The sequence below is a fragment of the Bradyrhizobium sp. HKCCYLS1011 genome (genome assembly GCF_051167795.1).
Classification (GTDB): Bacteria; Pseudomonadota; Alphaproteobacteria; order Rhizobiales; family Xanthobacteraceae; genus Bradyrhizobium.
Genome location: NZ_JBNPTT010000017.1, coordinates 57,288 through 113,820 on the forward strand (window position 1 = coordinate 57,288; position 56,533 = coordinate 113,820).

Genomic DNA, 56,533 nt, shown 5'->3' on the forward strand with positions numbered 1-56,533 from the left:
CGAGTGATTCATCAGGAGCTTCGCATCGATCTCGGACACGCCGGCGATCGTCGCGATCGTTCGGAATGTTTGTCGAAGGTCATTGCCCCACTTTGAGAGCTCATCTCGATCTTCCTTTGGTTCAGCGAGATGCCCCGATGCGCTCTCGGCTGGGAACACCCACTCTGTTGCCTGCGACGGATACATTTCTCTACCAAAGCGAATTGCCCGCACGAGACAGCGAACCATCTCTCGCGAGAGCGGGATGTCAAATGCACGTTTGCTGCCGCCCTTCGGCTTAGGAACGTGCAATGTGCGCCGTCGAAAATCTAGGTGGCTGGGCTTGATCTCCTGCAAAGCGGTTGGTCGCGACCCTGATAACAACATGAACAGATGAAATTCACGACGGACGGGGTTTTCAAGCGCTGCTAGCTGCGAGAACCAACCTTTTAGGTCACCAGCCCCCATCCCGGTGTCACGTCGCTTCTCCTCGTTCCAATCGACCGCGTCTGCAGGATTATCAGAAGGCAGTTTCTTGTTTGTCTTGCGCGCATGTTTGTAGATTGCCCGCAGAGTCCGCATGCTACCGTTGGCGATATATGGCCCATTTTTCTTGGTCACGTCGTCGTGCTTTTGCGCCACGCGAGCTGGATCGGTCGCGAGTTCACGCAAAGGCTCGTCCAGCCATTCCACAAAGATGCGTTCCACGTGATCGCGGTAGCTGTTGATGGTCTTTTCGCTCCGGCCTTTTCGCACCAGATGGGCGGCTACATACCGTTGCCAAGCCTGCCTGAGTGTCACATCTGCTGACGTTGCTGCCGTGCTCTCGGCGTTGTCGCTCGCACCGCCCAGTCCGTCTTGCTGAGCCGCCTTCGGATGCCTCCCCAGACTGATCTGGGATAGATAGTCTTTCGCAGTGGCGCGGGCCATCCGCGTCGACATTTCACGCGTGTCGCCGATCGACACTCGGATGGAGGACGCGCGCTTTCCTCCCTTTCTCAGATCGCCCTGAACGGCAAAGGTGCGCTTCCGCTTTCCGACGACCACGAAGAAGCCCTTCAATTCGGTGTCACGAGCCAAGTACCAACCATCATCCGCGGCGGGCAATTGAGCGATCGTTTTGTCAGTCAGCAGGATCCGGATGTCGGCCATGAGGGAGCGTCCAGGCAAGCTAAAACGGTTTTTAAACGGTTTTGGCAAACTGAGGAGTTCGAAGGTTTGTCTTCGAGGCACCGCGACGCTATGCGATAAGTGTCGACAAACAAAGAGTTTCTTGACCTGCATCGCAGCCTGGCGCGCAATCGGAAAGTGCCGCTAAGAGCTGAGCTAGAACTCTTAATCAGCGGGTCCTAGGTTCGAGCCCTAGTGCGCCCACCATGCCTTCCAAAGACTTAGCCGCTATATCTTCAGAACTGATCTTTCAGTTGGAAGGTCAGCTAGGAGATTTGTTCTCCATTCATTGGTCAACGATCATTTTCTAGTTTAAGTAGATATATCACATCATCTCATCCGGCCCGCCCGTGTATTGTCCCGGAGACCTCGCCCGTCGTCACCATGATGGCGACACTCCCGGAAAGCGACTGCCTCAGTCTTTTGCTCCGTTCGCAGGCTTCGGCCGACTTCGCTGCGGCTGACATCGCCGTGCTCGACATTCCGCTGGAGCCTGTGGCGCGCCGCGTCGGCGTGACCATCAGATCCGGCTGCCTGCCGACGACGGTCCAGAGCGCATTCTGCTCTGATTGCGGACTTGGTTCAGGGCAGTTGCAAGGCAAATACGAACGTCGAGCGATTGAGACCGGTGCGCTCAAAGCATCAACGGCGCCGCTGAGAAAAGATGAGACCTCGGATCGCGATGGTTGAGCCTTCGCCTCCGCGCCCTTACGCGCGGCATCAGCCTGGACCTTCACAAACGGCTTTGCGGCACTGACCTTCGCGCGCGATGTATCCACGAGCGCCGCCGTGTCGCGATCAGGAATTGAGCAGGCCAGGCCAAAAGCGCGGCAGCAGCGGTGAATTCCTAATCAATCAGCGGCGCCACGTGATCGCGTGCGGCGTTGCCGGCTACGATGCGCTGCATCATCGCGATGAATTGAGAGCGCTCCTTTTCGGTCAACTCGTCCAGCGTGGCGTCATGGGCGGCACGCGCGGCATGTTCGATTTTTGCGAGAAGCGCGGCTCCGGACTTGGTCAGCCGGCACAAGCGCGCGCGGCGGTCGGCGGCATTGATCGGGCGTTCGACCAAATTGCGGGCTTCCAGCCGCTTCAGCGCACCGGTCGTGGTGGTCCGGTCGAGCGCAATGTCGGCTGCCAAAGTGGTTTGATCAGCCGTTTTTCGCACTGCGAGTGCCGAAAGCAGGCTGTATTGCAGCGGCGTGATCTCGAACCGGCCGCATGCCTCCTGGAACAGCGCCACATGGATCTGATGCAGCCGCCGGATCAGGAAGCCCGGGCGCTCCGACAGTGGCCACGGGTGGTCGCCCCGCGTTTTTCGTGACTGCGTTTGCCGCAACGCACCTTCTCCGAACTTCGAGCGAAACTCCGCTCATGTCTCAACTATCTCGATTCGGAGCCGCTGGCGACATTCCGATGGCATGGAGCTTGCTTCGTGAATTGCGAAGCATGCTTCGTATTTTCATTTGCAGGTTCCGTGTCGAGGAGGTGCCATGTCCGTCAACGCCAGCTTTGACATCATCCTGCGCGGCGGGCGCGTGATCTGTCCGGCCTCAGGGATCGACGGCATCAGAGACGTGGCCATTCGCAACGGCAAAATTGCCGCGGTTCAACCCGACATCCTGCCGGCCAGCGCGAAGGCGGTGATCGATGTCACCGGCAAGCTGGTGCTGCCCGGACTGATCGATACGCACGCGCACGTCTATCAATATGTGTCCGGCCGCTTCGGCATGAACCCCGATATGGTCGGCGTCCATTCCGGTGTTACGGCCGTGGTCGATCAAGGCGGCCCTTCCTGCATGACCTTGCCGGGCTTTCGGCATTTCATCGCGGAGCCCGCAAAGTCGCGGGTCTATGCGTTCCTGTCCGCCTATCTCGTCGGCGGTCTCGAGGGGCATTATTATCCGCAGCTCTATAGTCCTGACGGCGTCGATATCGATGCGACGGTGAAGGCTGCGCGCGCCAATCCCGACATCGTGCGCGGGATCAAGGCCCATGCCGAGATCGGCGGCTTCGCGCGCTGGGGAATTCGCGTCATCGAGATGGCGGCGGAGATCGGCCGTCGTGCTGAGCTGCCGGTCTATGTTCATTTCGGTCAGCTCTGGGGTCTGCCCGCCAGCGGCGCCAATGGCGAGGATGCCGATACGATCCTGACCCGCGTCATTCCGCTGCTGAAGGAAGGCGACGTGCTCGCGCATCCGTTCACGCGCCATCCCGGCGGCTTTATCAACCGCGAGGGCGAAGTCCATCCCGTGATCCGCGCCGCGCTCGATCGCGGCCTCAAGGTCGATGTCGGGCATGGCAGCCATTTCTCTTATCGGCTCGCAAAGAAGGCGGTCGCCGCCGGAATTGTGCCGACGACGCTCGGCGCCGACATCCACGGCTATAACACCCATGTCCCAGCACCGGCTGGAACGCCTGATCAGCACGAGGATGATGAGAACCATCCGTTCGCTGGGCAAGCCAAGTTCAGTCTTGTGCAGGCGATGAGTTCGATGATGGCGCTTGGGCTCTCGCTCGAGCAGGTGGTGCCGATGGTGACGTCCAATCCGGCGAAGCTGTTGGGACGCGAAAGCGCGATTGGCGCGCTCAAGGTCGGCATGGATGCCGATGTCTCGGTGCTGACGAGGCGGCTCGGGCGTTTTGTCCTGCGCGACAACGAAGACAACCGGGTGATCGCCGACAGTCTGCTGCAGCCAGCGTTCTGCATGCGGGCAGGCGTGCGTTACGATGCAGATGCATCGATCCTGCCCGAAGCAGTCGCCGCATAGCTTTCGTAGGAGGAATTCGGTGCGCGACGGTGATCATTCTGCCGCGGACGAGCCGGGCGCAAGCCAAGGCGTCGGTGCGCGCCTGCTGCGCAAGGAAGACGACCGCTTGATGCGCGGGCGCGGCCAGTTCGTTGCCGATATCCGACTTCCAGGGTTGCAGGATGTCTCCTTCGTGCGCAGCCCACTCGCGCATGCACGGATCCGCGGCATTCAGATTCCGCAAGCCTATCGCAACAGTGTGTTCACGGCGGCGGATCTCGTCGGCGTCCAGCCGATCCGCGCAGTATCGGGCCTTCCCGGCTTCAAGATCTCCGAGCAGCCGGTGCTCGCGACCGGCAAGGTGCGCCAAGTCGGCGAACTCGTCGCGATGTGCGTGGCGCCGACACGGGCCGAGGCGGAGGACATCGCGGCAGCCGTGGTGCTCGATCTGCAGGAGCTGCCGGCGGTCCATGACATGCTGCGCGCACGCGATCCCGGCGCGCCGCTGGTCCATGAGCATTGGGGCGACAACATCTTCCTGGAGACCAACTACGAGGTGGATATCGCCTCGGCACTCGACGCCCCCATCAAGGTCAGTCGCGAGATCACCACGGCGCGCCAATGCATGTCGCCGCTGGAAGGCCGCGGCGTGGTTGCGACCTTCGATCACCGCCTCGATCAGCTCACTCTCTATTCTGCGGCGCAGATGCCGCACATCAACCGCAACGGCCTCGCCGAATGTCTCGGCATGGAACAGGGGCGCATCCGCGTCATCTCGCCGGATGTCGGTGGCGGCTTCGGCCATAAGGGAATTCTGCTCCCGGAAGAAGTCTGCCTGGCCTGGCTGACCATGCAGCGTGGTCACCCGGTGCGCTGGATCGAAGACCGACGCGAGCATCTAACCGCGAGCGCCAACTGCCGCGAACATCATTACAAGATCTCGGTCTACGCCGATCGCGACGGTCGCCTTCGCGGCATCGATTGCGAGGCGACGGTCGATTCCGGTGCCTATTCGTCCTATCCGTTCTCGGCCTGCCTGGAGGCGGCGCAGGTCGCGAGCATCCTGCCGGGCCCCTACGTGATGCCAGCCTATCGCTGCCGAACGTACTCGGTTGCCACCAACAAATGCCCGATCCTCCCCTATCGCGGTGTCGCCCGCACCGGCGTGTGCTTCGCGCTGGAGCTGATGCTGGACCTGGTTGCGGCCGAAGCCGGGCTCGAGCCCGGCGAAGTGCGGCTGCGCAATCTGGTGCAGCCGGCGCAGATGCCGTTCGACAACATCACCAAGAAGCATTTCGACAGCGGCGACTATCCGGAAGCGGTGCGTCGTGCCTTGGCGTCGATCGGCATCGAGGCGGTGCGCGCGCGACAACGCAGAGGTGAGCCTGATGGTCGTCGCATCGGGGGCGGGCTTGCGATCTATTGCGAGCAGGCCGCGCACGGCACCTCGGTCTATTCCGGCTGGGGCATTCCGATGGTGCCCGGTCACGAGCAGGCAACGGCGCGGCTGACGCCGGACGGCGGACTCGAGCTGCGCGTCGGCGTGCACTCGCACGGCCAAAGCATGGAAACGACGCTCGCCCAGGTCGCGCATGAAATACTCGGTGTTGACGCGGCCAAGGTTCGCGTCGTGCTCGGCGACACTGCGACGACACCATATTCGACCGGCACCTGGGGCTCGCGTTCGATGGTGATGGCGGGCGGCGCAGTCGCGACTGCCTGCCGCGCCTTGGCCGAGCGCGCCACGCGAATCGGCGCCAAGCTGCTGCAGCAGGATGCTGCGCAGGTGGTCTTTGACCATGGCGAGGTGCGCGGCGCCAACGGCAGTGTGAGCCTCCGGGAGATTGCCCACACCTGGTATCGCCGGCCGCAGGATCTGCCAGGTGATGTTGATCCCGGCGGACTGGAAGTGACGTCCGGCTACAAGCCGCAGCGCGATAGCGGCACCTTCAGCTACGCCGCCCATGCTGCCGTCGTCGCGGTCGATCCCGATCTCGGCACGGTCGAAATCCTGGACTACGTGATCGTCGAGGACGGCGGCGTGCTGGTCAACCCGATGGTCGTCGACGGCCAGATCTATGGTGGCTTGGCGCAAGGCATTGGCACGGCACTCTATGAGGAGATGCCGTTCGATGCCGCCGGGCAGCCGCTCGCCACGACGCTTGCGGATTATCTGCTGCCGGGGCCGACCGAGGTGCCGGCCCCACGGCTGCACCATATGGAAACGCCGTCGCCCTATACCGAGTTCGGGGTCAAGGGTATCGGCGAAGGTGGCGCGATTGCGCCGCCGGCCGCGATCGCCAACGCGGTGAACGATGCTCTGCGCCCGTTCGGTGCCGAGATCATGCGCTCGCCAATCACGCCGTATCGAATCGTGGAGGCGCTGCTCGCGGCGCCGACTGAGGGGAAGGTGGCCGAATGAAGCCCGCGCCCTTTGCCTATGAGCGTCCGCGCGATCTCTCCTCTGCGTTGACGTCGCTCGCCGGCGGCGGTCCCGCCGCCAAGATCATGGCTGGCGGCCAGTCATTGGGGCCGATGCTCAATCTGCGGCTGGTTGCTCCTGAGCTGATCGTCGACGTTACTGGTGTCGACGAGCTGAAACAGGCCGATCTCGATGGCGGCGAACTCGTGCTCGGCGCCTGCGTGACCCACGCCGATATCGAAGATGGCCGTGTGCCTGATGTCACTGGCGGCGCGATGCGTGCCGTGGCCGCCAACATCGCCTATCGCGCGGTCCGCAACCGCGGCACCATCGGTGGGTCGCTCAGCCATGCCGATCCGTCGGCGGACTGGGTCTCTGCGTTGTCGGCCCTCGGTGCCAGCGTCACACTCCGAAGCCAGGCCGGAACGCGCAAGATGTCGATCTCCGAATTCGTGACCGGAGCGCTGCAGAGCTGCCTCGAGCCCGGTGAGCTGGTTGTCACAGTCCATGTTCCGAAGCGATCCGGCTCGGCGCAGTGGGCCTATGTCAAGACGTGCCGCAAGACCGGCGAATTCGCCCACGGGCTCTGTGCCGTGCTGATCGATCCCGGCGCAGGCACGGCGCGCATCGTCATCGGGGCGATCGACGCCGCGCCGATCCTGGTGCTCCACCCGGAGGAGATGTTCGGTGGTCCCATCAAAGGGGATTACAAGGAACGGTTTGACGCGCAGGTCGCCGATCGTCTGCTGTCCGCAGCAGGGGTGAGCGAGCCGGCTCATCGGCACATTCATCTGACCGTGCTTAAGCGTGCGATCCGGGAGGCCGCATGACCGCGCTTGCACTCACCGTCAACCGGCGCGACGTCGAGCTGCACGCGGAGCCGCGGATGAACCTCGCCGATATCGTGCGCGACAAGCTCGACCTGACCGGGACACATCTGGGCTGCGAGCATGGCGTCTGCGGTGCCTGCACAATCCTGCTCGACGGTGTGCCGGTGCGATCCTGCATTACCTACGCAGCCGCCTGCGTGGGCGCCGATGTCACGACGATCGAGGGACTCGACGGCGACGAGATCGCGATCGAGCTGCGGGCGGCTTTCACCCGCGAGCATGCGCTCCAGTGCGGCTATTGCACGCCGGGAGTGCTGGTGTCCGCGCGCGATCTCGTGTTGCGCCTGCCGGAAGCGGATGAGCGACAGATCCGGATCGGCATGAGCGGCAATCTCTGCCGCTGCACCGGCTATGTCGGCATCATCAGGGCTGTTGGCTTTGTCATTGCGGAACGCCGCGCGCGCGGCATCGCCCCCGAGCCGGATGGTGGGCGCAAGCTTTTGGGTCCGGCGGGCTCCGGCCATGGCTCCTTTGGACTTGACGAACGACAAGCCACGACACGGTCGACGTCGGTTGCGACTGCCGAAGCCAAAATTGCCAGCAATGCTGCTGCGGATTTCAAGCCCGCTTCGGTCATCGCGCAATCGTTCGAGGTCGCTCATGCGCCCGACAAGGTGTTCGCGCTGTTCGTCGATATCGCCGCGGTGGCTTCCTGCCTGCCGGGCGTGACGCTCGAAAGCGCAAGCGACCCGCAGCATATCCGCGGCAAAATTCGTGTCCAACTCGGACCGATCGTGGCCAGCTTTGTCGGCGTCGCGCAGGTCGAGCGAGATCCGTCCACCATGTCCGGTCGCATCGTCGGAGCGGGCAGTGATCGGCGTAGCCGCTCGTCGGCCCAAGGCGAGATCCGCTATGTGCTGGCACCGATCCGTCAGGGCGCTGCAACGCGGGTCGATCTGTCGATTGGCTACACGCTCACCGGCTTGCTGGCCCAGGTCGGCCGCGCCGCCCTGGTGCGTGACGTCGCGCGACGCCTGGTGGCCGCGTTCGCAGACAATCTCGATCGGAAACTTTCGGGCGATGCACCGGGCGAGAGCCGACAGCGGGAGACTATCAACGCCCTGGTGATGTTGGTCGACATCTTGCGGGAGCGCGTGCCCCGCTGGCTTGGAGGAGGCGGCCGCCATTAGCGGCCGAACAGAGAGTTGCGGGATGGGGTGCCTCAGGCCGCATCGCGCGTAACTGGTATGCGACGGAGATGACATGATGCGAAGCCTTCGGACTGTTTCCTTCATTGCGCTGGCGACGGCCTGCCTCGGCGGCAGCGCCCTGGCGGCAGATACCATCAAGATCGGCGTGAACGAGCCCCTGACCGGCGCGTTTGCGGCTTCCGGCACCTATGTCGTGAACGGCGCCAAGATCGCCGCCGACGAGATCAACGCCAAGGGTGGCCTTCTCGGCAAACAGGTCGAGCTCGTAATCGAAGACAATAAGAGCAATCCGACCGAGGCCGCAGCGGTCGCGGAGAAGCTCATCACCAGCGACAAGACGCCAGTGATGATGGGCGCGTGGGGCTCCAGCCTGACGCTGGCCGTGATGCCGAAGCTGATGGAATATGAGGTCCCGATGGTGGTCGAGACGTCATCCTCCTCCAAGATCACGACCACCGGAAATCCCTACATCTTCCGCATCTCGCCGCCTTCATCGGTCGAAGCGGCCGCGTTCAAGACGATCGTCGACAAGCTGGCGCTGAAGAGGGTTGATTTCCTCGTCATCAACAATGACTGGGGGCGCGGCACGGCCGAAGACTTCAGCAAGATGATGAAGGAGAAGGGCATCGAGATCGGCGTCGTCGAGACGATGGACCAGGGCGCGCAGGACATGAGCGCCCAGCTTTCCAAGCTGAAAGGGACCGATTCCGAGACCATCATCGTGACGACGGCGGTGGATCAGCTGACGCTGATCTTCAAACAGGCGGCAGCACTCGGTCTGAAGAAGCGCATCATCACCACCGGTGGTTCGCAGAATCCGGACCAGATCATCGCGCAGGCCGGCGCCGCCGCGAACGGCACCATGCACCTGACCACCTTCCTGCCGTGGTTTCCCGACCAGACCCCGAATCCGGAAGCGACCAAATATTTCATCAGCGAATGGAAGAAGCGCGGCTTTGATTTCGCCGGCTGCACCGAGAGCTTCCGCGGCTATGACGGCATCCGCACCGCGGCCGCCGCGATCGAGAAGGCGGGCAAGGCCGACCCTGCGGCGATCAAGGCCGCGCTGTGGGATATCGACGTCAAGGGCCTGAACGGCGACATTCTGTTCAAGAAGTCCGGCCCCTCTGGCAAGGAGAGCGGTCAGAGCCAGCCGAATGTCTATCTCATCGAGATCGATGACGGCAAAGTCGGTATGAAGAGCCTGTGAGGTGTGGCGACTACGGGCGAAGCGCCAACGCTTCGCCCACACCGGCGTGAGGACGGCATTTGAGCGAGTTTCTCCAGCATCTTCTCAACACGCTCGTGCTCGGCGGCACCTATGCGCTGCTCGGCATCGGGCTCACGCTGATCTTCGGCATCATGAATGTCGTGAATTTCACCCACGGCATTCTCTACACGTTCGGCGCCTACATCATGTTCATCGTGGTGCAGAAGCTGGAGCTGAATTTCTTTCTGGCGCTGCCAGTGGCGGTCATCAGCGGCTGGCTGCTCGGCGCGCTGGTCGAACTGACCCTGTTGCGGCCGCTCCGCGGTTCCGACATCGACACCACCATGCTGGTGATGATCGGTGCCTGGATCGCGATGCAGTCGGCAACGCTCTGGATCTTGGGTGGGGTGGCTAAATCAGTGCCGACGCCATTTCCGGAAGCCCCCCTTGTGCTTGGCCCGGTCTCGGTTTCCTGGCTGCGGCTGTTCGTGCTCGCTGCCGCAGCGCTGCTGATCGTGCTTACCTATGCTCTGATCAATCGCACCCGGCTCGGCTGCGCGATGCGTGCGACGTTCCAGGATCACGACACGGCGGCGCTGATGGGCGTCAACGTCGACCTGATCTATAACTCGACCTTCGCGCTCGGCTCCGGCCTTGCCGCCGCCGCCGGCGCGCTGCTCGGGCCCGTCTACGTCATCTATCCGCAGATGGGGGATCTCGCCGCCGTCAAAGCCTTCGCGATCGTCATTCTCGGTGGGCTCGGCAACATCACCGGCGCGGTCATCGGCGGCTTCATCCTGGCTCTCGCCGAGGAGTTCGGGGCCGGCTATGTCTCGTCGGGCTATCGCGACGCGATGGGCTTCCTGATCATCATCGCGGTGCTGATCTTCCGGCCGACCGGCTTGTTTCCCCGCGCGGAGCGAGTCGGATGAAACTGGCGGTGTCCATCGCGGCCGTCGCAGCGCTCGCCTCAGTGCCGCTCTGGCTGCGAGATCCCTATCTGCTGAACGCGCTGATCACGACCGGCATCTTCGTGGTCGGCGCGATGAGCCTCAACCTTTTGCTTGGCTTCACTGGTCAGCTCAGCCTCGGCCACATCGCCTTCTTCGGCATCGGCGCCTACGTCAGCGCATTGACCTCGCTCGGCTTCGATATCGGGCTTCCCGGCGGCTTTCGCATCGTGCATGAGCCCTGGCCGCCGCTCGCGGGCTTTGCGCTCGCCGTGCTCGCGGCCGCATTATGCGGGTATCTGGTCGGGCGGCTGTCGTTCCGGGTGCGAGGCGCTTATTTTGTGATCGTCACGATCTCCTTTGCGGAAGTGGTGCGGCTGGTCGCGTTGAACTGGGTCGAGCTGACGCAGGGGCCTCTGGCGCTGACCAGCATCCCACCGATGCAGGTCGGCTGGCCGGGCCTCGGCGAGTTCGTGTTCAGGACCAAGCTGCATAATTACTACCTTGTGCTCGGCACCGCTGCCCTCTGTTATCTTCTGATCGCACGACTCGTCGACTCGCAGTTCGGTCGCGCCATGCGCGCCCTGATGGAGAACGAGACGCTGGCGGTCTCGATCGGTATCGATGTGACGAGGACGCTGACCATCGCCGCCATGGTCTCGGCTGGCATCGCTGGAGCGGCCGGCAGCCTTTATGCGCATTACATGAAGATCATTGATCCCGAAGTGTTTGCCTTCATTAATACCGTGACGATGGTGATCATGGTCATCACCGGTGGCAAGGGATCATTGGCCGGTCCGGTCGTCGGTGGCTTGATCTTCGGGTTGATGCCCGTTGCGCTTCGTCCGGTGATGGCGCCGGAGGCGCAATGGATCGCCTATGGCGGGATCCTGATCGCCATCCTGTTCGTGATGCCGCGCGGCATCGTGCCCGCTCTTGCGAGGCACTTTCCGCGATCGAACCCGGCTGCACCGGAGGCCTTCGCGAACCGCGACGCGAAGGAGAGCGCGTGATGGCGGAAGCGGCGCTGCGCGTCGACAAGGTCGCGATGCATTTCGGCGGGCTGGTCGCAATTTCCGACATGACTTTCGCGGTGGGGGAGGGCGAGATCGTCAGCCTGATCGGGCCGAACGGCGCGGGCAAGACCACCGCCTTCAATGTCGTGACCGGCTTTCTCACGCCGACGCAGGGCGAGGTCAGCTACCGTGGCCAGGTGCTGACCGGGCTGAAGCCGCAGCAGATTGCGAGTCTTGGGCTGGTCAGGACGTTTCAGCGCACCAGCGTGTTTCCAAACGACACCGTCTATCAGAATGTGCTGATCGGGCTGCACCGGCGCGGCAAGGCAACGCTGTTGTCCTCCATTCTGGGTTTGCCAGGGGCACGCCAATCGGAGGCGGCATTGAGACGGGAGGCGGTCCAGCTCATCGAATGGATTGGGCTTGGGCGGCGCGCCCATGATCTGGCCGGATCGCTGTCCTACGGCGAGCAGCGGCTGGTCGGAGTGGCCGTGGCGCTTGCGGCCGAACCCTCGATGCTGCTGCTCGACGAGCCGGTGTCAGGCATGAATGCGTCGGAGACGCACACCTTCGTGCAGTTGATCCGCAAGCTTCGGGATCGCGGCATCACGATCCTGCTCGTGGAGCACGACATGCCGATGGTGATGAGCGTCTCCGACCGCATCGTGGTCTTGAACTATGGCCGGATCATCGCCGAGGGTCCTCCGGACGTGATCCGCAACGATCCCGCCGTGATCGAGGCTTATCTCGGCCAAGGCGTGAAGCATGCTTGAAGTGCGTGACATGGTTTGCGGCTATGGCGGTGTCACGGCGCTGCACGGCATCTCGCTCAAGGTCAAAGCGGGACAGCTGGTGGCGCTGATCGGCGCCAATGGGGCCGGTAAGAGCACGACCTTGCGCGCAATCTCCGGCCTCGTGCCATTGCGCGCGGGATCGATCCGCTTTCATGGCCAGGACATTGGCGGCGTCCGGCCGCCGCGCATCCTCGCCGCTGGTCTTGCGCATTGTCCGGAAGGCCGCCGCGTCTTCCCGCATATGAGCGTCGAGGAAAATCTCGATATGGGGGCCTATCTGCGCAGCGACCGCAGCGAGGTCGCGGCGGATCGCGATCGCATCTACAGCGAATTTCCGCGGCTGGCGGAGCGCAGGAAGCAGGCCGCCGGCACGCTGTCGGGCGGCGAGCAGCAGATGCTGGCGATCGGCCGCGCGCTGATGTCGCGACCCCGGCTCGTGATGTTCGACGAGCCGTCGCTTGGGTTGGCGCCGAATATCGTCGAACGGACCTTTGCGATCATCCGCCGCATCAGAGACTCCGGAACGACCGTGCTGCTGGTTGAACAGAATGCGTTCGCCGCGCTCGATATGTGCGACTACGCCTTTCTATTGGAGAGCGGGCGGATCGTGTTGTCGGGATCGGGCGCAGAGTTGATCGCGAACGAACACGTCCGGAAGGCCTATCTTGGTGGATGATCATCTGCCCGGGGACTCCGCAGGGTCGCGTGGCCTTTGGCTTCCTGTTTGTGATTTCAAGCGGCTCGTGGATGCCGGCATCGTGCCGCTCCGCGTCGCCGGACTAGATCTGGTGCTGATGGCGAGTGAAGGCCATGCGTTCGCCTGCGAACGCGCTTGTCCGCACGAACAGGCCGATCTCGCTGGTGGCCGCGTCTCCGTCGGCCGGTTGTTCTGCCCGCGCCATGCCGTATCTTTCTGTCTCAGCGACGGCGCGGTCTCATTTGGCTGGCAGATACGGCCGTTGCGGCTGTATCCGGTGCGGGTCGAGCGGGGCGAGGTCCTCATCGACGCCGCTGTGCTGAAATCGGCAGGCGAGGGGTAACCTGCATCAAGGCAGAAGCTCCCGAGCAGCGTTGACCAATGCACCATCGGGCTGGCGCAGCTCGGCAAGGATCGTGAAGTGGTCGGCCCCATCGATCGGAAGCAAACGTCCCGGCGCGCCGACTGTGCTACGCCGCTCATGGAAGTTGATCGAATCGAGCACCAGCGCCGGAAGCTCGTTGGTGCCATAGGCGATATCGAGGCGCTTGTTGATCACCGGCAGCCGCAGCGGCGACAGCGTCTCGATCTCCTTATCGGTGAGCTTCAGCGCAGTGTTCAATCCGGTATCGCGAATCGGCGCGAGTTCGTACACGCCGGAGATCGCGAGGCCCGCGGCAACGCGCGGATGATCGAGCGTCATCGCGACCAGATGCCCGCCGGCGGACCAGCCTGAGGTGACAACGGGGCCTGCGATCCTGTGCGCCGCGCCGTTCTCGGCGAGCCAGTCCAAGGCGCTACGGATCTCATCGACGATCTGCGTCAGGGAGACGTCGGGAGCCAACGAATAGCCGGGGATTGCCACCGACCAGCCATGCGAGGCGACGCCTTCGACCAGCATGGCGAACAGCTCGCGCGAATTGCGTTGCCAGTAGCCACCATGAATGAAGACCAGGCACGGGGCGTTGGGATCACGGGCCGGATAGAGATCGATCTTGTTTCGCTCACGCGGACCGTAAGGCAGGTCGAGCGCCGAGTTGAGCGTCGCGCGCACACGGGCAGAGGCCGCATTGCGCTCGGCGATCAGCTCCGGGCTGTTCTTGACCGCGCGGTTGTTGTCATAGGCGGCATCCCGCTCGCTCTGCGACAGCCTGTCCCAATGGTCGCGGGGATCGTCAGGACGATGCCGGGTAGCGGCAGCATTGTTCATTCGCTCATCTCCTTGAGCTCGGTCGTTCTGCAACCAACACGGACGTCTGCCCGACTGTCGTGTGATGCTCATTGCATTTGTTTTCAGTGTCGCCCAGGCGTCTAGCACGACGACGAGAGCGAGACCAAGCCGAGGTGCTCATGCGGTCTCTGCCCAGATCGGGCCCGAGTATATATCAATTGCTCATTTTGCGCGCAGTTGTCGCCTAATATACTGGCGCGGCATCCTCTTTTCCTTGATTGTCGATTCGGTCATAAGCAAATTTTGGCGTATCCGCTGCGAGCGATACGCTTTTGGGATTTCAGGGGTGACTTCGGCCGATCATGACAAATGATGCTGGGGAGGCAGGCTGGCGTGTCGGTGTGCTGTTCTCGCAGACTGGTGTGACCTCGGGCATCGAGCGGACGCAGCTCAATGCCACCCTGTTGGCGATCTCGGAGATCAATGCCGCCGGCGGCATTCTCGGCCGGCCCGTGGAGCCGGTGATCTACGATCCTGCGTCGGACCCGAAGAAGTTCCGCGCCTTCGCCGAGCGGCTGTTCCAGGTCGACCGCATCCGCCTGCTGTTCGGCTGCTACATGTCGAGCACGCGCAAAGCCGTGCTGCCGTCGGTCGAGGGCCATCGGGGCCTGCTATTCTATCCGACGCTCTATGAAGGCTTCGAATATTCGCGGAACTGCATCTACACCGGCGCGGCCCCCAACCAGAATTCGCTGCAACTGGCGCGCTTCCTGCTGTCGACTTATGGCAACCGCTTCCTGTTCGTTGGCTCGAACTACGTCTACCCCTATGAATCCAACCGGCTGATGGCCGATTTCGTCGTGCAGGGCAAAGGCAAGGTGCTGGACGAGATCTACGTGCCGCTACACGCACAGGCCAAGGACTTCGACAAGGTCATCGCCCGGATCAAGAAGACGTCGCCGGACGTGATCTTCTCGACCGTGGTCGGCAGCGGCACGGCCGATTTCTACCGTGCCTACCGCGCGGCCGGCTTCGATCCGATACGGATGCCGATTGCGAGCCTGACCACCAGCGAGGCCGAGGTCGCCGAGATGGGAGCGGAAGCGGCCGAGGGCCATATCACGGCGGCGCCGTTCTTCGAAACATTGTCGTCGCAGGCGGCGCGGCGCTTCGTCGCCAGCTTCAAGGCTCGATATGGCGAGGATGCACCGGTGACCGCCTGCGCGGAAGCCGCCTACTTCCAGGTCCATTTGGCCATGCGCGCGGTGGCCAAATGCGGCTCGGACGATCCCGAACAGGTGCTCGGGAACATGCGCGATTTCGAGTTCGATGCGCCGCAGGGGCGGGTACGCGTCGATCCGGAGAACAACCACACCTATCTGTGGCCGCGCATCGCCCGCGTCGACGGTATGGGTCGCTTTCAGATCGTCTGGAATCCGGGCGTGCGGGTGAAGCCTGACCCGTACTGCGTGGTCCAGAGCCTCGACGACTGGTCGGTCGACGAGCAGCAGCTCATTCGCTCCTGATGATCAGGGGCGCGGGACGGAGAACTGGACGTGGCCATCCAAATTCTTCGTGATCTGCGCGGCTTGCGGGTCCACGTGGTGCACCCGCCGGACAGTGAGCGTACCAAGCTCGTCGAGCACCTGCGCCGCATCGGCTGCATGGTCGAGATGCAATGGCCGGTGCCGGAATGCTGGGCAGAAGGTGCCGATGTCATCCTGCTGGCGATCGAGCACGATATGCGCCTGGAGATTCAGCGTTTGCTGAAATCTGATGCCGGCCTTCGGCCGACCCTGATCGCAGTCGTTTCCTATGAAGACCCGTCGACATTGCAACTGGTGCTTGAGGCCGGCGCCGTTGCGGTGATCGAACGACCCATCCGGCCATTTGGATTACTGACGAATCTGACGATCGCCCGCAGCCTGTGGTTGGAGCGGCGTGAATCCGAGAAGCGCCTGCGCAAGCTCGAACGCAAGCTGGCCGGCATCCAGCGGATCCAGAAAGCCAAGGCGATCCTGATGGATGGTCAGGGACTGAGCGAGGCTGATGCCTACGAGAGCATTCGCAGACAGGCGATGTCGAAGCGCCTCTCGATGGACGACATGGCCGCAGCTATCATTCACGCAAACGAGCTCTTGCAATACCGCGCCAAAGGTGATTAGCTTTTATTAGTTGAGGGGAGAGCATCCTTTCGACATCGCCGGACCATCGATGATGCTGGTCTGGCACCGGCTAGGCAGCCCGAAGAACCCGTGAAGGGTTCGTCGGGCTTTTTGTTTTTGGACCGAGTTTCGCCGCCGACGCACACCACGTTGTCGGGGCTCGATCCGATCTGGGCGAATTTCTGGCAGCAAGCAACGCGCTTCGGCGCGAACGAGGCCGTGTGTCTGGACAACGGGGAGTGTGCGGTATGGCAGTTGATAGACGCAAGTTCTTGAAGAGCGGCGCTTTGGCGGGTGGCGCGCTGATCACCTCGCCATGGGTGTTTTCGACCGGTGCGAAGGCTGCGGGCGAGATCAAGGTCGGTGTGCTGTTCTCGCTCACGGGCGGTCTCTCGATCATCGAGAAATCCTTGCACGATGCCACGATGATGGCGATCAGCGAGATCAACGCCGGCGGCGGTGTCAAAGGCATGAAGATCACGGCTGTTGCCGAGGACGGCGCCTCCGATCCGAAGACCTATAACGAGAAGGCGTCCAAGCTCGTCATCCAGGATCGGGTCCCGACAGTATTCGGTTCCTACACCTCCGCCAGCCGCAAGGCTGTGCTGCCGGTGTTTGAGAAGCGCAACAACCTCTACTTCTATCCGACCTACTATGAAGGCTTCGAGTGCTCGAAGAACGTCGTCTATACCGGTGCCGTTCCGAACCAGCAGCTATCGAACTTCATTCCCTGGATCATCAAGACGCTGGGCAAGAAGAAATTCTTCATCGTCGGGTCGAACTACATTTACCCGCGGGAGATGGCCAAGGTTTCCAAGATTCTGATCGAGAAGAACGGTGGCGAATGGATCGCTGACGAATATCTCGAGCTCGGTCATTCCGAATGGGGGTCGATGGTCAACAAGATCAAGTCGTCCGGCTGTGACGTCGTCTTGTCGAACGTGGTCGGTGACTCCGTCGTCGCATTCTACCGCGAATACAAGAACCAGGGTCTCACCCACGACAAGCTGCCGATCTGTGCAACCGTCACCTCGGAGATCGAGATCGCGGCGATGGGCGCGGAATATGCGGTGGGCTCCTTCACCTCGTTCCCGTATTTCCAGGCCATCGACACCGATCGAAACAAGGCGTTCATCGAGCGCTATCGTGCGTTCGTGAAGGATCCGAAGGCGGTGACCCATCACGCGCTCGAGTCGTCCTATTTCCAGGTCTTCCTGTGGAAGCAGGCGGTCGAGAAGGCGGCCGAGATCTCGCCGACCGCGATCCGCGAGGCCGTCAAGGGCCAGGAGTTCGATGCGCCCAACGGCCATGTCAAGATCGAGCCGGAGAACCTGCACACCTATCTCACCCCGCGTATCGCACAGTGGCTCCCGGACGGGCAGGGCAAGATCATCGACGCCTACAAAGAGCCGGTCATGCCGCTTCCTTACGTCGCCTACGGCGAAACCCCGACCAACCTCTTCTGCACCTCGAAGGGGTTGGATGCGGCCAAGTTGAAAACCTGACGTCAAAAACCCGACCTGAAGGAAATCTCGTCCGCCGCGCGTTCTCCCGCGCGCGGTGGACGGCGGAGGCATATGGCATGCTCGAGGTCCTGTTCATCGGTCTCAGCCTGGGATCGATCCTGCTGTTGGTCGCGCTCGGCCTCGCCATTACCTATGGCGCGATGGGCGTCATCAACATGGCCCATGGCGAGATGGTGATGGTGGGGGCCTATGTGACCGTGCTGTCCGGGCTGTGGCTCGGCACCAACATCTTCGTCGCGATCCCGCTCGCCTTCATCGTCACCGCGTTACTCGGACTTTTGATCGAGCGGGTCGTCGTTCGCAAGCTTTATGGCCGGCTGCTCGATACGCTGCTTGCCACCTGGGGCATCGCGATTCTGATTCAGCAGGCCGTCAGACTCGAATTCGGGCTGTCGTTCCTCGGCATTCACATCCAGGGCCTCGGACCGGGCCTGCAGAACGTCAGCGTGCCGGAGATCCTGCAGGGCACGCTCCGTATCGCAGGCGCCGACATCAATCGCTACCGCGCCTTCATTATTGTGGTGACCGCTATTCTCGCTCTCGCTACTTGGTTTGTGATCTACCGCACCGTGGCCGGCACCCAGGTTCGCGCCATCATCCGCAATCCGAAGATGGCGGCGGCCTGCGGCATCGATGTCACGCGCGTCAACGCGCTGACCTTCGCATTCGGCTCCGGTCTTGCCGGCGTTGCCGGCGTGATGATGTCCGGCTTCAAGACCGTGTTTCCGGACATGGGGACGCCGATGGTGGTCGACGGCTTCCTGGTCGTCGTGATGGGTGGCGTCGGCAGCCTGCTCGGCTCGGTATTCTCTGCGGGCATTCTCGGCGAGATCAACGGCTTGGTGGCGGCCGCGACCAACGACATTCTCGCCCGTGCCGTCGTGTTCGGCGTCGTGATTGCGATCATCGTACTCAAGCCGAAGGGCCTGTTCGCCCTGAAGGGGCGCTGACCATGCTGTCCAGGCGCCGCATCGACTGGGCGATCTACGCCGCGTTCATTGTCCTGATCATGGTCTTCCCGTTGATCATGGATTCGTTCTGGCTGAACCGGCTCGCAAAATATCTCGTGTTCGGCATGCTCGGCATCGCCGTCGCGCTGTCGTGGGGCTACGCCGGCATCCTCAATCTCGGGCAGGGGCTGTTCTTCGGGGCCGGCGCCTACATGCTGGCGATGTCGCTGAAGCTGGCCAGCACCACCAGCCTGCAGCAAGGCTCCGACAAGCCGGTGCCGGACTTCATGCTGTGGAATGCCGAGCCCGGCGCCAAGACCGAGCTGTGCTGCATCAACAAGGCCTCGTTCCTCTGGCTACCGTTCCAGAGCCAGTGGTTCGGCGTCGCGATGGGCCTGATCCTGCCCGTGTTGATCGCCTTCGTGCTCGGCTCGATCGTGTTCCGCAAGCGCATTTCCGGGGTATTCGTCTCGATCATCACGCTGGCGCTGGTGCTGCTGGTCCGCCTCATCATGATCGACGCCCAGCCGGTTACCAACGGGTTTAACGGCCTCACCGATCTCGGCTGGTTCAAGCTGGGAGGATTCGAGTTCGACCCCTATGTGGTGCCGAGCTATTACCTGATTGCGATCTCGCTGAGCGTCGTGCTGGTGCTGGCGCGGCTGCTGGTCGAGACCCGGGCCGGTGTGATTCTGCAGGCGATCCGCGACGACCAGAATCGGGCGCGTTATCTCGGCTTCGACGTTCCGGCCTACCAGACCTTCTTCTTCGCCGTGTCGGCGCTGATCGCCGGCTTCGCCGGCATGCTCTATGTGATCGTATCGGAGTTCGCCTCGCCGACCTTCATGGATCTGAGTTTCTCGATCACCATGGTGGTGTGGGCTGCCGTCGGCGGCCGCGCCTCGATCCTAGGGGCGTGCATCGGCGCCATCCTGATCAACATGATCTCGGCGACCGTCAGCGAGACCGAAGGGTTCGCGGAGGCGTGGAAGGCGATCATCGGCCTCGTCTTCGTGCTGGTCGTGCTCTATCTGCCGCGTGGCATCGCCGGTCTCGCGCACGATCTGATCGACCGCTTCGTCGCACGCAGGACGCCTGACCGGACGCCAGCGTTGCGTGTCAACGGCGCGTCCTCACAGCTTGCAGAGTAGGCCGATGGCACAGGCAGCATTGACCATTGATGGGCTCAGTGTCGACTTCGAGGGCTTCAAGGCCGTCAACGGCGTGTCGATGATCGTCGAAGACGGCGAGCTGCGCGTCCTGCTCGGCGCCAACGGCGCCGGCAAGACCACCCTCATGGACCTGATCTCGGGCAAGACCAGGTCGACCGGCGGTCGCGTGTTTCTCCACGATACCGACATCACGAACTGGGAAGAGCACAGAATCGCGCGCGCCGGCATCGGGCGCAAATTCCAGATCCCGAGCGTGTTCAAGGAGCTGACCGTCCGCCGCAATCTGGAGGTCGCCAGCTGCACGAGCCCGAGCGTGTTCGCTAATCTTGGCTTCGGCTTTCCGGCGAAGGCGAAGGTCGACGAGGTGCTGGAGCTGATCGGGCTCGCCGAAGAAGCCAACCGCGTTGCGGCCTATCTCAGCCATGGCCAGACCCAATGGCTCGAGCTGGGTCTCCTGATCACGCAGGACCCGAAGATCATTCTGCTCGACGAGCCGACCGCGGGCATGACCCAGGCCGAGACGCATAAGACATCACTGATCGTCAACAATCTCAAGGGGCGCCACACCATCATCGTGGTCGAGCATGACATGGCGTTCGTGCGCGAGATCGCCGAACGGATCACCGTCCTGCATCTCGGGCAGGTGCTGGCGGAGGGTAGCGTCTCCGAGATTGAGACCGATCCCAAGGTCAAGCAGGCCTATCTTGGCTCGAAGGGGATCACCTGATGCTGGCGCTCTCGCATGTCGACAGCTTCTACGATCGCAGCCACATCCTGCACGACATCTCGCTCGATGTGCCTGAGAGGCGCGTGACGGCCGTCTTGGGGCGCAACGGCACCGGCAAGACGACGCTGCTCAAGACCCTGATGGGATTGACCGACCGCATGGACGGGCAGATCAGGTTGGCCGATCGAGAGATCGGCGGTGAGCCGACATTCAGGCGGGCGCGCGCAGGGATCGCCTATGTGCCTCAGGGCCGGGATATCATTCCCGATTTCACGGTCCGCGAGAACATCCTGATGGGCTCGTTCGCGCGGATCGACGGCAAACGCGAGATTCCGCCGCTGGTCGCCGAGCTGTTTCCTTATCTGATGAACAATCTCGACCGCAACGGCGGCGTGCTGTCCGGCGGCCAGCAGCAGCAGCTTGCGATCGCACGCGCGCTTGCCGCCGACCCCAAGATCATCCTGCTCGACGAGCCGAACGAAGGCATCCAGCCGTCCATCGTCGAGGAGATCGAGCAGGTCATCGTCCGGCTCAACGGGGAGATCGGACTGACCGTGATCCTGGTCGAGCAGAACGTCTCGTTCGTCCGCAATGCGGCGCACCGTTTCGCCATGATGGAGAAGGGGCGCATCGTCGCGGCGGGCGACATTTCGGAACTCACCGACGCGATGGTTCACCGGCACATGGCGGTGTGACGGTGGCGGCGGGTGGAGGCAGAGGGCGGTGCGTCGGCCAGCGCATCGGAACTTGAACGGCAGGGCTTATGACGGGTTGGATGCAAGGAGAGCAAGATGCTGCACGGTGATATCACTTCAAGTCAGGACACAATCGGCGTCGCCGTCGTGAACTACAAGATGCCGCGCCTTCATACCAAGGCGGAGGTGCTCGACAACGCGCGCAAGATCGCCGACATGATCGTCGGCATGAAGACCGGTCTGCCCGGGATGGATCTCGTCATCTTCCCGGAATACTCGACCCACGGCATCATGTACGATTCCAAGGAGATGTACGAGACCGCCTCGACCGTGCCCGGCGACGAGACCGAGATCTTCGCGGAAGCCTGCCGCAAGGCCAAGGTCTGGGGCGTGTTCTCGCTGACCGGCGAGCGCCATGAGGAGCATCCGAAGAAGGCGCCCTACAACACGCTGATCCTGATGAACGACAAGGGCGAGATCGTGCAGAAATACCGCAAGATCATGCCTTGGGTGCCGATCGAGGGATGGTATCCCGGCAATTGCACCTACGTGTCGGAAGGTCCGAAGGGTCTGAAGATCTCGCTGATCATCTGCGATGACGGCAACTATCCCGAGATCTGGCGCGACTGCGCCATGAAGGGTGCCGAGCTGATCGTGCGCTGCCAGGGCTACATGTATCCCGCCAAGGACCAGCAGGTGATCATGGCCAAGGCCATGGCCTGGGCCAACAACGTCTATGTCGCGGTTGCCAACGCGTCCGGCTTTGACGGCGTCTATTCCTATTTCGGCCATTCCGCGATCATCGGCTTCGACGGCAGGACGCTCGGGGAATGCGGCGAGGAGGATTACGGCGTGCAGTATGCGCAGTTGTCGAAATCACTGATCCGCGACGCCCGCAAAAATGGCCAGTCGCAGAACCATCTCTTCAAGCTCGTGCATCGCGGCTACACCGGCCTGATCAATTCGGGCGACGGCGACCGTGGCGTCGCGGCCTGTCCGTACGACTTCTATGCCAAGTGGATCGCGGATCCCGAGGGCACCCGCGAGATGGTGGAATCGTTCACGCGCCAGACGGTCGGCACCGAGGAATGTCCGATCGAGGGCATCCCGAACAAGAAGGTGGCGCATCGGTAAGAGGTTGGCGTGCAGGGCGGCGGATCAGCATCCGTCCGCCCCGGCGTCCTCCGAATCGCAATCTCTGGAGTTATCTGCGATGCTGCGCATCGACCGCGTGCTGGGGAGCAGGCTGGAGCCGGAATTCTCGGAAGAGCTTCACCGCCTCGAACATCAGGGCGCGGTCGATGTCGTCACTGTCCCGGCAGCCGACCTCGCCCGCCGGCGGCTCCTCATCGCGACCCGCAATGGCGAAGAGCTGGCGATTGCGCTACCCCGCAATGAGAAGCTGTTCGACGGCGCGGTGCTGCTGCTGGAGGACGATCGCGCCATCGTTGTGCGCGCTGCGACCGAGCGCTGGCTGCGGCTGGAGCCACGCTCGATCTCGGATGCCGTCGAGCTCGGCTATCAAGTCGGCAACCTGCATTGGCGGGTGCGCTTCGGCGGGGAGGTGCTGCTGGTGGCGTTGGAAGGACGGCCCGAGGACTACACCGCGCGGATCGAGAACCTGATCGCCGCGAGGCGCGTCGCCGTCACGGTGCTGGACGAGGAGACTGTCGATGCGCTCGCGCCGGCCGATTCGGTCTCAACCGCGATAGGGCACGACCACCCTCACGGTGATCACTGAGATGCTGGCGCTGCTGCGCACGATATGGCAGGCCGATGCCGCCTTTCCGAGCGGCGCCTTCGCCTTTTCCTACGGCATCGAGGGGGCGATGGCGCTGCGCCGGGACATGAATCTGCACGAGTTCGAGCGGCTGTGTGGTGCCGTCCTGCGGCAGCGTTGGGCGAGCTTTGACCGGCTCGCGCTGTTGCGTGCTTTTCGGGCCAAGGCTGATATCGCGGCACTTGCGGCGATCGACCAGGAGGTCGAGGCGTCGACCATGATCGAGGCCCTGCGATCCGGCTCGCGGCGTAATGGCGCGTCGTTCCTGGCTGCCCATGCACGGCTCGGCCAGCCGTTCGCTCTCGCGCTACGCGATGCCGTGAAGTCGAGTACATGCTTGGGGCACATCGCAGTCATGCAGGGGGCCGTGTGGGCCGCGCTGCAGCTCGACGAGCGCCACGCCGAGTTGTGCTCGGCCTATACGGCAGCATCCGGGCTCATCACGGCTGCGGTGCGGTTAGGAAGTGTCGGCGCGTTGCAGGGCCAGGCCGTGCTGGAGGCGTTGCTACCGCTCATCGACGAACTGGTTGCGCGCCCGGTCGCCGAGCATGCCGTGCTGGAGAGTTTCATTCCCTTTCTCGACGTTGCAACGGCGCGCCATGCTCATGCCGAACTCCGGCTGTTCGCCAATTGAGAGTGAAACCGCATGCTGCTGACGCCAACCGAACTCGAGCGCCTGACCATCTTCAACGCCGCTGAGCTCTCGCGTCGCCGCCGAGGGCGCGGGCTCAAGCTGAATTATCCGGAAGCTGTCGCCATCATTGCCGACGAGATCTTGGAAGGCGCGCGCGACGGCCGCTCGGTCGCCGACCTGATCAGCTACGGCTCGACCATCCTGACCACGAAGGACGTGCTGCCCGGGATCGCCGCCATGATGGACATCATCCAGGTCGAATGCACCTTTCCCGACGGCACCAAGCTCGTGACCGTCCACGAGCCGATCCGGCCTGCACCCGGCGCTGCCGCTGATCGCGAGCGCCCCGGTGAGGTGAACGCGCAGGCGGGACAGATCGTGCTCAATGCCGGACGTCGCAGCGTAACGCTTACGGCGATCAACACCGGCGACCGGCCGATCCAGATCGGCTCGCACTTCCACTTCTTCGAGGTCAACAAGGCACTCGAATTCGATCGCGCCGCGGCCTTCAACCTGCGGCTCGACATTCCCGCCGGCACGGCCGTGCGCTTCGAGCCGGGCGCGTCGAAGGAGGTCACCCTGGTCGAATTTGGTGGCAGCCAGCAGCTTACCGGGCTCAATAGTCTGACCGACGGCGCGGCCGCGCATCCGGACGTGCGTGCTGCGGCGCTGGCGCGTGCCAAGGCACGTGGCTTCCGCGGCGCCTGAGCCTTTTGAAGGGGGAACGAGGTGACGACGATCGACCGGCGCGACTATGCCGCGCTCTATGGCCCGACCACCGGCGACGCGGTCCGGCTCGGCGACACCTCGCTGTTCGCCGTGGTCGAGAAGGACCATGCCGTGTATGGCGACGAGTGCCTGCATGGCGGGGGCAAGACTCTGCGCGACGGCATCGGCATGGCCGGGATCACGAGCCGCGAAGGTGCGCTGGACTTCCTGCTCTGCAACGTCACCGTGATCGATCCCGTAATCGGGATCGTCAAGGGCGACCTTGGCATTCGCAACGGTCGTATCGTCGGGATCGGCAAGGCCGGCAATCCCGCGATCATGGACGGGGTCGATCCGCGCCTGATCGTTTCGACCGGCACGACGGTGCGCGACTGTGAAGGGTTGATCGCAACCCCAGGCGCGATCGATGTTCACGTGCACTTCGATAGCGCCGGCCTCGTCGAGCACGCGCTGGCGAGCGGCATCACCACCATGATCGGCGGTTCGCTAGGGCCGATCACGGTCGGCATCGATTCCGGCGGACCATTCAACACTGGAAAGATGCTGCAGGCCGCGGAAGCGTGGCCGATGAATTTCGGCTTTCTCGGTCGCGGCAATTCCCATCGCGAGGCGCCGCTGATCGAGCAGCTGCAGACCGGCGTGATGGGACTCAAGCTGCACGAGGACTGGGGATCGATGCCGGCCGCGATCGATACCTGCCTCAAGGTTGCCGACGCCCACGATTTCCAGGTGCAGATCCATACCGATACGCTGAACGAATCCGGCTTCGTCGAGAACACGCTGGAGGCGATCGGTGGGCGCACCATCCATATGTATCACACCGAGGGCGCGGGTGGCGGCCACGCACCCGACATCATTCGCGTCGCCGGCGAGATGCATTGCCTGCCGTCGTCGACCAACCCGACCAATCCCTACACGGTCAACACCTTCGACGAACATCTCGACATGACGATGGTGTGCCACCATCTCAATCCGGCCATCCCGGAGGACGTCGCCTTCGCCGAGAGTCGCATCCGCGCGCAGACGATCGCCGCCGAGGACGTGCTGCACGACATCGGGGCGATTTCGATGCTGGGCTCGGACAGCCAGGGTATGGGCCGTATCCATGAAGTGATCTGCCGGACCTGGCAGCTGGCGTCGAAGATGAAGGATCAACGCGGCGCGCTGCCGGAGGACAAGCCAGGTTTCGGCGACAATGCGCGCATTCGTCGCTACATCGCCAAATACACCATCAACGCCGCGAGGACTTTCGGCATCGCCGATCACATCGGTTCGCTCGAGGATGGCAAGATCGCCGACATCGTGGTGTGGCGTCCCGCCTTCTTCGGCATCAAGCCGGAGCTTGTGATCAAAAGCGGCTTCATCGCCTGGGGCGCGATGGGGGATAGTGCAGCGTCGCTGATGACCTGCGAGCCGATGCTGATGCGGCCGCAATGGGGCGCATTCGGCCGCGCGCCCGCAGCGCTGTCGGCCTGCTTCGTCCACCCGTTCGCGATCGACCGCGGGCTCGGCGGCGAGCTTGGCCTGTCGAAGCAGCTGCTGCCGGTCAGCGGCACGCGCAAGCTCTCTAAACGCGACATGCTGTGGAACGACGCTTGTCCGAACATCAGGGTCGACCCGGAGACGTTCGACGTGTTCGTCGATGGCGAGCTTGCGACCTGCGAGCCCGCCCGCGAGCTGCCGCTGGCGCGGCGCTACATGCTGAGGTGAGCCGATGCTGCACAGCCCGCGACCGATCGATGATGACGGCGGCGCCCAGGTCGGCGCGGCGCGCGTCGGCATTGGCGGCCCAGTCGGCTCGGGCAAAACGGCTCTGATCGAGGCGCTGATCCCGGTGCTGCAGCGGCGCGGCATCGATTTCGCAGTCGTCACCAATGATCTCGTGACCAAGGAGGATGCCGAGCGGCTGCGCCGCTCCGGTCTGATCGATCCGGCGCGAGTGGCCGCGGTGGAGGCGGGCGCCTGTCCGCATACCGTGATCCGCGAGGATCCGACTCTCAACATTGCCGCCGGCGATGAGCTCGAAATGCGCTTTCCCGGGCTGGAGCTGATCCTGTTCGAGTCGGGCGGCGACAATCTGGCCTCGACTTTCTCGCTGGACCTCGTCGACTGGTGGATCTTCGTCATCGATGTCGCGGGCGGCGACGATATCCCTCGCAAGCGAGGGCCTGGCCTGCTGCGCTGTGATCTCCTGGTCGTCAACAAGATCGATCTCGCTCCGCATGTCGGTGTCGATCTCGCCCGCATGCTCGGGGAGGCGCGACAGGTCCGTGATGGACGGCCTGTGATCGCGACCAATCTCAAGACCTGCACCGGCGTGGAGGCAGTGGCCGATGCGATCTCCTCTGCCGTCCTGTTCCGCCTCTGAGACGGGACGTGCGGTCGAAGCCGCGCTATCCGTCGATCATGCCGGCGGCCGCAGCATCCTGCGACGTCAGCATGTCGGTTATCCCCTGCATGTGACTCGCGGGTTTTATCTCGACGCCCTCAGGCCAGATCTGTTGACGCTCTATCTGCAATCGGCCTCTGGTGGGCTCTATGCGGGCGATCGGATCGCGCTCGACCTGGCCGTCGCGCGTGACGCTGCGTTCCACCTGACAACGCAGGCCGCGACTGTGGTTCACGACCGCCGCGGCATCGGCGCCGTGCAGCGCCAGACCGTGAACGTGGACACCAACGCATTCTGCGCCATCACGACCGATCCTTACGTCTTGTTTCCTGGCGCATCGCTGGCGCTGGAAACCACAGCGGTCGTGGCCGCGAACGCCGTGCTCTGTGTGGCCGATGGCTTCGCAATGCATGATCCCCGTGCGAATGGGCGCGCCTTCGCCGAGTTCTCCAGTCGTCTGCGGATCGTGCGGCCCGATGGCCGCCTGCTGCTGCAGGACGCTGGGCGGATCAGCGGTGATGAACTGCATGGCGCGCTGGGAGCGCGCACGGCCTCGGCCAGTCTCGTCCTGATCGCGCCACTGGATCAGCTGCCACCGCTGCAGACCTTGCAACAGGTCGCGGACAAAAGCGGCGCGCTGGCCGGCGCGTCGGCCGCCCCTAACGAGGCAGGCATAGTCCTTCGCATCCTGGCGCCTGATGGCGGCGCGCTGTCGCGCGCAATGGATGCAGCATTCCACGTTGCCGCGCAGGCCGCGCTCGGTGTGAAGCTGGCGCGCCGGCGCAAATAGGATCATCGGCGCGCCAAGCGAAAATAGAGCTCGGACAATCGCGCCGGCAGGTCTTCGACACGATGGACCAGCATGGTGTTGCCGCGGCCGAAGATGCGTGCCGCGGCCTCCGAGCCGGCTCGGCCGAGCACGACGCCATAGGCATCAATGCCGGCGGCATGCAGCCCGACCGCAGCGCGACGGGCATCTTCGATCAGATCCAGCGGATCCGAGACATCGACGTCCGAGGGCTCGCCATCGGTCAGCACGATAAGCAGCTTGCGGCTCGTCGTCGTCTGGCCGACCACCGAACCGGCATGACGCAAGGCCGTGCCCAGGCGGGTGGACAATCCGGAGGTCAGGCCGGCCAGCCGCGCGCGGCAATCGGTGTCATAAGGCTCGTCGAAGCCCTTGATGTTGGTCATCCGGACATCTTCGCGTCCGTCGGAGGCGAAGGCCAGCAGCCCGAACGTATCGCCGAGCTGGTTCATGGCCTCCGCGAGCAGGGCCACGGCCAGCCGTTCGACATCGAGAATGGTTGCTCCCGAGGCAAGCCGGTCGTGGGTGGACTCAGACGTATCGATCAGGAGCAGCGCCGAGAGATCGCGATGCATGGCCTTGGTGGCGCGGAACACGCGCAGGTCCGGCTTTTCGCGGCCGCGCAGCGCGATTGCGGCATCGAGCACGGCATCGAGATCGAGGTCATGACCGTCCTGTTGCCGCTTCAGCCGCACGGTGCGGCCGATGCGGACGCCGCGGACGAGGCGCGCGACACGGCTGCGCAATGCGCCTGCGCGGTCGAGCGCATCCTCGATACTTCTGGCGTCGCCCGCATGCGCCGCGACCTCGCGCACGGTGGTCCAGTTGGTGCGCTCGATCGCATCGACGCGGTCCCATTCGGGATAGCGCGCAATGATCACGCCGCGTTCATTGGGCGCCACGGGGCGAGCTTTTCCCGGCTCGGGTGTCGTCTCGCCCGGATCATGCTCCTGTCGCGGCCCCTCGTCGTCCTCCCGCTGCTGCCGGACGGCGTCGATAAACAGCTCCAACACGTCGGCGGAGGGCGGTGTGTGGTCACCGAAATCCCACAGGCCGAGACCATCGTCGCGATAGAGCGGCTCGACCACATAGGTCTTGGCGTTGAACTGCACCCGCATCTGGCCGAGGTCGTTGCCGAGCAGCATGCCGATCTCGCGGCTGATCGCGGACTCGTTGATCCGCAGCAGTGCCGCTGTAAACAGCGCGCGTCCTTTGCTGACGAAGCCGTCATCGTCGACGTAAGCTGGATCGAACAAGGCGCGCGCTAGCCGTGCGAGCAGCATCGGCGCAGTGGCGATGGCGGTGGGAACTGCGACGTGATAGGGCGCCCACAGCCGCCGCAGGCCAGGCAGGGCGCGCATCGCCAGCGCTTCGACGCGGGCGTCCTCGATCAGACCGACCAGCGTCACCTGCAGCGGCTTGAGCTGGCCGATTGGAAAGCGCGCACGGCCGAGCGCGAGATGCGCCTGCGCATGGGCGGCCGCAGCCTGAAACAGTGCGCGTGCCGCATCTCGCTGCATGCCGCGATAGATCTCGGGCAGCCGGATCAGCGGTCCTGCGATTGCGGCGCGGCGCTGCGGCTGCTGGCCGCCGTCTTCGAGCGCCATGCTCCGTAACAGCGGCACCTCGCCCCAGAGCGCGGTGAGGAAGGCTTTCAGCTCATGTTCGATATCGGTGAATGTCACCGCAACGGGATCCCGCGTGATCAGCCGCCGCGCCAACTCGTCCTGCAGCGAGAAGAACGCGATCCGCTTCCGACGGTCGCCGGCCGCCGCGCGCAATCCTGCGGCGACGAAATTCTCGAACGCCTCGATCGTGCCCGGCCGAAGGATCTCGCCCATCTGGCCCGCCATCGGCACCACGGATTCCGGCGCCTGCTGTGCAAGCCTCTCCATCGCCCGCCACCACCGCGATAACGGCGCGCCGTGGCCGAGGACGCGGCGCGCGGCAGGCAGAGCCTTGAGCGCGCCGGTTGCGGCCTGCGCACCGGCATTGCGGCAGATCTCGACGCTCGCCTGCGCCGCGCCGAGCAGCGGCGCGATCTCGCCGGACATAGCGCCTGCCGTGCTCGCCTCCCAATAGGCCAGCAGGCAGGACGGGCCCGCATTGACATGCGCGAGCTTGAGCACCGCGCCGGCCCATGCCTCCAGTTCGGGCGGCTGGAACTGCCGCGACAGCATCTCCCAGGTCGACAGAAACAGCGGCCACAGGCTGTCGCGCTGGCGCATCAACAGATGCAGCGGACGGGTATCGCCTCCGGGCTCCACGAGCAACTTCAACGCAATCGGCGGCTTGGCTGCGCTCACGGCAGGCATGCCTCGATCGCGTCGGTGAGGGCTGCGCGGATGTCCGGATTATCCGTGATCGGAAGCACGATGCCGGACTGCACCGCGGTCGCAAGCGGCAGGCCGGCGCGCACCATGCGGCCGGTATGGATCAGCATCCGCGTTGAGGCGCCTTCGTCGAGGCCGTGGCCCTGCAGATTGCGCGAGCGCTCCGCGATCGCGACGAGCAGGCGGGCAAGGTCCGTGTCCGCGCCGCTCTCGCGTGCAATGATTGCGCTCTCCGTTGCCGGCGGCGGATAGCCGAAGTCGATCGCGATGAAGCGCTGCTTGGTCGATTCCTTCAGGTCCTTGACGGCGCTCTGGTAGCCGGGGTTGTAGGAAATGGTGAGCTGGAAGTCCGGATGCGCCGGCACGATCTCGTTGTGCTTGTCGAGCGGCAGGATGCGGCGCGCGTCGGTCAAGGGGTGGATCACGACCATCGTGTCCTGCCGCGCCTCGACGATCTCGTCGAGATAGCAGATCGCGCCGTGGCGCACCGCGAGCGTCAGCGGCCCGTCGTGCCATACGGTGCCGGACGGTTCCAGCAGATAGCGGCCGGCGAGGTCGGCTGCCGTCATGTCCTCATGGGCGGCGACTGTGACCAGCGGCCTATCGAGCCGCCAAGCCATGTGTTCGATGAACCGCGTCTTGCCGCAGCCAGTCGGTCCCTTCAGCATCACCGGCAGCCGTTCCTGATAGGCGGCCGTGAAGGTTGCGATCTCGTCGCCCTGCGGCTGGTAGTAGGGTTCGGCACCGATCCGGTAGGGATCGAGAGTCATGCGAGGCCTCCGCGTTCTGCGCGAAGAGCCGGGCCAAACGCCACCGTCCCTCGCGAATGGGGATGTGGCAATCTTTGCCTGGAGAGGCACGCTGCAGCTTCGAAGCGCACCGGGAGCGGCGTGGCCGCAGCTCCAATTAGAGCCGAAGAAGGGCCGCAAGACAAGGCTTTCGATACGTGGCTGCGGAGTTGCGGCCTCGGCCACAAGCTCCGCCGTGCGCCCATCACGGTCGGCTCCATTCCGTCAAAGACCGTCAACGACGAGCGCAAGAGCCGAGCCGGACGACATCGGTTCTCAGGTATTTTCTAGCGTTAAACTAAGTAGAACACCGGATGATCCGTGCCGGAAGGTGGTTCAATATGCCGATCTCTCTTTGGCGGCCTGGCTCCGGGAGGATCTTATGCAGCTAACTCCGAGGGAGTTCGACAAGCTGCTCGTCCATATGTTGGCCGATGTTGCACTGAAACGACGAGCCAAGGGCCTCAAGCTCAACTATCCGGAAGCCGTCGCCGTGATATCGGCGACCGCCCTTGATGGCGCGCGGGCCGGCAAGACAATCGAAGACGTCACCAACGAGGCGCGTACCGTTCTGACCAAGGCCGACGTGATGGATGGCGTCGCCGATCTCATTCCCATGGTGCAGATCGAGGCGGTGTTCAGCGACGGAAGCCGCCTGGTCACGGTGCACACGCCGATTCAATAAGTGTTTCCAGGAGATCAACATGGCTGGACCAAAAGTGGGGCCCAAGATCGCCGCCGATGTGGATCCGGCGACATCCCACGTGCCGGTCGGCGGCTACGTGTGCAGCCCGGCGGCGATCACATTCGATGCCGATCGCCCGGTGACGACGCTCAAGGTGCGCAACGCTGGCGACCGGCCGGTACAGGTGGGATCGCACTTCCATTTCTTCGAGGTCAATCCTGCACTTGAGTTCGATCGCGCTGCGGCCTTCGGGCTGCATTTGAACATCCCATCGTCGACGGCAACGCGGTTCGAGCCTGGCGACGAGCGCGAGGTGCAGCTCGTGCCCTATGGCGGCAAGCGCGCCGTCTACGGTTTCAACAACCTCGTCGATGGTCCGACCGCGGATCGCAATGCCGCCACGGTGAAATCAAAGGCGGTAGCGCTGGCAGCGCAACGGGGCTTTCGTTCCTTACAGAACAAGGCGTGAAACGCAAATCCTTGAACGAGGGCCATAATGGCTACCATCTCCCGGCAAGAATATGTCGGCCTTTTCGGTCCGACGACAGGCGATCGCATCCGCTTGGGCGACACGGGCCTGTTCGTTGAAATCGAGCGCGATCTGCGCGGCGGTTACGGCGATGAAATCGTCTTCGGCGGCGGCAAGAGTATGCGCGAGGGTATGGGGATGGACAATCAGGTGACGCGGGCAGGGGGCGCCCCCGACCTGGTGATCACCAACGTGACCGTCATCGACGCGGTGCTGGGCGTCGTGAAAGCCGACGTGGGCATCAAGGATGGCCGCATCTGTGCAATCGGCAAGTCTGGCAACCCTCAGACGATGGATCGCGTCACGCCTGGCCTGGAGCTGGGATTGGCTACCGACGCCATCTCGGGCTCACATCTCATCCTGACGGCCGCCGGGATCGACACACACATTCATTTCATTTCTCCGCAGCAGGCCGAGGCCGCGCTCTCCAACGGCACCACCACCTTGATCGGTGGCGGTACCGGTCCTTCGGACGGCTCCAACGCGACGACCGTCACCTCGGGTCCCGGCAACATCAGCATGATGTTGCGCGCGTTCGAAAACTGGCCGCTCAACGTCGGTATTCTCGGCAAGGGACACGGACACGGCAAAGCCGCGCTGGTTGAACAGATCGAGGCGGGCGCGGTCGGCGTCAAATGCCACGAAGACTGGGGCACCACCCCGGCGGTGCTTCGCTCCGCGCTGACCGTCGCCGACGAAACGGACACCCAGGTCTGCATCCATACAGATACGCTGAACGAGTCCGGTTTCATCGACGATTCGATCGCGGCGTTCGAAGGACGGACGGTCCATTCGTTCCATACCGAAGGTTCCGGCGGCGGCCACGCGCCGGATATCATCAAGATCGCCGGCCTTCCCAACGTCTTGCCATCCTCGACCAATCCTACGCTCCCCTACGGCATCAATTCGCAGGCGGAGCTCTATGACATGATCATGGTCTGTCATCATCTCAGTCCTGACATCCCCTCGGATGTGGCCTTCACCGAGAGCCGTATCCGCGCCGAAACCATTGCTGCCGAAAATGTCTTGCAGGATCTCGGCGTCATCTCGATGTTCTCAAGCGACTCGCAGGCCATGGGACGGATCGGGGAATGCTGGCTACGTTGCATTCAGACTGCTGATGCAATGAAGACTGGACGCGGCAAGCTGCCGGAGGACGTACCGGGAAACGATAACTTCCGCGTGCTGCGCTACGTCGCAAAGATCACGATCAATCCGGCGATCGCGCATGGAATTGCGGACGTGCTGGGTTCGGTCGAGGTCGGCAAGATCGCCGATCTCGTGCTGTGGGAGCCGGCGTTCTTCGGCGCAAAGCCAAAGATCGTGATCAAGAACGGCTTCATTAGCTGGGCGGTAATGGGCGATCCGAACGCATCGCTTCCGACGCCGCAACCTACCTATTACCGGCCGATGTTTGGTGCTTACGGCGATGCGCTGGCCGCCAATTGCATCACCTTCGTCTCCGGATCCGCCCATGCTGCAGGCGTCAAGGAGCGGTTGGGGCTCCGCCGGCAGGTGATGCCGGTGAGAAATGTGCGCAAGATCGGAAAGCACGACATGGTTCGAAATACCGGGACACCGAAGATCGAGGTCAGTCCGGAAACCTTTGCGGTGACCGTTGACGGCAAGCACGCGACGGTTCCGCCGCTGACGACAGTCTCGCTCAATCAAAAATACTTCTTCAGCTGAGAAACCGGTCATGATCCTCATCAACTCCGTTCTAGGCAATGTCGCCGATCCCGATTGGGCGCGGCGGCTGTGTAGCGTCGAAATGGATCTGATCGAGATCGACCAGTGGGAGGCGCAGAAGAGCCGTTTCCGCAAGACGACCACAAAGGGTGCCGAAGTGGCCGTCTCTCTCGATCGCCACACCCATATCCGCGACGGAGACATTCTGCTCTGGAATGCCCAGGCGCTGTCGGCGCTCGTTGCGCGAATCGAGCTGCGCGAGGTGATGATCGTGCATCTGGATGACCTCATGAACGTCGCGCCCGGAATAGCAATGCGCACATGCGTCGAACTCGGCCACGCGATGGGCAACCAGCATTGGCCGGCGCTGGTCAAGGACAACCGCGTCTATGTCCCTCTGACCGTCGATCGGAAGGTCATGGCCTCCGTCATGAACACCCATCGCTTTGAGCGGATCCGCTTCGAATTCGTGCCCGGACGAGAGGTCGTTCCCTACCTCGCCCCACATGAGTCCCGCCGGCTTTTCGGTGGTGCGGAAGGGCCCGTGCATTCTCACACTCACGAGCATGATGCCGAAGCAGAGGCCATACCGACAAGGACCGGGTCTGCACGTGATCACCGCGAATAAAAATGTGGACGGGTCGAAGGTAACCGCGTCGCTGTCGCGGACATTGCAGTTTGGCGACTCGATGTTCCCTGTTGGGGCGTTTTCATTCTCGTCCGGACTGGAATCCGCCGTTCAGGAAGGTGTGGTCACAAACGCGGCGACCCTTCGGGCCTTCGCGCGCACCGCGGTGGAGCAGGCGGCCCGCGGCGACTGCATCGCACTCATAGCAGCACACCGCGCGGCGACGGCCGGCGAGGTCGATACCCTCGCTCGGATCGATGCTCAGGTCTATGCGCGCAAGCTCTCTGGCGAAGCGCGAGCGATGTCGGTCCGTATGGGCAAGAAGTTCACGGAGATGGGCGTCGCAGTGATTGGTGCCCCGCTGCTTCGCACGTGGCGCGAATGCATTGAAAAGTCCGTCACGCCCGGCTGTTACCCCATCGCATTGGCGATCAATTTCGCGGTGCAGGAACTGCCCGCCTATCACGCGTTCGTCGTGCACCAGTATGGCGTGACGACGACCATCCTCGGCGCAGCTCTTCGGCTGATGAAGGTCAGCCACATCGAGACGCAGAAGATCCTGTACGAACTCGCCGGCGAAGCGGAACAGATGTACGCGACCGCGGCGGCGGCACGGCTGTCGGACATGGCAGGGTTTGCGCCGTTGACCGAGATTCTCGCTGCTGTCCACACCCGAGCGCATGTGCGGCTGTTCATGAACTGACGTCGAAATGGAGCTGGGAATGTCGAATAGTATCACACGCGTCGGTATCGGCGGCCCGGTCGGGTCAGGCAAAACCGCGATCGTGGAGGCGATCACGCCGCGCCTGCTCGATCTCGGCATCAAGGTGCTGATTATTACAAACGATGTTGTGACGACCGAAGATGCCAAGCATGTTCAGCGCACGCTCAAGGGTGTTCTGCTCCACGAACGTATTCTTGGCGTGGAGACGGGGGCTTGCCCTCATACCGCCGTGCGTGAAGATCCAAGCATGAACCTTGCCGCGGTCGAGGATATGGAGCGGCGCTTTCCGGACAGCGACGTCGTGCTGATCGAAAGCGGAGGCGATAATCTGACGCTGACCTTCTCGCCCGCCTTGGTGGACTATTTCATCTACGTGATCGACGTCGCCGCAGGCGACAAGATCCCGCGCAAGAACGGACCCGGGATCACACATTCCGACATCCTGGTCATCAACAAGATCGATCTTGCACCTTACGTCGGGGCCAGCCTCGACGTGATGGAGCGGGACTCGCGAATGATGCGTGGCGTCAAGCCGTTCCTGTTCACGAACTGCAAGACGGGGGAGGGGATTGCCGAGCTGGTCGCGCTGATCGAGCGGGAGTTTCTGTTCGACATCGATCCGCGTGCACGGCGGTCGGCATGATACCGGCCGCCGTCCCGCCCTGGGCTCGTGCCGAAGCGCTCGGCGCGTCGATGCCCGAATTTGCATCGTTCCAGGACGAGCCGCCGCAGATGCGGAGCGGCACCGTAGGGAAGACGGGATTCCTGCGTCTTGGCTTCGAGCAGCGCTCGGACCAAACGGTCCTGGCGAACTTGCAGCGTCAGGCGCCTTACATGGTGCAGAGGGCGCTGCATTGCGACGAAGCCGTGCCGGGGTTGGCTAGCGTCTTTCTCATCACCACCACGGGCTGCGTGCTGCAGGGAGACAGGCTCGCTCTCGACATAACCCTTGGTCCACGCGCGCAGGCCCATCTCACCTCGCAGTCGGCAACCAAGATCCATGCGATGGATGCAAACTATGCGGCGCAGAGCCAAACGATTACGCTGTTTGAAGATGCCTATTTGGAGTTTATTCCGGAGCCTGTGATTCCGCACCGAGAGTCGCGGTTTCTCAGCGATACCCAAATCTCGGTCGCACCATCGGCCACGCTGCTGCTTTCGGAAATCATTCAAGCTGGGCGGAAATACCATCATCCTGACGAATGCTTCGGAGCAACCGTGTTGTCGATATCAACGTCGGCGACACGACCTGATGGACGTCACCTGTTTGCTGAGAAGCTGGTGATCGAGCCCAGGCGATATGAGATGCGGCAGACGGGCGTGATGAACTCCTTTGACGTGTTCGCCAATTTGATCCTGTGCACACCCAAGGAGAAGGCAGTGTGTATCCACGAACGCGCGGAAGCCGATGTGAATCTGGCTGAAGGCATAGCCTTCGGTGCTTGCTATCTGCCCAATGATGCTGGCCTGATCTTCAAGGTGTTGGGCCGTGAAACCGCGCAGGTGAAAGCAAAAGTTCGCGAAATCTGGGGGCTGGTACGTCAAGAGGTCGTGGGCGCCGCGCTACCTCCGCCTTATCTCTGGCGGTAGCGGATGAGCGCTGCAAGCGGCTGACCCGCAGCAGCCGATATCGACACGTTCGAGGAGACGGCAATGGAAAGGATCTTGGCAAGCTGGGAAAGCCTCTCTGTGTCGTCGGGCCTGTTGCGGTTCCTGGACATCAACTTGCGCGGCATCGGGCAGGTCATGTTTCAGAATAATCCGCTGACCGGCATTCTCTTCCTGGCCGCGATCGGCTGGGGTTCCTATGCGGCTGGCGTCCCCCAGGTGGCGATTGCGGGCGTCCTCGCGGTCGTCGTGTCCAACCTGACGGCGCAATGGCTTCGCGTCGATAACGATTCACTCTATTCCGGTCTTTATGGCTTCAACGGCATTCTCGTCGGCCTTGCGCTGGCCACGTTCCTGGCGCCCGGACCACTGCTTTGGGTGTATGTGATACTGGGAGCGGCCGTATCCGTCATCGTGATGCTCGCCACCACCAACATCGTCAAGCCATGGGGGAGTGCTCTCACCTTCCCATTTGTGCTGACAACGTGGCTGCTTCTGTTGGCGACGTATGCATTTTCCGGCCTCGCGGGAACGGCACTGCCGTCTGGCGCCGTAGTCACCGCGTTCCAATCCTACCCGACAAGTCCACTTCGGCTGCTTGACCTTGTCGAGGGAGTTTTCCTGAGCATCTCGCAAGTCTTTCTGAAAGCCAGCGGCATCGCGGCGCTGCTCCTGCTTGCGGGGCTCGCCGTGAGCTCGCTCGCGGCCGCTGTTTTCGCGCTCGGGGGAGCGATATTGGCGGTGCTGACCGCTCATCTTTTCGGCGCCGAGAGCGACCTGATCACCGGCGGCCTGCTTGGGTTCAGCCCGGTCCTGACGGCGATTGCGCTCGGTACCGTCTTCTATCAGCCGAGCTGGCGCGTCGTTGTCTACGCGGCGCTCGCCACAGTGTTCACGGTGATCACCCAGGCAGCCCTGAACGTCGCTTTGACGCCGTTTGCGATCCCGGCCCTCACGGCACCTTTCGTGCTGGTGACCTGGTTGTTCCTGTTGCCGCGACAATGCTTGGAGCAGAAGGATCCTGCCGCTCGCGATATTGAAAATCCGGCTGCCGGGGCTTGAGAGCGACAGCTCAATCAAAGCTCCCGCATTCGTTGGAGAAGGTGCACCATGGGACTCATCGGAGTTTTGCTTGGTTTGGCCCTGCTTATGTGGCTCGCGTACCGCGGGGTGAGTGTACTTCTGGTCTCTCCAGTGGCTGCGCTCGTCGCAGCCGCGTTCTCCGGCGAACCGCTGCTCGCTCACTGGACCCAGACGTTCATGGGCGGAGCGGCGCGATTCGTCGCGCAATGGTTTCCAATGTTCATGTTGGGCGGATTGTTCGGAAAGCTGATGGGCGACAGCGGGTCGATCAGCTCCATCGCCAAATATCTGACCAACAGGCTGGGGACCAACCGCACGATACTCGCGGTGGTGATCGCATCGGCCGTTGTGACCTACGGCGGGGTAAGCGTGTTCGTCGCATTCTTCGTGGTGGTGCCCATGGCTCACGAAATGTTCCGAGCCGCGGACATCCCGCGACGGCTGTTGCCGGCGACCGTCGGCCTTGGAGCATTCACGTTCACCATGTCGGTGATGCCTGGAACGCCTTCGGTCAATAACGCGATCCCGATGCCGTATTTCGGCACCACCACCTTCGCGGCGCCCGGGCTTAGCATCATCGCGTCCGCGATCATCTTTATCTTCGGCATGTGGTGGCTCGGCCGCGCCGAGGCGGCGGCACGGAAAGCTGGCGAGGGTTATGGCGGTGAGACGGAAACAGTCCCCGTTGTCAACGAGATGGTTCGCGAACAGGCGGCACCGGCGGGCGACTTCGATCCGGCGGAGCTGCCGCATGGCAAGCGGGCCGAGAATGAACCCAGCTTCGTCCTGGCCGTGCTGCCCCTCGTCGTTGTCATTGTGACGAACTTCTTGATGTCGCTTGTCGTATTCCGGCGGCTGGATTTTTCGTTTCTGTCGGAGGAGCAGTGGGGCGGTACGTCGATCGGAGCCGTGTCCGGCGTCTGGTCTGTTGTCGTGGCGCTCGCGGCGGCAAACTTGACCGTCCTTCTCGTCAACTTGCGACGCTTGCCGTCTGTCCGTGAGAGCATCGACGCCGGGGCGAATTCTGCAGCTCTGCCGATGCTGATGATCGCCAGCCTCGTTGGCTTCGGCGCGGTCGTTGCGGCGTTGCCGGCATTTGCGACGGTCCGCGATGCGGTATTCTCGATCGGCGGCGGGCCGCTCGTCTCACTCGCGGTCTCCATGAACGTGCTGGCGGGGCTTACCGGGACTGCTTCCGGCGGCATGGCTATTGTGCTCAATGCATTCGGCGATGACTTCGTGCGCCTCGCCAATGAACATGGCATCGCTCCCGACTTGATGCATCGTATTACAACAATGAGTGCCGGCACCCTGGATGCTCTCCCACACAACGGCACGGTGTTGCTGTTGCTGCAAATCAGTGGTCTCACCCACCGTGAGAGCTATCTCGATATGGTGATGACCGTGATCGTCAGTTGTATTATTGCACTTGTCGCTGTCCTGATACTGGGGTCGGTGTTCGGGTCGTTCTGACGAGCTTGCGTATTCCCTGTCTATTAGACCGAGAGCCGCGTTGGCCAATCGGCGCCGAAGGTCATTCTGCCGGCGCCGAGTCATCGAGCGGCCGTCCGCTTGAATTCGAAGCCGTCTTCACCCGCTCGCGCATGCGCTGAAAGGTCACATAGAGCATCGGCACCATGAAGATCCCAATCGAGCTCGCTGCGAGCATGCCCGCAAACACGGCAGTGCCGACGGCGCGACGACTGAGTTCGGCAGCGCCGGTTGCGAACACGAGCGGCAGAAGTCCCAGGATAAACGCAATCGATGTCATCATGACCGCGCGAATTCGCATATGGAACCCCTGGATCGCGGCCTCGTCGATTGCCGTGCCCGTCTCGCGCCGCTCCTTCGCAAACTCGACGATGAGGATGCCGTTCTTGGCGGCGAGTGCAATCAGCACCACAAGTCCGATCTGGCCGTAAAGGTCGAGATTGAGTCCGGAAATCTTGATGCCGAGATAGGACCCGAGTACGCCGACAACGACAGACAGCAGCACGGGGACGGGAATGATCGTGCTCTCATAGAGCGCCACCAGGAAGAGATAGGCAAACAGAACGGCGAGCATCAGCACGATGCCTGTTTGTCCGGCGGCCTGCTGTTCCTGATAGGCGGTCCCAGTCCATTCAAAACTGTAGCCCGCAGGCAGCACCGTGTTGGAAATCTCAGTCATGGCCGCAAGTGCGGTCCCCGATGAAACGCCAGGCGCCGGGCTGCCATTGACGGTTACCGAACGATAGTTGTTGTAGCGGGTGATCACCTGGGGGCCGGTGACGATCCTGATATCGGCCAAAGACCGGATGGGGACCATCTGGCCCGTGCTGTTGCGGAGGTAGACTCGCCAGATGTCAGAGATGTCGGCGCGATCGAACGCCTCGCCTTGAATGTTGACCTGCCATGTGCGGCCGTAGAGATTGAAGTTGTTGACATAGATGCCGCCAAGCGTCGCTTGCAGTGCGGCGAAAATGTCGGTGATCGTCAGGCCGAGCGCCTGGGCCTTGCGTCGATCGATATCGAGATAGATCGACGGATTGGTCGCGGTGAAGGTTGAGAAGACGCGGGCCAGTCGCGGATCGGCATTGGCAGCGGCAATCAACGCGCCGGTCACACTTGAGATCGCGGCTGGATCCTGTCCCTCCAAGGCCTGGAGCTGGTATTCAAAGCCGCCGCCGACGGAAAGCCCAATGATAGGAGGCAGGTTGAACGGCAGCACGTTGGCCTGCCTGATCTGTGTGCCGGCCTCGAACATATGCCGGATCAGCGCTTGTGCGGAATCCGCTGCCGCCCTGCGATCCGCAAATGGTTTCAGCCGGGCGACAACGAGTGCGCTGTTTGGTTCGGATGCTCCATCGAGTAGCGAAAAGCCGATGATGGCCAGCGTATGATCGATGGCCGACATCTGCTTCAGGAGGCCCTCAACCTGCCGGGTGACCTCGCTCGTGCGCGCGACCGAAGCGCCGTCCGGGAGTTGCACCGAAGTGAAGAACGCGCCTTGGTCTTCCTCGGGCAGAAATCCGGTGGGTGTCACGCGCGATATCGCGAATATGCCGCCAGCAAATATCGCGACCATTAGGACCGATAATCCGGCCACACGCACCAGCCGGCGGACGCCGCCGCTATATTGGTCGCGCAACCAGTTGATGCCGCCGAGCACGCGGCCCATGATGCCGCGACGCCGGCCGCTGTGCCGCAGGAACAGCGCGCACAACGCGGGCGAGAGCGTCAGAGCGTTCAGCGCGGAAATCATCATGGCTGCGCTGATCGTCACGGCGAATTGGCGAAACAGCGTGCCGGAGATTCCGGGAATGAACGCGATCGGCACAAACACCGAGAGCAGCACCAGCGTAATCGCAATGATCGGCGCGGTGATCTGCATCATCGCCTTCTTGCTGGCCTCGACGGAAGAAAGTTCCGGTTCTTCCTCCATCACGCGTTCGACGTTCTCGACCACGACGATGGCGTCGTCGACGACAATCCCGATGGCAAGCACCAGCGCGAGCAGCGACACCGTGTTGGCCGAATAGCCGAGTACGAGCAGGACGGCGAAAGTACCGACCAGGCTGACCGGAACGGCGATCGCGGGGATCACGGTCGCGCGAAGACTGCCCAGGAACAGGTACACCACGATGACCACCAGCGCGAATGCCTCGCCAAGGGTCCTCAACACCTCGGTGATCGTATCGCGGACGAAGCTCGTGGAGTCGTATTGGACGAGATAGCTAAGCCCCGGCGGAAATCGGCTGGACAGCCGATCCATGGCAGCGTGGACGGCCTGCGCCGTCGTCACAGCATTGGCGCCGGGCGCCAAATAGATCGCAATCGGCACCGCGGCGCGGCCGTCGATCCGTGCCTCGCTGTCCATATTTTGTGCGCCGATTTCGACGCGGGCAACGTCCTTGACCAGGAGCGCTGAGCCGTCCGGATTGGCGCGTAGCACAATGTTTGCGAATTGGTCGACGGTCGCGAGCCGCCCCAAGGTCTGTACGTTGAACTGAAACTGCTGGTCATCGCTGATCGGCCGGGCGCCGATGCGCCCGACCGGCGCCTGCACGCTTTGAGCGCGGATCGCCGCGATGACATCGGATGGAGTGAGGTTGAGGCTCGTCAGCCGTTTCGAATCGAACCAGATTCGCATCGAGTAGTTGAGCTTTGTGAACAGGTTCGCCTGCCCGACGCCGGGTGTGCTGGCAATTGCATCGAGTATGTTGATGATGGCATAGTTGGTGATGAACAGCGCGTCTTGTGAATCATCGGAGCTGTACAGCACCAGGAACTGCAGGATCGCTGAGGATTTCTTCCTTACCGTCACGCCCTGCTGCTGAACCTCGGTAGGCAATTGCGACAGCGCAGCCTGAACGCGATTGTTGACGTTGACCGTGTTGATATCCGGATTGGTGCCAAGCGCGAACGAGACGGTGAGTGTGTAGCTTCCATCATTGCCGCTGGTCGACTTCATATAGAGCGCGCGATCAACTCCGATGACCTGAGCTTCCAGCGGCTGAGCGACACTGGTTTCGACGACCTCGGCCGAAGCGCCCGGGAATGTACCGGAAACCGTGACCTGCGGTGGCACGATATCAGGGAATTGTGCGACCGGGATCTGCATGATCGCCAGCGCGCCGGCGAGGATGATGATGGTGGCGATCACCATCGCCAGACGGGGGCGGTCGATAAAGACGGCGGACATCATGGCTTGCTGTCCACTGGCTGCGCCGCGGGGGAGGGGGCGTGGCCTGTTGGGGGTGCTCCATCATTCGTGCCGGCTTTCATGATCGACAGAATTTGGGGACTTGGCGGCCCTGGCGCGACGGATTGACCGGGGCGAACCCGTTGCAGCCCTTCAACGATCACCCGGTCGTGGGCCGCAAGGCCGCTGATGACCGCGGCGAGTGTGGGGGTCGACTGCCCAAGCTGGACCCGGCGCTGTTCAACCTTGTTGTCCTCGCCGACCTTGAGGACGTAGTCGCCCCGTTGGTCGGACAACACCGCAGCTCGCGGGATCGCCAGCACCTCGACCGGCTCGACACCCTCAAGCTCGACGCTGACGAACTCGCCATCGGTGAGTTCATGAACGGTGACACCGGCAGCTGAAGGGGCGCGCAGGACTGGATTTGCGATCTCGCCGCGAACCAGGATTGTGTCGGTGTTCTGTGCAATCGTATTGTCGACGAAATTCAGTCTGCCGGACTGGCCGTACATGCGGCCATCGGGCAGCCGAAGCCTGATGATAACGGCCTCCAGGCCGCCCTGCGGCCCGTAACGTTCACGCAGCTGCAGCCCCTGACGCAACGGCACCGGGAAGGTGACGTGCATGGGATCCTGGCTGACGATCGTGGTGAGCACCCCGGAGTTTGGACTGACGACATTGCCCTCGGTCACCGCCGTGCGTCCGATCTTCCCGTCGATCGGTGCCCTGATCGTGGTGTAATCAAGATTGATCTGCGACGCCTCGACCTGGGCCTGGGCGGCCTGCACCTGGGCTTCCAGGCTCCGCTGGCTCGCGATCGCAGCGTCGTAGGTCGATTGTTGTCCGGCCGGGCCGCCGAGCAGGGTCCGGGCACGTTCGGTTGTCAATTTGGCGTTTTCGAGCGTTGCCTGCAGCTCAGCAACCTGCGCCCGCTTCGACGCGAGGTCGGCCTCGAAGGGGCCTCGCTCGAGATGATAGAGTTCATCGCCCTTTCGAACCTCGGCGCCTTCGGTGAACAGACGCTCTTCGAGAAACGCCGTGACGCGCGCCACAACGTTGACGCGGCTGATCGCCTCGATGCGTCCGAGAAATTCGCTGGTCTCGGTGATCGACCTCCTGGCCGCTTCCACGACGCCGACCGCAGGTGGGGCGGCGGCCGGTTGCGCCAGAACGGCGCCACCGGCGCCCACTGCGATGACGCCCGCGACAAGCGCGACTTCAGCAAGGCAAATATTTCGTTGCTTGCTCAAGGCATGTTCCCGGATCATCCCCTGAGTTGACGTCTCAGGCGCCGCCGTTGCCAAGTTCGCCCCCGGACGCCGGGCGGAAGCTCGTGGTTCACATGCGAGAATCCCGATCGCTGCGCGCAGGCTCGTCGTAGCCCTTACGGCGGCTGTAGAACATGAGCCCAATCAGGCCACCAGCGGTCAACGCCATTACGGTCACGGCCACTGCCATGATGACGTTGCGGTACAGAGACATCGGCGGCGTCGCTGCCGACACCATCGCGATATACCAGATTGCAGCAAACACGAGAAAAAGAGTGGCTAGCATCGCCAGAACGAGCCGGTAGGTCACATGCACGACTTCCTCCATCGGTTTGCGGAACCCCGGCAGAGGTTCACGATGAACCTGCTGCGCGCGGATGGAGTCTCCAAATGCACGGCTCAGCGCCAACCACAGCGGCGTCGGCCTCGATGCCACCAGCAGACCCACCGGCGCCTGCGCGGCGGCGGTCGTCCCCAGCCGGGAGGGGGCGGTCGTCCCCAACCCGGAGCCGGCGGTGCGCCCCACCACTGCGCCGGCGTAAGTTGGTCCGATGGCCTCTCAGTTCCTGCAAGATCAGGAGCCATCGGCATGGCTTGGACCGTTTCGACGAAGCTGGCGCCGAGGATGCCGGCGGCAGCACTAGCTGCCACGCCCTGCGCAACAAAACCGAGAAAAGCCCGGCGGGATCTAACGGTCATTTTCTTCTCCTTATTTTGTTATGCCGTTGCTCGCGCGGATTGAAATGCGTAAAGCAGCCAAGCCAGACCATGCGAAAGCAGGTCGACCCCAAGCAGGAATCCAAGTGCCCATAGGCTGATATTGGGAATTCCGAATAGGATCAGCAGACCGGCGGCTATTCCGAAAATGCCGGAAATCAGCATCATCCAACCGTTCTGCGCCCAGTGGGCGAAGCTCAGCGCGCATCGAATGGCACCCGATGCGAACAGCAGTGCGCCCAGGAGATAAGTCAGGACCAGGGCGCCGGAAGCCGGTTGAGTGACGAGCGTAAGACCGAATGCGACATAGAGCGCTCCAAGCAGAATCTGCCACAGGAAGCCGCCCCAGCCTCTGGTCCAGAAGGCGTGAATGATCTCGAACGCGCCGGCCGCAATGGCCGTCAGGCCGATCAGTTTGACGCTGATAATAGTAGCGAACATAAGATCGCTCAGAGCAAAGAACCCGGCGAGGATCATGACGACGCCGAGGAGCGTGCAAACCCAGAGCGGCGGGGGACCCAGGCTCTCAATGGTGGAGCTTCTATAGAGAGTCATGGACCCCTCCTTTCGTTGCCGGATGCAGCGATGCTAGCTGCCGTCCCTATGATCGGCATCCGACGAAACCCTGAGCGCGAGGATGGGAAGTTCCGATCGCGGGTGGTCACCGCGGCGAAGGTGAACGGCGCCCACCTCGCTCGCTGAGCGTGAGGCGGGTCACCGTCGCGGCGAGATTGACGCCAATGCTGCGCTCCAAGGAGAGCGGCTGCAGAACGATACTTCGGCGCGACCCTCCGATCAGAACATTGGCCCCGAGGCCGGGTCCCAGCGCAACATGGCTGCTTATGCCGACGTAGCTTCCGTGCAAGGAGCCGCGGCCAATCCCTGAGTTCCTGGCAAGCACGGCCCAAGACAGAGCGCCAACTCCGGTGACGCCGAGGTCCAGACCCACACGCTGGATCCGTCCGTCATAGATATAACGCGTCGTCGATCCTCTCCGATAGAATTCGCAGCGAAGCGACTGAGTCGATCCAACGAGGGCGCCGACTCTCGCCCCGCCGAAGCACAGGAGGCGGCCGACCCTGAATCTCTCGCCCTGTGCTGAGGCCGAGCTCATCGCGATCAGCGCGGAAACGCTCAGCGCGCCGAGAGGTCGCATCATTTGCATCTCAGGACTCGTGTTGATCGTTGGTCTGCGGTGACACGGGCACTCGCTGGTCGCCGCGATAAAGCCAGAACGTCATGCCGAGTCCGACCAGCAACACGGCCGCCAGAAGGAAGAAGATCATCGACTGTTTCAGCCAGGACAGCGCCGGAACGGTGGCTGCCATCGCAACGCCGAGGAAGCAGATCTGTGGGAGCAAGAGGCTCAGTCCTGCCAGAAAAGTGCCGAGCGCCAATAGCACCAAAAGGACAAGGCTTGACGCGGGGGTTGGAAGCAACTGTTGGACGCTGGAAATCAGGACGATGTTCATCGCGACCAGGACGGCGACCCAGTGCAGCGCCTGGGTCCATAGCAGGCGAAACTGGGCCTGCTTGTTGTCAAGCTGGGGCCATTTGGCTACGACGCACACCGCCGCGATTGCAAGCGAGAGAAACTCCCAATAACCGACGAGTGGCCGGTGCGAGATGTTGGTGTAGGCGACGCCTGCGATTGCAAGCACGAGAGCCAGGATGTACGGCAGTTGCTGCCACAGGAAATTGGCTCTCGCCGGATTGGTCGAGGATGCGACGCTATCGTGCGATTGCAGATCGATCTCGCTCATGGGCCATCCCTCGCGGTTGTGTCGACCTCATCACCAAGAAAGTCCTCGACATAGAATCTGAGCACCGCGGTGCGGCCGATCGCGACCAGCGGCATCGCGAGCGCCAGACCCATCACGCCAAAAAGTGCGCCGAGCAGGACGATCGCGACCAGCGTCCAGGCAGGTGGAATCTCAACCGCTTGGCGCTGGATCAGCGGACCGATCACATAGCCTTCGACCGACTGGATAATGGTGTAAATGATCACCGCCCAGGCCAACACCGAAACGCCGAAAGGCATCGCCACGAGCGCAATCGGAACCGCGGCCACAAGGGGACCCAGGTAGGGAACGAAATTCGACAATCCAGCCTGAAGCCCGAGCACGAAGGGGCCTGGCAGTCCGACGAGATAGAGCGCGACCCAGGTACATAGCGTCATCAGGACGATACGAACCACCTGGCCCACGAACCATAGCCGCAAAACCAGTCCCATTTCGTTGAGAACCCCGCGCGCGCGGGGCCGGTACGAGGGCTTGACCAACAGGAGCAGGCTGTCGCGGTGGCCGGCCGGATCGAAAGCAAAGAGAAGTCCGAGGAACAGGATGACCAGAGCGTTGACCAAGAAGCTCGATGCGCCGCCGAGGATCATCTGAGCATGGCTGAACAGACTGTTGTGATCGGGGAACAGCCACGTGGCGAGGTTTCGTCCTCCGTCCGGGCCCAGCAGGTCCACGCCGAACGACAACAGGTGATCCTGGACGACGTCGACCTGCTCATCCATGACCTTGAGGAGCAGCCGCGTCTGCTCGGGCAGCTTGCTCGCGCCCCAGACGAAGCCCAGCGTCAAGGCGGCAGCCAGAAGCAGCACGACCAGCGTCAGCCGCCAGACTCGATTGAGGGGGAGGACAGGCGCAAGGGTCCTCGCGGCGGCGTCCAGAAATGCGGCGAACAGGACACCTGCGAAGATGACGAGCAGGCTCGAAGCGGTCTGCCACACCAGGAAAAGACATATGCTGAATGCGAGCAGGCCGAGACCGGCCGTCAACAGGCCGCGCCATTCGACATGTGCAGGCCGACTTGCGGGATCATCGTGTCGGGCGTCCTCGCGAAGTCGTTCCAGGGCCGTCTTCGTATCGGTCATTAATCGCTCAAATCGGCAGATGCATCCCGAGGCGTCAGCTCTGCGTTCGGCGAGCTATCGTCCCGGGTCGTTCGGAGCATAGGTACGAACCCGCCGGCTGCCGTAGTGCGGATGCCTTCCGCCGCGATGGCGCCAATAGCGATGCTTGTGGGGATTGGCGACCCGCGCCGCGTCCGTTGGCGCAGATGCGCTTGGGCTATTCGATTCCGCAACGGAGGGCGTTGGAGCCGCAGTTGCGGCTAACGCGCCCGCGATCAGAAGTCCGCAAACAAGACGAATGGCCATGCTTGCCTCCATGTGGAGGGCCGGCGAACGCAGAACTTTTACGGTGGAACCACGTGGGAAGTGCGAGAATGCTACATCCAGCCGCGCGATGGGCGCAAGGCGGGAGAGCTTCTGATCGACCTCGTGCGATGCAGGTGCCATGGCGCGTGATGGCCCTCTTCCGTCGATGGCGGAGGCACCGCGGGCAGAACATACCAATACGCGGCCATCCAACTCGCTGATTTTGTGGGGGCTTCTTCCGGTCGCCTATCCGGGATTCTCTGTAGGACGTCAGGGCAGGACCGCGCGCCCGCCATTGCTGCCCGGTTTTCCCAGATGGCCGCAGCATCCGGGTTCCGCTCCGACATCCGCGCCCGATGCGGCGCCATGGGTCACAAAGACGGCGCCGCCACGAAGAAACTCGCCGGCCCTCGCCAGTTCGGCGGCGATGTGTTCGGCATGCTTGATCGCGGCGCGCCGGGTGGCGCACTCGAATCCGATCCTGTCCTGACACAGGCCGTATCTATCGACGATGTGAAAGAAGTATCGCATCCGCGCTGAATAGGGCGGATGCAGAGCAGGTTCCAGTGACAAACGTGTAAGGGAATATCCCCAATTTGGATTAGGGCGTCAGCCCCCCGGGTTACTCTTTCGTAATGGCACGCCATGGCGGCCGATTGATCGGCGCGTTCTCCTGTCGAAGGCTGCGAAACGATCGGGTGGTTTTCGCCGCAGGCGCTCGGGTGATTTTCCAATATCCCGCAAGATGCTCCCGGCAATACCGTCGACGTTCACGCCTCGCCAATGGTACCGGGAGGAGACGGGCTATGTCCAACTATGATCAAAATTCACTGGGTTCTGGCACGATCGGCAGCCAAGACCTTGCTGCGGATGCCGGTCTGCACGGCTACATGCTCGGCGTTTACAACTTCATGGCTGCGGGGGTCGGACTGACCGCTCTTGTCGCATGGTTGAGCTATCAATTGACCGGTCCGGCATTGCTTCAGAGCCCCCTGATGTGGATCTTCATTTTGGCGCCTTTGGCCCTGGTGTTCTTCATCAGCTCGCGCATCAATACGTTGTCGGCGACGGCCGCACGGTGGCTGTTCTTTACCTATGCCGCCCTGGTGGGCGTGTCAGTCTCGACACTGCTTCACATCTATACCGCCTCTTCGATCACGCGCGTCTTCTTCATCGCCGCGGCAATGTTCGGGGCGCTCAGCGTCTTTGGATATACCACCAGCCGGGACTTGTCCGGGCTGGGGACCTTCCTGTTCATGGGTCTGATCGGAATCATTATCGCAGCCGTGGTCAATCTCTTCCTGCGATCGACCGGACTGGACTGGTTGATCTCGGTCATCGGGATCGGCGTCTTTGCCGGTCTGACTGCCTACGATACGCAGCGTATCAAGGCGATGTACGACGGCAGGGACGATGAGACGGCCGCCGGCCGCAAGTCAGTGATCGCCGCGCTGTCGCTCTATCTCAACTTCATCAATATGTTCATGATGCTGCTGCGTCTGGTCGGCAGTCGCCGCTAGGCCGAAGCCGAGTTCACCGGGTCAGGCCGCCGGCCTTTCTGCGACGCTCGCGAGCGCGTCGCGGAGAGCCTTTTCCGTGGTCTCATCCAAAGATGTTTTCAGAACGACTCCTCCGGCGTCCTTGATTTCCTTGAGCACCTTGTCCGCAGTCATGTTCTTGATCAGGACGAACAGCGCGGCGTTTCCAGGTTGGATCGTCATTGCAAGCTGCTTCATGAAAGCGTCGTCGATGCCGAAATCCGAAAGTGCACCGCCGAGCGCTCCTGATGCGGCGCCGACTGCGACGCCGAAAATCGGATTGAGAAAGAGCACTCCGACCAACAGCCCCCAGAAGCTGCCCGTGATCGCTCCCATCGCGGTTGTGTTGACGAGCTGATTGAGCCTGATGCTGCCCGCATCGGTCTTGACGGCTATCACAGCGTCGCTGATTGTTATCAGGTACTCCTTCTGCAGCTGGAGGAGGTGCTCACGCACCCGTTCGGCTTCTGCCTCGGTCGGATATACGATCGCCACCAGATCGGACATGGAGACCTCCTGCTGATCGAAATTTGGTCAGCTTGCGTCGGGCCGCTCATAGCGCTTAACACGCGGTTTCGCATTGCCGACATCGGTGGAAACCCCCGGGGCAGGCGGATGGATCTTGGGATGACTCGCGTCAGCGACTCGCGAGTGAGATCTGGCAGGTTCATCGAAAAATCGTAGTTGCCAGATCTGTGAATTGTCTCTCTCGAGACGCCGCCCGCGACCACGGTCTATCAGAGCGAATCGTACGACAACGCCGAGACAGTAGCCGTATTGAATGATGGCTTGCGCGAGGATGATGACCAATGCCGTATGGAAGAGCGATAAATCTCGATGTACCGAAAACAGGATCGAAGCCATCAATACCACAATCAGAAATGGGAGCAGAGCGGTGATCGGAAACATCGTGCCGACAGCAAAGCCTGTGACGGCGACGAGGACTGCGGCCTCTCCCATTGAACATCTCCAAGAACGAGAAACGACAATGTCCCCATCAGATCGGCTCGATCGGAGCGAGAACTCAAAATTGACGATTGGAAGGATCTTCTTCGTGTGAGGAGCGGCTGTGGCTCATAACTCTCGCCGTTGGCTCCCGTGTGGCCATCGACCATGCGGAGTCAGGGTCTACGTCGATTGGGAAGCGCTGGATTTCGTGTCGCCTCTCGTCTCTGACGCGTATCCAGCCACGACCGTTCCGTAGCTCGGAATGGATGATTGCAAGATCGCGCGCCATTTGTAGCGCTGCGACCTGCGCACCCGCGTTGTGCTCGAATGGCATTCCGCCCGGATCGAGCACGACGTAGCGATCGAAATAGAGGTCAAAGTAAAAGCGTGGCATGTGCAACTTTCAGCTGTGTTGGAGTCGAGGAGGGTACGCACATCTACGTTTGTCGAGGACGGCCGGTCGGAGCGCGTTTGCCGAGCTGCGACCAAGGCGCGGCGCCGTCGTGATCAGAACTGGTGAGCTTAGGCGTACGCGACCAGAACGCCGTCTTCTAATCCTGCTTCGCGTCTAACATTACGCTCCTCATCTGACACAGATATCGGGTGGTTGCCCGATCAAGGCTAAGGAATCTCCTATGAATCTGGTGATGAGACTCATGTCTCGTGTCTCGGCTGAGGCATCATCTCCGCCAACTTTTCGCTGGGCGAATTGCCTTCATCACGGTCGCCTGAGCTGGCAGACAGCACACTCTGGTTAGGGCCGATCGGGCGCAGGCAGCATGGTTGGCTTGAGTTCCCCGGAAATCCGGCATCGGAACCAGCGGAACCAGCCACCTGTTGTTGCCGTAATCGCCCCTGTGCGGCCCGCTGTCGCACTCCAAAAAATTTGATAATTCACCCTCAGGTGGTATCCTTAGGAGTGAGGGACAGCGTTGCCAAGTATTGATAGCTGTTATCCAGACCAAAAGAAGCTTAGCTCAGTATAATCATGGAACAAAAATCCACTCCGCGGACTAGAGCGCCCACCGGTCCTGGGCTTCGACGAAACGCAATTTATTTTTGTTTCCATAGCATTTGAGCAGTGCAGCGAGCTCCGCCTCCGTTGCGCGTGACTCATTACACAAAACCGCGATCTCAACTGAAAGATGAATCGACCTATGGTATAACTTAACCGACGGTGTATACTGGAGTAGTTCCGGGGCAGGAACGGACTTTCCAAGTTGGAAGGTCATAAGCGGAGTGTGTACCGTGAGGTCTGACAACGCTTCTGCCAGGGGGGCTGGTGGATCCAGTGTCCTGAACTTGGCGCGCATCGAGGCCCAGATTGACGCCCAGGGCACCAAGGAACGGCTGTACTGGAAGTTCGCTCGAGAGCTTCTCTTCGTCGTGCGCCCATCATACGGGGGCCGTTTCGTCTACGAAGCTATAAACCCGGCGTTCGAAGCGCTTATTGGGATCGCTTCGGAAGAGATCCGGGAGATGGCCGTCAGCGACTGTATGGGGACAGAAGATGCCAGGTCCGTCTATCAGGTCCTGGATGCCTGTCTCGCCCAAGGCGACGAAACACGTCTGCGTCATCCGCTAGCGCTCGGTGGAGTTCCGCGAAACATCGAGACAGTCGTTGCGCCGATGTGCGATCCGCTGACGGGCAACATCACTCGATTGATCGGGAGCCATCGCGTCGCGAGTGAAGAGCCGGTGGAAGGCGCCCTGGAGATGGACCGGGACGATACAGGCATAACCGCCCGGTTAGCTTCCATTCAGGAGGACATTCAGCAGCGGATCGCGTCCGATCTGCACGACTCAACCTGTCAGCATTTGGTTGCTGCGAGCCTCGGTCTGATGCGGATACGAGGCTGTTTGAGCCAATCGGCCGAGGCCGAGCAGATTTACGACGATATCAACGCCTCGATCGATCGCGCCTTGAGGGAAATCCGAACATTTACTTATCTGCTGCACCCGCAAAACCTCGCGGCGTCCGGGTTGAGGGCGACGGTTGAACACTATGCTGAGGGCTTTGCCGCACGCACGTCGTTGGATGTCAGCGCTCGGATTGTGCCCAGCGTCGATCGGCTGCCTTATGAAACGCAGCGGTCGCTGCTGCGAGTCATTCAAGAAGCCCTGACGAACGTCTTCCGTCACGCGAAAGCAACTGCGGTCGACGTTGCCATCGAGGTGGCCGGTAAGCATTTCGAGCTGAGCGTAACCGACAATGGGCGCGGCATCCCGGCTCTTGCCAGGGCCGGGTATCACTCCAAAACAAAATCACTCGGCGTCGGAATTCCCGCAATGCAGGCGAGGCTGCAGCAGATGGGAGGTATGCTCGAGATCTATTCTCGGAAAGGAGGGCAGTCCGGTACTGTCCTGCGCGCGGCATTTCCCCGTGGACATGTGGCGCGCTCGGTCAAAGGCCGCCGCAATCATCAGCTTTCGCGCAAGCAGCCCATGAACGAAATGGTGGATCGATAGTCAGACGGGGACATCGCGTTTGGGCACCGATTGGATCGCGCGAAGCGGTACGAGTTTGGAGTTGCCTCGCCATGAAGCGTTTTCTCATTGCTGATGATCACGAAGCGGTCCGTTCGGGACTGCGGGCTGTCCTGGAACAGCACCCCGGCTGGGAAGTCGTTGCGGAGGCGAACGACGGCAGCAAGGCTCTCGCCGCGGCCGTCGCAAGCCAGCCCCATGTCGCGATACTCGATTTCTCCATGCCGCGCATGACGGGGGTGGAGGTTGCGCGGCGCATCAAGGAATATCGGATGCACACGGAGATTCTAATCTTCACCGTGCACAATTCAGGTCTACTTGCGCAGCAGGCGTTCCAGGCGGGGGCGCGCGCGTTCCTGTTGAAATCAGATGCCAACAAGCTCTTGCTGGCTGCGGTCGAGTCGCTTCTGGTGCACAAGGCATTCTGCACGGACAGTTGCGCGAGCGAACTGAACGGCAGTTTGGGTGAGGACAAGCACAGGTATCATCACCTCTCGCCGCGAGAGCGGCTGGTTGTGAAGCTGGTCGCGGAGGGCTATACCAACAAGCGTATCAGCGCCATGCTGGACCTCAGCGTCAAGACCACCGAAGCGCATCGTGCGGCCGCAATGCGCAAGCTGGAAGTCAACTCGACGGCAGGCCTGGTTCGATACGCAGTACGTGCCAACCTCGTGGAACCGTAACGGGACAGTCTCGTATCGCGCCGGTGTTTAGGCGAGACTGCGTGCGCGATCTCAATACATTTCCTGCGAGATTCCTCGGGTTTTGCGCAATGGTCGCTGGAAGATCGATCAGTACGCTGTCAACCTGCCCGCTTGAACCTGCAGACAACCGCCGATAATTGCGGCGCCGGTATACGGGACGACGCTGTGAAACGGATATTGATCGCGGATGATCATGAGGTGGTACGCTCGGGACTTCGTGCGATCATTCAGGCACGACCCGATTGGACCGTAAGTGGAGACGCGATTGACGGCGAGCAGGCGGTGGCATTGTCTGCCAAGACGAGGCCGGACATTGTCATCGTCGACTATTCGATGCCTTTGATGAACGGGTTGGAAGTGAGCCGGCGCATCAAGGCGCTCCATCTCCCTTCGCAGGTGCTGCTTCTCACGATGCACGAAGACGAGGAGATTCTGACCGAGGCTCTTCTGACGGGAGCTCGCGGTTTCCTGTTGAAATCGGATGCCAGCAAGCATCTCATTTCGGCGATCGAGGCTCTGTTGGAGGGAAGGCCTTACTTCACCGGCGTGTTGCTGGAGAAGTTGCTTAGCGACTACCAGCTCCACCAGCAGAACCGGTCATCAACGCTTCTCACTCCGCGAGAGCAGAGTGTGGTTCAGCTGATCGCGGAGGGATACACCAACAAATCCATCGGCTCGATCTTGAAACTCAGCATAAAGACCGTCGAAACCCACCGAGCATCGGCGATGCACAAGCTTCGCACGTCGACGACGGCCGAGCTGGTACGCTATGCGATCCGCAAGAAATTGATCGAGCCCTGAAGCTATCAAAAAAATGCCCACCTGAGGGTGGGCCAGTCTTGGGAGGACAGGCTCCTCTCATTGGTAGACCATGCCCCGTCGGAACGGTCCCGAACATCCGGTATTAACCTCATGGTCGAGAGCTGAAACTATGAGTGGGCGCGCTTCGCTGGGTCGTGACCCCCGGGAACTCCACGTCAGGCGCCTGGACGCAAGCTTGTGCCGAGGCAACGGAAATGCTGCGCAAGAGCACGATCCAACCGGACTGAAAGCGGGCGCGCCATCGAATCCGCTGCACACTCCCAGAACACTAAGTAAAGGCGATGACCCGAAGGTGGACTTGTCCCGATCCGGGCCCGGGTAAAACCCGCATCGCCAACTTCCAGCATCGGTGTTAGGTGGATTTCCGTGTCGAAGGCCGATCGCGCCGACGTGCATGGTCGTCACGGCAGATCAATCGAGTTGTCGCTGAAATGCTCGATCATGCCCCACGATTGGCCGACGGCTCGCCTTGTAGTCCGAGACCGGGAGTTGTGCCATGCGCGGCCACATTCTATTCGCTTCATTGTTTGCGATTGGCCTTGTTGCGATTGCGACCTCGAGTTCGCCAGGTCAGGCGCGCGACCGTGTTACGCGGGCGACCTCCGGCATACAGGATCGATACTGTCTGCAAGGAAGGCGATGGGGCTATCCCGGGAACTGTCAATTCGCGACTCGCAGCCAGTGTCTGGCAGCCGCATCTGGGACTAACGCCCGCTGCGGCAGGAACCCGCGACACACGTTTGCGGGACCGCGGCAAGGCTAGCGATCAGGTCTTGTGTCCGTGAGGTTAGCCGATGTGCAGGCCCATGTCGCCAGGGCGGCCGTCGGCGGCTGGTAAGCGGCTTGCCACGAGGTGCCAATATGGCCTCTGCCAGCTGCCCGCCGCCGTTGAAGATCCAAGAAATTTTGGCACGGACCAAATGGCGCGGGACTTGCTCTCAGCAAAGTATGACGATTCTTGCCAATGATCATCCGGCACGTCGGCTGCGCGACAGGACCACCGGTCCGGCTGCCTTGGCCGGCGGGCTCCTGATCGCCAACGGCCTTGCCTGGGCCTGGGCGTTCGCGCTGTATGCGGAGCGGCCTGCTGTCGTCGGCACCGCGCTGCTGGCCTGGCTGCTCGGCCTGCGCCATGCCGTCGATGCCGACCACATCGCCGCGATCGATAACGTTGTCAGGAAACTGATGCATGCGGGCGAGATGCCGCGTGCCAGTGGCCTCTATTTCGCGCTCGGCCATTCCAGCGTCGTGGTCGCGGCCACCATCCTGCTGGCAAGCATGGCGACGATAGGCTTGGCTGATAGCGACAGCCTGATCAGGTCGTTCGGCAGCGCCGTTGGCACGTCGGTCTCCGCTGCGTTCCTGCTGCTGATCGCTTCGGCCAATCTGGTCGTTTTGTTCGACCTCTGGCGCAGGTTTCGCTCGCTGCGGCAGTCTGACCAGGGCGCGCGCAACGTTGTCGCGATCAGTTCGGCCGAGCCGCAACGTGGCTTCCTGGTCCGTGTGTTAAGGCCGCTGCTCCGCATGGTGAGCCGCCCGTGGCACATGTATCCGCTCGGTCTCGTGTTCGGCCTTGGATTCGATACCGCGAGCGAGATCGGCCTGTTGAGCCTATCGGCGACGGAGGCCGCACGTGGAACCTCGCTCATGCATGTTCTGGTGTTCCCGGCGCTGTTCGCTGCGGCCATGGCAACGGTCGATGCCGCTGACAGCGTGCTGATGACTGCCGCCTATCGATGGGCGCTGACGGATCCGCATCGCAAGCTTCGCTACAATCTGGCGATAACAGCGGCATCCGTCATGATTGCCTTTATCATTGGTGGCATCGAGACGGCTCAGCTGTTGGGGGCGCGGTTCGGCCTCGCGGGCAGCGTGTGGAATGTGGTTGGCGATCTCAATGCCCATCTCGCCGATCTCGGGATTGTCGTGATCGGTTTGCTTGGCGCGGTCTGGATCGGATCGATGTTGATCAACCGGCGGCGGGATACCGCCGCAAGCGCGGTCGAATGTCACCGACGCCATCCCGACGGAGCGGTGCTTGCCAGCGTTCCGACAGAAGCGCAAAATCACAAGCTCGCGCTGTGATCCCCGTCCTTTCGGTGGCGATCGCGCGCCAGATGAGTTGGAAGACGCCCGGAGATGGCCTTGTCCGATCGGAAGATGAAGATGCTCTGGCTGCAGGGGGCGAGCTGCGGCGGGTGTACCATGTCGATCCTGGAGAGCGGCGCATCCGGCTGGTTCGATGAGCTGAGGCAGTCCGGCATCGAGCTTCTGTGGCATCCCTCGGTCAGCGAGGAGACCGGCGCAGAGGTGCTGGATATCCTGGAAGCCGTTCGCGACGGACGTGAGCGGCTCGA

The 56,533-nt window shown here is 62.3% G+C and carries 57 protein-coding genes (2 of these 57 only partly in view); 41 read left to right on the forward strand and 16 right to left on the reverse strand.

The features are described from left to right. A protein-coding gene (locus ACQR1W_RS38465; RefSeq protein WP_434855715.1) for an integrase arm-type DNA-binding domain-containing protein crosses the window boundary here: on the reverse strand, nt 1-1,131 show its 5' portion. It extends 237 nt beyond the left edge of the window; the window shows 1,131 of its 1,368 coding nt (coding positions 1-1,131); it begins with the start codon at nt 1,129-1,131; the stop codon falls past the left edge of the window. A gap of 489 nt (nt 1,132-1,620) precedes the next feature. Between ACQR1W_RS38465 and ACQR1W_RS38470 the strand changes: the two genes are divergently transcribed. After that, the gene (locus ACQR1W_RS38470; protein WP_434855643.1) at nt 1,621-1,839 is read left to right on the forward strand and encodes a hypothetical protein; all 219 of its coding nucleotides are present in this window, start codon (nt 1,621-1,623) and stop codon (nt 1,837-1,839) included. A gap of 157 nt (nt 1,840-1,996) precedes the next feature. Here the strand turns inward: ACQR1W_RS38470 and ACQR1W_RS38475 are convergent, their stop codons facing one another. Then, a complete protein-coding gene (locus tag ACQR1W_RS38475) occupies nt 1,997-2,488 on the reverse strand; it encodes a MarR family winged helix-turn-helix transcriptional regulator (RefSeq protein ID WP_434855644.1) in 492 nt (163 codons plus the stop codon). A 154-nt stretch (nt 2,489-2,642) separates the two neighbouring features. Between ACQR1W_RS38475 and ACQR1W_RS38480 the strand changes: the two genes are divergently transcribed. The 10 genes from ACQR1W_RS38480 (at nt 2,643) to ACQR1W_RS38525 (ending at nt 13,372) form a co-directional block, all read left to right on the forward strand. Beyond that, entirely contained in the window at nt 2,643-3,920 is a 1,278-nt protein-coding gene (locus ACQR1W_RS38480) for an amidohydrolase/deacetylase family metallohydrolase (protein WP_434855645.1), read from the forward strand. A 109-nt stretch (nt 3,921-4,029) separates the two neighbouring features. Beyond that, nucleotides 4,030-6,321 (forward strand): xanthine dehydrogenase family protein molybdopterin-binding subunit, encoded by a 2,292-nt coding sequence (locus ACQR1W_RS38485; RefSeq protein WP_434855716.1) that lies wholly within the window; start codon nt 4,030-4,032, stop codon nt 6,319-6,321. After that, nucleotides 6,318-7,151, forward strand: coding sequence for an FAD binding domain-containing protein (locus ACQR1W_RS38490; RefSeq protein ID WP_434855646.1), 834 nt, complete (start codon nt 6,318-6,320; stop codon nt 7,149-7,151). The genes ACQR1W_RS38485 and ACQR1W_RS38490 overlap by 4 nt, the downstream gene beginning before the upstream one ends. Then, nucleotides 7,148-8,341 carry a xanthine dehydrogenase family Fe-S subunit gene (locus tag ACQR1W_RS38495; protein ID WP_434855647.1) on the forward strand — a complete coding sequence of 398 codons (1,194 nt, stop codon included), beginning with the start codon at nt 7,148-7,150 and terminating at the stop codon, nt 8,339-8,341. Before ACQR1W_RS38490 ends, ACQR1W_RS38495 begins: the two co-directional genes overlap by 4 nt. Before the next feature lie 73 nt (nt 8,342-8,414). Beyond that, nucleotides 8,415-9,572 (forward strand): ABC transporter substrate-binding protein, encoded by a 1,158-nt coding sequence (locus ACQR1W_RS38500; RefSeq protein WP_434855648.1) that lies wholly within the window; start codon nt 8,415-8,417, stop codon nt 9,570-9,572. Nucleotides 9,573-9,631: 59 nt separating this feature from the next. Then, entirely contained in the window at nt 9,632-10,504 is an 873-nt protein-coding gene (locus ACQR1W_RS38505) for a branched-chain amino acid ABC transporter permease (RefSeq protein WP_434855649.1), read from the forward strand. After that, complete coding sequence (locus ACQR1W_RS38510; protein ID WP_434855650.1) at nt 10,501-11,535, forward strand: branched-chain amino acid ABC transporter permease; 1,035 nt, start codon at nt 10,501-10,503, stop codon at nt 11,533-11,535. The genes ACQR1W_RS38505 and ACQR1W_RS38510 overlap by 4 nt, the downstream gene beginning before the upstream one ends. Next, nucleotides 11,535-12,311, forward strand: coding sequence for an ABC transporter ATP-binding protein (locus ACQR1W_RS38515; RefSeq protein WP_434855651.1), 777 nt, complete (start codon nt 11,535-11,537; stop codon nt 12,309-12,311). The genes ACQR1W_RS38510 and ACQR1W_RS38515 overlap by 1 nt, the downstream gene beginning before the upstream one ends. After that, nucleotides 12,304-13,008 (forward strand): ABC transporter ATP-binding protein, encoded by a 705-nt coding sequence (locus ACQR1W_RS38520; RefSeq protein WP_434855652.1) that lies wholly within the window; start codon nt 12,304-12,306, stop codon nt 13,006-13,008. The genes ACQR1W_RS38515 and ACQR1W_RS38520 overlap by 8 nt, the downstream gene beginning before the upstream one ends. Continuing rightward, nucleotides 13,001-13,372 carry a Rieske (2Fe-2S) protein gene (locus ACQR1W_RS38525; RefSeq protein ID WP_434855717.1) on the forward strand — a complete coding sequence of 124 codons (372 nt, stop codon included), beginning with the start codon at nt 13,001-13,003 and terminating at the stop codon, nt 13,370-13,372. Before ACQR1W_RS38520 ends, ACQR1W_RS38525 begins: the two co-directional genes overlap by 8 nt. A gap of 6 nt (nt 13,373-13,378) precedes the next feature. Here the strand turns inward: ACQR1W_RS38525 and ACQR1W_RS38530 are convergent, their stop codons facing one another. Next, nucleotides 13,379-14,239, reverse strand: coding sequence for an alpha/beta hydrolase (locus ACQR1W_RS38530; protein WP_434855653.1), 861 nt, complete (start codon nt 14,237-14,239; stop codon nt 13,379-13,381). A gap of 323 nt (nt 14,240-14,562) precedes the next feature. Between ACQR1W_RS38530 and ACQR1W_RS38535 the strand changes: the two genes are divergently transcribed. The 14 genes from ACQR1W_RS38535 to ACQR1W_RS38600 all read left to right on the forward strand — a co-directional run bounded on the left by ACQR1W_RS38535 (nt 14,563) and on the right by ACQR1W_RS38600 (nt 27,757). Then, on the forward strand, nt 14,563-15,726 hold the full coding sequence (locus ACQR1W_RS38535; RefSeq protein WP_434855654.1) for a transporter substrate-binding domain-containing protein: 1,164 nt from the start codon (nt 14,563-14,565) through the stop codon (nt 15,724-15,726). Between the two features lie 30 nt (nt 15,727-15,756). Beyond that, the gene (locus ACQR1W_RS38540) at nt 15,757-16,365 is read left to right on the forward strand and encodes an ANTAR domain-containing response regulator (protein WP_434855655.1); all 609 of its coding nucleotides are present in this window, start codon (nt 15,757-15,759) and stop codon (nt 16,363-16,365) included. A 248-nt stretch (nt 16,366-16,613) separates the two neighbouring features. Next, nucleotides 16,614-17,870, forward strand: a complete 1,257-nt coding sequence (locus ACQR1W_RS38545; RefSeq protein WP_434855656.1) for a transporter substrate-binding protein — start codon at nt 16,614-16,616, stop codon at nt 17,868-17,870. A gap of 77 nt (nt 17,871-17,947) precedes the next feature. Next, nucleotides 17,948-18,841, forward strand: coding sequence for an urea ABC transporter permease subunit UrtB (gene urtB, locus ACQR1W_RS38550; protein ID WP_008973622.1), 894 nt, complete (start codon nt 17,948-17,950; stop codon nt 18,839-18,841). 2 nt (nt 18,842-18,843) lie between these two features. Further along, nucleotides 18,844-19,992 carry an urea ABC transporter permease subunit UrtC gene (gene urtC / locus ACQR1W_RS38555; protein WP_434855657.1) on the forward strand — a complete coding sequence of 383 codons (1,149 nt, stop codon included), beginning with the start codon at nt 18,844-18,846 and terminating at the stop codon, nt 19,990-19,992. Nucleotides 19,993-19,996: 4 nt separating this feature from the next. Continuing rightward, a complete protein-coding gene (urtD, locus tag ACQR1W_RS38560) occupies nt 19,997-20,740 on the forward strand; it encodes an urea ABC transporter ATP-binding protein UrtD (protein WP_434855658.1) in 744 nt (247 codons plus the stop codon). After that, the gene (urtE, locus tag ACQR1W_RS38565) at nt 20,740-21,435 is read left to right on the forward strand and encodes an urea ABC transporter ATP-binding subunit UrtE (RefSeq protein WP_434855659.1); all 696 of its coding nucleotides are present in this window, start codon (nt 20,740-20,742) and stop codon (nt 21,433-21,435) included. The genes urtD and urtE overlap by 1 nt, the downstream gene beginning before the upstream one ends. Nucleotides 21,436-21,531: 96 nt before the next feature. Further along, on the forward strand, nt 21,532-22,569 hold the full coding sequence (locus ACQR1W_RS38570) for an aliphatic amidase (RefSeq protein WP_008973618.1): 1,038 nt from the start codon (nt 21,532-21,534) through the stop codon (nt 22,567-22,569). A gap of 79 nt (nt 22,570-22,648) precedes the next feature. Continuing rightward, nucleotides 22,649-23,176, forward strand: coding sequence for an urease accessory protein UreE (ureE, locus tag ACQR1W_RS38575; RefSeq protein WP_434855660.1), 528 nt, complete (start codon nt 22,649-22,651; stop codon nt 23,174-23,176). Between the two features lies 1 nt (nt 23,177). Further along, a complete protein-coding gene (locus tag ACQR1W_RS38580; RefSeq protein ID WP_434855661.1) occupies nt 23,178-23,849 on the forward strand; it encodes an urease accessory protein UreF in 672 nt (223 codons plus the stop codon). A gap of 12 nt (nt 23,850-23,861) precedes the next feature. Next, on the forward strand, nt 23,862-24,557 hold the full coding sequence (locus tag ACQR1W_RS38585) for an urease subunit gamma (RefSeq protein WP_434855662.1): 696 nt from the start codon (nt 23,862-23,864) through the stop codon (nt 24,555-24,557). 21 nt (nt 24,558-24,578) lie between these two features. Beyond that, complete coding sequence (gene ureC, locus ACQR1W_RS38590; protein WP_434855663.1) at nt 24,579-26,288, forward strand: urease subunit alpha; 1,710 nt, start codon at nt 24,579-24,581, stop codon at nt 26,286-26,288. 4 nt (nt 26,289-26,292) lie between these two features. Further along, the gene (ureG, locus tag ACQR1W_RS38595; protein WP_434855664.1) at nt 26,293-26,946 is read left to right on the forward strand and encodes an urease accessory protein UreG; all 654 of its coding nucleotides are present in this window, start codon (nt 26,293-26,295) and stop codon (nt 26,944-26,946) included. Beyond that, a complete protein-coding gene (locus tag ACQR1W_RS38600) occupies nt 26,912-27,757 on the forward strand; it encodes an urease accessory protein UreD (protein WP_434855665.1) in 846 nt (281 codons plus the stop codon). Before ureG (ACQR1W_RS38595) ends, ACQR1W_RS38600 begins: the two co-directional genes overlap by 35 nt. Nucleotides 27,758-27,759: 2 nt before the next feature. Here ACQR1W_RS38600 and ACQR1W_RS38605 read toward each other — a convergent pair whose 3' ends face one another. Both ACQR1W_RS38605 and ACQR1W_RS38610 read right to left on the reverse strand, forming a co-directional pair. Beyond that, nucleotides 27,760-30,090, reverse strand: coding sequence for a nitric oxide reductase activation protein NorD (locus ACQR1W_RS38605; RefSeq protein ID WP_434855666.1), 2,331 nt, complete (start codon nt 30,088-30,090; stop codon nt 27,760-27,762). After that, a complete protein-coding gene (locus tag ACQR1W_RS38610) occupies nt 30,078-30,878 on the reverse strand; it encodes a CbbQ/NirQ/NorQ/GpvN family protein (protein WP_434855667.1) in 801 nt (266 codons plus the stop codon). Before ACQR1W_RS38610 ends, ACQR1W_RS38605 begins: the two co-directional genes overlap by 13 nt. A 400-nt stretch (nt 30,879-31,278) precedes the next feature. Between ACQR1W_RS38610 and ACQR1W_RS38615 the strand changes: the two genes are divergently transcribed. From ACQR1W_RS38615 to ACQR1W_RS38655, 9 genes are all read left to right on the forward strand, one after another. Further along, nucleotides 31,279-31,581: an urease subunit gamma gene (locus tag ACQR1W_RS38615; RefSeq protein WP_008973609.1), complete on the forward strand. Its 303-nt coding sequence runs from the start codon at nt 31,279-31,281 to the stop codon at nt 31,579-31,581. Between the two features lie 19 nt (nt 31,582-31,600). After that, entirely contained in the window at nt 31,601-32,050 is a 450-nt protein-coding gene (locus ACQR1W_RS38620; RefSeq protein WP_434855668.1) for an urease subunit beta, read from the forward strand. Between the two features lie 27 nt (nt 32,051-32,077). Beyond that, entirely contained in the window at nt 32,078-33,799 is a 1,722-nt protein-coding gene (locus ACQR1W_RS38625) for an urease subunit alpha (RefSeq protein ID WP_434855669.1), read from the forward strand. Between the two features lie 10 nt (nt 33,800-33,809). Then, nucleotides 33,810-34,427, forward strand: coding sequence for an urease accessory protein UreE (ureE, locus tag ACQR1W_RS38630; protein ID WP_434855670.1), 618 nt, complete (start codon nt 33,810-33,812; stop codon nt 34,425-34,427). Then, a complete protein-coding gene (locus tag ACQR1W_RS38635) occupies nt 34,411-35,130 on the forward strand; it encodes an urease accessory protein UreF (protein ID WP_434855671.1) in 720 nt (239 codons plus the stop codon). The genes ureE (ACQR1W_RS38630) and ACQR1W_RS38635 overlap by 17 nt, the downstream gene beginning before the upstream one ends. Before the next feature lie 19 nt (nt 35,131-35,149). Further along, entirely contained in the window at nt 35,150-35,794 is a 645-nt protein-coding gene (gene ureG, locus ACQR1W_RS38640; protein WP_434855718.1) for an urease accessory protein UreG, read from the forward strand. Beyond that, complete coding sequence (locus ACQR1W_RS38645) at nt 35,791-36,741, forward strand: urease accessory protein UreD (protein WP_434855672.1); 951 nt, start codon at nt 35,791-35,793, stop codon at nt 36,739-36,741. The genes ureG (ACQR1W_RS38640) and ACQR1W_RS38645 overlap by 4 nt, the downstream gene beginning before the upstream one ends. A 63-nt stretch (nt 36,742-36,804) precedes the next feature. Next, the gene (gene yut, locus ACQR1W_RS38650; RefSeq protein WP_434855673.1) at nt 36,805-37,821 is read left to right on the forward strand and encodes an urea transporter; all 1,017 of its coding nucleotides are present in this window, start codon (nt 36,805-36,807) and stop codon (nt 37,819-37,821) included. Between the two features lie 48 nt (nt 37,822-37,869). Beyond that, a complete protein-coding gene (locus tag ACQR1W_RS38655; protein WP_434855674.1) occupies nt 37,870-39,315 on the forward strand; it encodes a GntP family permease in 1,446 nt (481 codons plus the stop codon). Nucleotides 39,316-39,376: 61 nt separating this feature from the next. Here the strand turns inward: ACQR1W_RS38655 and ACQR1W_RS38660 are convergent, their stop codons facing one another. The 8 genes from ACQR1W_RS38660 to ACQR1W_RS38695 all read right to left on the reverse strand — a co-directional run bounded on the left by ACQR1W_RS38660 (nt 39,377) and on the right by ACQR1W_RS38695 (nt 48,208). Continuing rightward, entirely contained in the window at nt 39,377-42,529 is a 3,153-nt protein-coding gene (locus ACQR1W_RS38660) for an efflux RND transporter permease subunit (protein ID WP_434855675.1), read from the reverse strand. Continuing rightward, the gene (locus ACQR1W_RS38665; RefSeq protein ID WP_434855719.1) at nt 42,526-43,794 is read right to left on the reverse strand and encodes an efflux RND transporter periplasmic adaptor subunit; all 1,269 of its coding nucleotides are present in this window, start codon (nt 43,792-43,794) and stop codon (nt 42,526-42,528) included. The genes ACQR1W_RS38660 and ACQR1W_RS38665 overlap by 4 nt, the downstream gene beginning before the upstream one ends. A gap of 70 nt (nt 43,795-43,864) precedes the next feature. After that, entirely contained in the window at nt 43,865-44,242 is a 378-nt protein-coding gene (locus tag ACQR1W_RS38670; RefSeq protein WP_434855676.1) for a hypothetical protein, read from the reverse strand. A 269-nt stretch (nt 44,243-44,511) separates the two neighbouring features. Beyond that, nucleotides 44,512-45,066: an HdeD family acid-resistance protein gene (locus ACQR1W_RS38675; protein WP_008973596.1), complete on the reverse strand. Its 555-nt coding sequence runs from the start codon at nt 45,064-45,066 to the stop codon at nt 44,512-44,514. A 106-nt stretch (nt 45,067-45,172) separates the two neighbouring features. Next, entirely contained in the window at nt 45,173-45,676 is a 504-nt protein-coding gene (locus ACQR1W_RS38680) for a DUF992 domain-containing protein (protein WP_434855677.1), read from the reverse strand. A 1-nt stretch (nt 45,677) separates the two neighbouring features. Next, entirely contained in the window at nt 45,678-46,274 is a 597-nt protein-coding gene (locus ACQR1W_RS38685) for a hypothetical protein (protein ID WP_434855678.1), read from the reverse strand. Further along, on the reverse strand, nt 46,271-47,392 hold the full coding sequence (locus ACQR1W_RS38690) for an AI-2E family transporter (protein WP_434855679.1): 1,122 nt from the start codon (nt 47,390-47,392) through the stop codon (nt 46,271-46,273). Before ACQR1W_RS38690 ends, ACQR1W_RS38685 begins: the two co-directional genes overlap by 4 nt. 555 nt (nt 47,393-47,947) lie before the next feature. Further along, complete coding sequence (locus ACQR1W_RS38695) at nt 47,948-48,208, reverse strand: DUF6894 family protein (protein WP_434855680.1); 261 nt, start codon at nt 48,206-48,208, stop codon at nt 47,948-47,950. A 275-nt stretch (nt 48,209-48,483) separates the two neighbouring features. On the opposite strand from ACQR1W_RS38695, the gene ACQR1W_RS38700 reads away from it, so the two are divergent. Further along, on the forward strand, nt 48,484-49,197 hold the full coding sequence (locus ACQR1W_RS38700) for a Bax inhibitor-1/YccA family protein (RefSeq protein WP_434855681.1): 714 nt from the start codon (nt 48,484-48,486) through the stop codon (nt 49,195-49,197). Between the two features lie 21 nt (nt 49,198-49,218). Here ACQR1W_RS38700 and ACQR1W_RS38705 read toward each other — a convergent pair whose 3' ends face one another. The 3 genes from ACQR1W_RS38705 to ACQR1W_RS38715 form a co-directional block, all read right to left on the reverse strand. After that, nucleotides 49,219-49,722 carry a DUF1269 domain-containing protein gene (locus ACQR1W_RS38705; RefSeq protein WP_434855682.1) on the reverse strand — a complete coding sequence of 168 codons (504 nt, stop codon included), beginning with the start codon at nt 49,720-49,722 and terminating at the stop codon, nt 49,219-49,221. 27 nt (nt 49,723-49,749) lie between these two features. Continuing rightward, nucleotides 49,750-50,175, reverse strand: coding sequence for a hypothetical protein (locus tag ACQR1W_RS38710; protein ID WP_434855683.1), 426 nt, complete (start codon nt 50,173-50,175; stop codon nt 49,750-49,752). A gap of 64 nt (nt 50,176-50,239) precedes the next feature. Continuing rightward, nucleotides 50,240-50,557: a DUF6894 family protein gene (locus tag ACQR1W_RS38715; protein ID WP_434855684.1), complete on the reverse strand. Its 318-nt coding sequence runs from the start codon at nt 50,555-50,557 to the stop codon at nt 50,240-50,242. A 908-nt stretch (nt 50,558-51,465) separates the two neighbouring features. Between ACQR1W_RS38715 and ACQR1W_RS38720 the strand changes: the two genes are divergently transcribed. The 6 genes from ACQR1W_RS38720 to ACQR1W_RS38745 all read left to right on the forward strand — a co-directional run. Beyond that, nucleotides 51,466-52,632, forward strand: a complete 1,167-nt coding sequence (locus ACQR1W_RS38720) for an ATP-binding protein (RefSeq protein ID WP_434855685.1) — start codon at nt 51,466-51,468, stop codon at nt 52,630-52,632. Nucleotides 52,633-52,703: 71 nt separating this feature from the next. Beyond that, a complete protein-coding gene (locus tag ACQR1W_RS38725) occupies nt 52,704-53,333 on the forward strand; it encodes a response regulator (protein WP_008973585.1) in 630 nt (209 codons plus the stop codon). A gap of 186 nt (nt 53,334-53,519) precedes the next feature. After that, complete coding sequence (locus ACQR1W_RS38730) at nt 53,520-54,155, forward strand: response regulator (RefSeq protein WP_008973584.1); 636 nt, start codon at nt 53,520-53,522, stop codon at nt 54,153-54,155. Between the two features lie 517 nt (nt 54,156-54,672). Then, nucleotides 54,673-54,939 carry a DUF3551 domain-containing protein gene (locus ACQR1W_RS38735; RefSeq protein ID WP_083841486.1) on the forward strand — a complete coding sequence of 89 codons (267 nt, stop codon included), beginning with the start codon at nt 54,673-54,675 and terminating at the stop codon, nt 54,937-54,939. A 185-nt stretch (nt 54,940-55,124) separates the two neighbouring features. Continuing rightward, the gene (locus ACQR1W_RS38740) at nt 55,125-56,261 is read left to right on the forward strand and encodes a HoxN/HupN/NixA family nickel/cobalt transporter (protein ID WP_434855686.1); all 1,137 of its coding nucleotides are present in this window, start codon (nt 55,125-55,127) and stop codon (nt 56,259-56,261) included. Nucleotides 56,262-56,315: 54 nt separating this feature from the next. Continuing rightward, a protein-coding gene (locus tag ACQR1W_RS38745; RefSeq protein ID WP_434855687.1) for a HupU protein crosses the window boundary here: on the forward strand, nt 56,316-56,533 show its beginning. The gene runs 799 nt beyond the window's last position; the window shows 218 of its 1,017 coding nt (coding positions 1-218); its start codon is at nt 56,316-56,318; its stop codon lies off the right edge, out of view.

Excerpts from the sequence above, each read along its gene's own strand:
- ACQR1W_RS38480 (WP_434855645.1), top strand. The coding sequence starts at position 2,643 with ATGTCCGTCAACGCCAGCTTTGACATCATCCTGCGCGGCGGGCGCGTG.
- ACQR1W_RS38485 (WP_434855716.1), top strand. The coding sequence starts at position 4,030 with ATGCGCGGGCGCGGCCAGTTCGTTGCCGATATCCGACTTCCAGGGTTG.
- ACQR1W_RS38490 (WP_434855646.1), top strand. The coding sequence starts at position 6,318 with ATGAAGCCCGCGCCCTTTGCCTATGAGCGTCCGCGCGATCTCTCCTCT.
- ACQR1W_RS38495 (WP_434855647.1), top strand. The coding sequence starts at position 7,148 with ATGACCGCGCTTGCACTCACCGTCAACCGGCGCGACGTCGAGCTGCAC.
- ACQR1W_RS38500 (WP_434855648.1), top strand. The coding sequence starts at position 8,415 with ATGATGCGAAGCCTTCGGACTGTTTCCTTCATTGCGCTGGCGACGGCC.
- ACQR1W_RS38510 (WP_434855650.1), top strand. The coding sequence starts at position 10,501 with ATGAAACTGGCGGTGTCCATCGCGGCCGTCGCAGCGCTCGCCTCAGTG.
- ACQR1W_RS38515 (WP_434855651.1), top strand. The coding sequence starts at position 11,535 with ATGGCGGAAGCGGCGCTGCGCGTCGACAAGGTCGCGATGCATTTCGGC.
- ACQR1W_RS38520 (WP_434855652.1), top strand. The coding sequence starts at position 12,304 with ATGCTTGAAGTGCGTGACATGGTTTGCGGCTATGGCGGTGTCACGGCG.
- ACQR1W_RS38530 (WP_434855653.1), bottom strand. The coding sequence starts at position 14,239 with ATGAACAATGCTGCCGCTACCCGGCATCGTCCTGACGATCCCCGCGAC.
- ACQR1W_RS38535 (WP_434855654.1), top strand. The coding sequence starts at position 14,563 with ATGACAAATGATGCTGGGGAGGCAGGCTGGCGTGTCGGTGTGCTGTTC.
- ACQR1W_RS38545 (WP_434855656.1), top strand. The coding sequence starts at position 16,614 with ATGGCAGTTGATAGACGCAAGTTCTTGAAGAGCGGCGCTTTGGCGGGT.
- urtB (WP_008973622.1), top strand. The coding sequence starts at position 17,948 with ATGCTCGAGGTCCTGTTCATCGGTCTCAGCCTGGGATCGATCCTGCTG.
- urtC (WP_434855657.1), top strand. The coding sequence starts at position 18,844 with ATGCTGTCCAGGCGCCGCATCGACTGGGCGATCTACGCCGCGTTCATT.
- urtD (WP_434855658.1), top strand. The coding sequence starts at position 19,997 with ATGGCACAGGCAGCATTGACCATTGATGGGCTCAGTGTCGACTTCGAG.
- urtE (WP_434855659.1), top strand. The coding sequence starts at position 20,740 with ATGCTGGCGCTCTCGCATGTCGACAGCTTCTACGATCGCAGCCACATC.
- ACQR1W_RS38570 (WP_008973618.1), top strand. The coding sequence starts at position 21,532 with ATGCTGCACGGTGATATCACTTCAAGTCAGGACACAATCGGCGTCGCC.
- ureE (WP_434855660.1), top strand. The coding sequence starts at position 22,649 with ATGCTGCGCATCGACCGCGTGCTGGGGAGCAGGCTGGAGCCGGAATTC.
- ACQR1W_RS38580 (WP_434855661.1), top strand. The coding sequence starts at position 23,178 with ATGCTGGCGCTGCTGCGCACGATATGGCAGGCCGATGCCGCCTTTCCG.
- ACQR1W_RS38585 (WP_434855662.1), top strand. The coding sequence starts at position 23,862 with ATGCTGCTGACGCCAACCGAACTCGAGCGCCTGACCATCTTCAACGCC.
- ureG (WP_434855664.1), top strand. The coding sequence starts at position 26,293 with ATGCTGCACAGCCCGCGACCGATCGATGATGACGGCGGCGCCCAGGTC.
- ACQR1W_RS38600 (WP_434855665.1), top strand. The coding sequence starts at position 26,912 with ATGCGATCTCCTCTGCCGTCCTGTTCCGCCTCTGAGACGGGACGTGCG.
- ACQR1W_RS38605 (WP_434855666.1), bottom strand. The coding sequence starts at position 30,090 with ATGCCTGCCGTGAGCGCAGCCAAGCCGCCGATTGCGTTGAAGTTGCTC.
- ACQR1W_RS38610 (WP_434855667.1), bottom strand. The coding sequence starts at position 30,878 with ATGACTCTCGATCCCTACCGGATCGGTGCCGAACCCTACTACCAGCCG.
- ACQR1W_RS38615 (WP_008973609.1), top strand. The coding sequence starts at position 31,279 with ATGCAGCTAACTCCGAGGGAGTTCGACAAGCTGCTCGTCCATATGTTG.
- ACQR1W_RS38620 (WP_434855668.1), top strand. The coding sequence starts at position 31,601 with ATGGCTGGACCAAAAGTGGGGCCCAAGATCGCCGCCGATGTGGATCCG.
- ACQR1W_RS38625 (WP_434855669.1), top strand. The coding sequence starts at position 32,078 with ATGGCTACCATCTCCCGGCAAGAATATGTCGGCCTTTTCGGTCCGACG.
- ureE (WP_434855670.1), top strand. The coding sequence starts at position 33,810 with ATGATCCTCATCAACTCCGTTCTAGGCAATGTCGCCGATCCCGATTGG.
- ureG (WP_434855718.1), top strand. The coding sequence starts at position 35,150 with ATGTCGAATAGTATCACACGCGTCGGTATCGGCGGCCCGGTCGGGTCA.
- ACQR1W_RS38645 (WP_434855672.1), top strand. The coding sequence starts at position 35,791 with ATGATACCGGCCGCCGTCCCGCCCTGGGCTCGTGCCGAAGCGCTCGGC.
- yut (WP_434855673.1), top strand. The coding sequence starts at position 36,805 with ATGGAAAGGATCTTGGCAAGCTGGGAAAGCCTCTCTGTGTCGTCGGGC.
- ACQR1W_RS38655 (WP_434855674.1), top strand. The coding sequence starts at position 37,870 with ATGGGACTCATCGGAGTTTTGCTTGGTTTGGCCCTGCTTATGTGGCTC.
- ACQR1W_RS38660 (WP_434855675.1), bottom strand. The coding sequence starts at position 42,529 with ATGATGTCCGCCGTCTTTATCGACCGCCCCCGTCTGGCGATGGTGATC.
- ACQR1W_RS38665 (WP_434855719.1), bottom strand. The coding sequence starts at position 43,794 with ATGATCCGGGAACATGCCTTGAGCAAGCAACGAAATATTTGCCTTGCT.
- ACQR1W_RS38675 (WP_008973596.1), bottom strand. The coding sequence starts at position 45,066 with ATGACTCTCTATAGAAGCTCCACCATTGAGAGCCTGGGTCCCCCGCCG.
- ACQR1W_RS38680 (WP_434855677.1), bottom strand. The coding sequence starts at position 45,676 with ATGCAAATGATGCGACCTCTCGGCGCGCTGAGCGTTTCCGCGCTGATC.
- ACQR1W_RS38685 (WP_434855678.1), bottom strand. The coding sequence starts at position 46,274 with ATGAGCGAGATCGATCTGCAATCGCACGATAGCGTCGCATCCTCGACC.
- ACQR1W_RS38690 (WP_434855679.1), bottom strand. The coding sequence starts at position 47,392 with ATGACCGATACGAAGACGGCCCTGGAACGACTTCGCGAGGACGCCCGA.
- ACQR1W_RS38695 (WP_434855680.1), bottom strand. The coding sequence starts at position 48,208 with ATGCGATACTTCTTTCACATCGTCGATAGATACGGCCTGTGTCAGGAC.
- ACQR1W_RS38700 (WP_434855681.1), top strand. The coding sequence starts at position 48,484 with ATGTCCAACTATGATCAAAATTCACTGGGTTCTGGCACGATCGGCAGC.
- ACQR1W_RS38705 (WP_434855682.1), bottom strand. The coding sequence starts at position 49,722 with ATGTCCGATCTGGTGGCGATCGTATATCCGACCGAGGCAGAAGCCGAA.
- ACQR1W_RS38710 (WP_434855683.1), bottom strand. The coding sequence starts at position 50,175 with ATGGGAGAGGCCGCAGTCCTCGTCGCCGTCACAGGCTTTGCTGTCGGC.
- ACQR1W_RS38715 (WP_434855684.1), bottom strand. The coding sequence starts at position 50,557 with ATGCCACGCTTTTACTTTGACCTCTATTTCGATCGCTACGTCGTGCTC.
- ACQR1W_RS38725 (WP_008973585.1), top strand. The coding sequence starts at position 52,704 with ATGAAGCGTTTTCTCATTGCTGATGATCACGAAGCGGTCCGTTCGGGA.
- ACQR1W_RS38735 (WP_083841486.1), top strand. The coding sequence starts at position 54,673 with ATGCGCGGCCACATTCTATTCGCTTCATTGTTTGCGATTGGCCTTGTT.
- ACQR1W_RS38740 (WP_434855686.1), top strand. The coding sequence starts at position 55,125 with ATGACGATTCTTGCCAATGATCATCCGGCACGTCGGCTGCGCGACAGG.